This window comes from Bacteroidales bacterium, assembly GCA_035299085.1.
GTDB lineage: Bacteria > Bacteroidota > Bacteroidia > Bacteroidales > UBA10428 > UBA5072.
Window position 1 is genome coordinate 1 of the sequence record DATGXG010000017.1, and the last position, 57,671, is coordinate 57,671.

Annotated in this window: 46 protein-coding genes and 2 tRNA genes (1 of these 48 running past the window's edge); 25 read left to right on the forward strand and 23 right to left on the reverse strand. The window is 42.7% G+C overall.

Annotation, left to right across the window (positions count from 1 at the left end):
- Together VK179_04475 and VK179_04480 are read left to right on the forward strand one after the other, a co-directional pair.
- The coding region (locus tag VK179_04475) for an alpha-L-fucosidase (protein ID HLO57973.1) at positions 1–1,274 on the forward strand (1,274 nt) is incomplete at its 5' end.
- A gap of 142 nt (positions 1,275–1,416) precedes the next feature.
- Positions 1,417–1,914 carry a hypothetical protein gene (locus tag VK179_04480; GenBank protein HLO57974.1) on the forward strand — a complete coding sequence of 166 codons (498 nt, stop codon included), beginning with the start codon at positions 1,417–1,419 and terminating at the stop codon, positions 1,912–1,914.
- Positions 1,915–1,924: 10 nt separating this feature from the next.
- Here the strand turns inward: VK179_04480 and VK179_04485 are convergent, their stop codons facing one another.
- A complete protein-coding gene (locus tag VK179_04485; protein HLO57975.1) occupies positions 1,925–2,347 on the reverse strand; it encodes a GreA/GreB family elongation factor in 423 nt (140 codons plus the stop codon).
- A gap of 430 nt (positions 2,348–2,777) precedes the next feature.
- On the opposite strand from VK179_04485, the gene VK179_04490 reads away from it, so the two are divergent.
- The gene (locus tag VK179_04490; GenBank protein ID HLO57976.1) at positions 2,778–3,290 is read left to right on the forward strand and encodes a hypothetical protein; all 513 of its coding nucleotides are present in this window, start codon (positions 2,778–2,780) and stop codon (positions 3,288–3,290) included.
- Positions 3,291–3,367: 77 nt separating this feature from the next.
- Here the strand turns inward: VK179_04490 and VK179_04495 are convergent, their stop codons facing one another.
- A complete protein-coding gene (locus VK179_04495; GenBank protein ID HLO57977.1) occupies positions 3,368–4,141 on the reverse strand; it encodes an exodeoxyribonuclease III in 774 nt (257 codons plus the stop codon).
- 16 nt (positions 4,142–4,157) lie between these two features.
- Positions 4,158–4,997, reverse strand: a complete 840-nt coding sequence (locus tag VK179_04500; GenBank protein HLO57978.1) for an undecaprenyl-diphosphate phosphatase — start codon at positions 4,995–4,997, stop codon at positions 4,158–4,160.
- A gap of 89 nt (positions 4,998–5,086) precedes the next feature.
- Between VK179_04500 and VK179_04505 the strand changes: the two genes are divergently transcribed.
- From VK179_04505 to VK179_04540, 8 genes are all read left to right on the forward strand, one after another.
- Positions 5,087–7,522, forward strand: a complete 2,436-nt coding sequence (locus tag VK179_04505; GenBank protein HLO57979.1) for an ATP-binding protein — start codon at positions 5,087–5,089, stop codon at positions 7,520–7,522.
- Positions 7,519–8,886, forward strand: a complete 1,368-nt coding sequence (locus tag VK179_04510; protein HLO57980.1) for a sigma-54 dependent transcriptional regulator — start codon at positions 7,519–7,521, stop codon at positions 8,884–8,886. Before VK179_04505 ends, VK179_04510 begins: the two co-directional genes overlap by 4 nt.
- Before the next feature lie 149 nt (positions 8,887–9,035).
- A complete protein-coding gene (locus VK179_04515) occupies positions 9,036–9,980 on the forward strand; it encodes a hypothetical protein (GenBank protein HLO57981.1) in 945 nt (314 codons plus the stop codon).
- Between the two features lie 246 nt (positions 9,981–10,226).
- A complete protein-coding gene (locus VK179_04520; GenBank protein ID HLO57982.1) occupies positions 10,227–11,018 on the forward strand; it encodes an ATP-binding cassette domain-containing protein in 792 nt (263 codons plus the stop codon).
- Between the two features lie 7 nt (positions 11,019–11,025).
- Complete coding sequence (locus VK179_04525) at positions 11,026–11,727, forward strand: GTP-binding protein (protein ID HLO57983.1); 702 nt, start codon at positions 11,026–11,028, stop codon at positions 11,725–11,727.
- An 8-nt stretch (positions 11,728–11,735) separates the two neighbouring features.
- A complete protein-coding gene (locus VK179_04530; GenBank protein ID HLO57984.1) occupies positions 11,736–12,896 on the forward strand; it encodes a cysteine desulfurase family protein in 1,161 nt (386 codons plus the stop codon).
- Positions 12,897–12,905: 9 nt separating this feature from the next.
- On the forward strand, positions 12,906–13,598 hold the full coding sequence (locus VK179_04535; protein HLO57985.1) for a (Fe-S)-binding protein: 693 nt from the start codon (positions 12,906–12,908) through the stop codon (positions 13,596–13,598).
- Between the two features lie 16 nt (positions 13,599–13,614).
- Positions 13,615–14,568, forward strand: coding sequence for a GNAT family N-acetyltransferase (locus VK179_04540; GenBank protein HLO57986.1), 954 nt, complete (start codon positions 13,615–13,617; stop codon positions 14,566–14,568).
- Here the strand turns inward: VK179_04540 and VK179_04545 are convergent.
- Entirely contained in the window at positions 14,565–15,011 is a 447-nt protein-coding gene (locus VK179_04545; GenBank protein ID HLO57987.1) for an Rrf2 family transcriptional regulator, read from the reverse strand. The two genes, VK179_04540 and VK179_04545, sit on opposite strands and share 4 nt — an antisense overlap.
- A 145-nt stretch (positions 15,012–15,156) precedes the next feature.
- On the opposite strand from VK179_04545, the gene VK179_04550 reads away from it, so the two are divergent.
- The 9 genes from VK179_04550 to VK179_04590 all read left to right on the forward strand — a co-directional run bounded on the left by VK179_04550 (position 15,157) and on the right by VK179_04590 (position 23,985).
- On the forward strand, positions 15,157–16,281 hold the full coding sequence (locus VK179_04550; protein ID HLO57988.1) for a porin: 1,125 nt from the start codon (positions 15,157–15,159) through the stop codon (positions 16,279–16,281).
- Between the two features lie 12 nt (positions 16,282–16,293).
- The gene (locus VK179_04555) at positions 16,294–17,247 is read left to right on the forward strand and encodes a substrate-binding domain-containing protein (protein HLO57989.1); all 954 of its coding nucleotides are present in this window, start codon (positions 16,294–16,296) and stop codon (positions 17,245–17,247) included.
- A 6-nt stretch (positions 17,248–17,253) separates the two neighbouring features.
- On the forward strand, positions 17,254–18,150 hold the full coding sequence (gene pstC / locus VK179_04560; protein HLO57990.1) for a phosphate ABC transporter permease subunit PstC: 897 nt from the start codon (positions 17,254–17,256) through the stop codon (positions 18,148–18,150).
- Positions 18,147–19,010 (forward strand): phosphate ABC transporter permease PstA, encoded by an 864-nt coding sequence (pstA, locus tag VK179_04565; protein HLO57991.1) that lies wholly within the window; start codon positions 18,147–18,149, stop codon positions 19,008–19,010. The genes pstC and pstA overlap by 4 nt, the downstream gene beginning before the upstream one ends.
- 2 nt (positions 19,011–19,012) lie before the next feature.
- On the forward strand, positions 19,013–19,855 hold the full coding sequence (locus VK179_04570) for a phosphate ABC transporter ATP-binding protein (GenBank protein HLO57992.1): 843 nt from the start codon (positions 19,013–19,015) through the stop codon (positions 19,853–19,855).
- Between the two features lie 240 nt (positions 19,856–20,095).
- Complete coding sequence (gene larE, locus VK179_04575) at positions 20,096–20,917, forward strand: ATP-dependent sacrificial sulfur transferase LarE (GenBank protein HLO57993.1); 822 nt, start codon at positions 20,096–20,098, stop codon at positions 20,915–20,917.
- A 7-nt stretch (positions 20,918–20,924) separates the two neighbouring features.
- Entirely contained in the window at positions 20,925–21,584 is a 660-nt protein-coding gene (locus tag VK179_04580) for a response regulator transcription factor (GenBank protein ID HLO57994.1), read from the forward strand.
- A gap of 101 nt (positions 21,585–21,685) precedes the next feature.
- Complete coding sequence (gene cysK / locus VK179_04585) at positions 21,686–22,654, forward strand: cysteine synthase A (protein HLO57995.1); 969 nt, start codon at positions 21,686–21,688, stop codon at positions 22,652–22,654.
- Between the two features lie 29 nt (positions 22,655–22,683).
- Positions 22,684–23,985 (forward strand): O-acetylhomoserine aminocarboxypropyltransferase/cysteine synthase, encoded by a 1,302-nt coding sequence (locus tag VK179_04590; protein ID HLO57996.1) that lies wholly within the window; start codon positions 22,684–22,686, stop codon positions 23,983–23,985.
- A 246-nt stretch (positions 23,986–24,231) separates the two neighbouring features.
- Here the strand turns inward: VK179_04590 and VK179_04595 are convergent, their stop codons facing one another.
- The 3 genes from VK179_04595 to VK179_04605 form a co-directional block, all read right to left on the reverse strand.
- Positions 24,232–25,455 carry an aldo/keto reductase gene (locus tag VK179_04595; GenBank protein HLO57997.1) on the reverse strand — a complete coding sequence of 408 codons (1,224 nt, stop codon included), beginning with the start codon at positions 25,453–25,455 and terminating at the stop codon, positions 24,232–24,234.
- Positions 25,456–25,579: 124 nt separating this feature from the next.
- Positions 25,580–26,647: a class I SAM-dependent methyltransferase gene (locus VK179_04600; GenBank protein ID HLO57998.1), complete on the reverse strand. Its 1,068-nt coding sequence runs from the start codon at positions 26,645–26,647 to the stop codon at positions 25,580–25,582.
- A gap of 94 nt (positions 26,648–26,741) precedes the next feature.
- Positions 26,742–27,818, reverse strand: coding sequence for a DUF2007-related protein (locus tag VK179_04605; GenBank protein ID HLO57999.1), 1,077 nt, complete (start codon positions 27,816–27,818; stop codon positions 26,742–26,744).
- A gap of 4 nt (positions 27,819–27,822) precedes the next feature.
- Here VK179_04605 and mutS point away from each other — a divergent pair, with 4 nt between their 5' ends.
- On the forward strand, positions 27,823–30,519 hold the full coding sequence (gene mutS / locus VK179_04610) for a DNA mismatch repair protein MutS (protein ID HLO58000.1): 2,697 nt from the start codon (positions 27,823–27,825) through the stop codon (positions 30,517–30,519).
- A gap of 107 nt (positions 30,520–30,626) precedes the next feature.
- Here the strand turns inward: mutS and VK179_04615 are convergent, their stop codons facing one another.
- Positions 30,627–32,483 carry an aminotransferase class V-fold PLP-dependent enzyme gene (locus VK179_04615; protein HLO58001.1) on the reverse strand — a complete coding sequence of 619 codons (1,857 nt, stop codon included), beginning with the start codon at positions 32,481–32,483 and terminating at the stop codon, positions 30,627–30,629.
- A 104-nt stretch (positions 32,484–32,587) separates the two neighbouring features.
- Entirely contained in the window at positions 32,588–33,346 is a 759-nt protein-coding gene (locus tag VK179_04620) for a PRC-barrel domain-containing protein (GenBank protein HLO58002.1), read from the reverse strand.
- 313 nt (positions 33,347–33,659) lie between these two features.
- Here VK179_04620 and VK179_04625 point away from each other — a divergent pair, with 313 nt between their 5' ends.
- From VK179_04625 to hypD, 3 genes are read left to right on the forward strand one after another with little or no spacing between them, the layout of a single operon-like run.
- Positions 33,660–35,141 (forward strand): M64 family metallopeptidase, encoded by a 1,482-nt coding sequence (locus VK179_04625; GenBank protein HLO58003.1) that lies wholly within the window; start codon positions 33,660–33,662, stop codon positions 35,139–35,141.
- Positions 35,142–35,945, forward strand: coding sequence for a glycyl-radical enzyme activating protein (locus VK179_04630; protein HLO58004.1), 804 nt, complete (start codon positions 35,142–35,144; stop codon positions 35,943–35,945).
- 11 nt (positions 35,946–35,956) lie between these two features.
- A complete protein-coding gene (gene hypD, locus VK179_04635; GenBank protein ID HLO58005.1) occupies positions 35,957–38,320 on the forward strand; it encodes a trans-4-hydroxy-L-proline dehydratase in 2,364 nt (787 codons plus the stop codon).
- A gap of 13 nt (positions 38,321–38,333) precedes the next feature.
- Here the strand turns inward: hypD and VK179_04640 are convergent, their stop codons facing one another.
- Positions 38,334–38,657 (reverse strand): hypothetical protein, encoded by a 324-nt coding sequence (locus VK179_04640; protein ID HLO58006.1) that lies wholly within the window; start codon positions 38,655–38,657, stop codon positions 38,334–38,336.
- Positions 38,658–38,781: 124 nt separating this feature from the next.
- Between VK179_04640 and truA the strand changes: the two genes are divergently transcribed.
- On the forward strand, positions 38,782–39,558 hold the full coding sequence (truA, locus tag VK179_04645) for a tRNA pseudouridine(38-40) synthase TruA (GenBank protein ID HLO58007.1): 777 nt from the start codon (positions 38,782–38,784) through the stop codon (positions 39,556–39,558).
- 3 nt (positions 39,559–39,561) lie between these two features.
- Here truA and VK179_04650 read toward each other — a convergent pair whose 3' ends face one another.
- From VK179_04650 to VK179_04710, 13 genes are all read right to left on the reverse strand, one after another.
- The gene (locus VK179_04650) at positions 39,562–40,461 is read right to left on the reverse strand and encodes a DUF1080 domain-containing protein (GenBank protein ID HLO58008.1); all 900 of its coding nucleotides are present in this window, start codon (positions 40,459–40,461) and stop codon (positions 39,562–39,564) included.
- 94 nt (positions 40,462–40,555) lie between these two features.
- Positions 40,556–40,810: a DUF4342 domain-containing protein gene (locus VK179_04655; GenBank protein HLO58009.1), complete on the reverse strand. Its 255-nt coding sequence runs from the start codon at positions 40,808–40,810 to the stop codon at positions 40,556–40,558.
- Positions 40,811–41,024: 214 nt separating this feature from the next.
- Positions 41,025–41,112: transfer RNA gene (locus VK179_04660), tRNA-Leu, on the reverse strand.
- Between the two features lie 49 nt (positions 41,113–41,161).
- Positions 41,162–41,234 (reverse strand) — tRNA-Gly (locus tag VK179_04665).
- Between the two features lie 276 nt (positions 41,235–41,510).
- A complete protein-coding gene (locus VK179_04670) occupies positions 41,511–42,581 on the reverse strand; it encodes a sugar phosphate isomerase/epimerase family protein (GenBank protein HLO58010.1) in 1,071 nt (356 codons plus the stop codon).
- A 75-nt stretch (positions 42,582–42,656) separates the two neighbouring features.
- Positions 42,657–43,412 carry a hypothetical protein gene (locus VK179_04675; GenBank protein HLO58011.1) on the reverse strand — a complete coding sequence of 252 codons (756 nt, stop codon included), beginning with the start codon at positions 43,410–43,412 and terminating at the stop codon, positions 42,657–42,659.
- Positions 43,413–43,500: 88 nt separating this feature from the next.
- Positions 43,501–46,200: a response regulator gene (locus VK179_04680; protein HLO58012.1), complete on the reverse strand. Its 2,700-nt coding sequence runs from the start codon at positions 46,198–46,200 to the stop codon at positions 43,501–43,503.
- A complete protein-coding gene (locus tag VK179_04685) occupies positions 46,197–48,443 on the reverse strand; it encodes an ATP-binding protein (protein ID HLO58013.1) in 2,247 nt (748 codons plus the stop codon). Before VK179_04685 ends, VK179_04680 begins: the two co-directional genes overlap by 4 nt.
- A 123-nt stretch (positions 48,444–48,566) precedes the next feature.
- The gene (locus VK179_04690; GenBank protein HLO58014.1) at positions 48,567–50,432 is read right to left on the reverse strand and encodes a RagB/SusD family nutrient uptake outer membrane protein; all 1,866 of its coding nucleotides are present in this window, start codon (positions 50,430–50,432) and stop codon (positions 48,567–48,569) included.
- A gap of 19 nt (positions 50,433–50,451) precedes the next feature.
- Entirely contained in the window at positions 50,452–53,622 is a 3,171-nt protein-coding gene (locus VK179_04695) for a SusC/RagA family TonB-linked outer membrane protein (GenBank protein HLO58015.1), read from the reverse strand.
- A 58-nt stretch (positions 53,623–53,680) separates the two neighbouring features.
- Positions 53,681–55,219: a fasciclin domain-containing protein gene (locus tag VK179_04700; protein HLO58016.1), complete on the reverse strand. Its 1,539-nt coding sequence runs from the start codon at positions 55,217–55,219 to the stop codon at positions 53,681–53,683.
- A gap of 11 nt (positions 55,220–55,230) precedes the next feature.
- Positions 55,231–56,820 (reverse strand): fasciclin domain-containing protein, encoded by a 1,590-nt coding sequence (locus VK179_04705; GenBank protein HLO58017.1) that lies wholly within the window; start codon positions 56,818–56,820, stop codon positions 55,231–55,233.
- 2 nt (positions 56,821–56,822) lie between these two features.
- A protein-coding gene (locus tag VK179_04710) for a RagB/SusD family nutrient uptake outer membrane protein (protein HLO58018.1) crosses the window boundary here: on the reverse strand, positions 56,823–57,671 show its 3' portion. 627 nt of this gene lie beyond the right edge of the window; the window shows 849 of its 1,476 coding nt (coding positions 628–1,476); its start codon lies off the right edge, out of view — the gene reads right to left on this strand; its stop codon occupies positions 56,823–56,825.

Genomic DNA, 57,671 nt, shown 5'->3' on the forward strand with positions numbered 1-57,671 from the left:
TCAACGCCCAGGAGCTGAAAGGCGATGAATTAAAATCAATGGAGAAGTATGACGGAATTAAAGGCGTTAACGGAATTGTTGCCCCTGAACTAAGACTGTCAAATGAGCAGATGAAATGGTGGCAGGATGCAAAGTTCGGAATGTTTATCCATTGGGGACTGTATGCCATTGAAGGAAAAGGTGAATGGGCTATGTTCAACAACAAGATTCCCGCAGAGGAATATGCAAAACTTGCCGCACAATTTAACCCTCAGCATTTTGATGCCGATGGTTGGGCAAAGACTGCAAAGGACGCGGGTATGAAATACATGGTTTTGACCGCCCGTCATCATGACGGATTTGCCTTATGGAATAGTCCTGCCAGCTACTCTCACTTTAACAGTTATGAAACGGCAGCACACAGGGATTTTATAAAAGAGTATACAGAAGCATGCCGAAAAGCCGGATTGGCTGTCGGTATTTACTATTCTCCCATGGATTGGCGTTTCCCCGGCTATTTCAAACCAAAAGAACTGGCCGAAAATGCCGCGTTGATGAAGAAACAAGGTTACGGGCAGGTAGAAGAATTAATGAAAAACTATGGAAAGATCGATATTCTTTGGTACGATGGAGGATGGCTCGCACATAACGGTACTGATGCTGACGCTGCATGGTTCTGGGAACCTGTTAAATTGAATAAAATGGTCAGGAGCTATCAGCCCGATGTGGTAATCAGCCCGCGTTCAGGATGGGAAGGGGATTTTCAATGCAAGGAAGGAGGAGCTAAAATAACAGGCCCAATTATTTATACACCCTGGGAGAAATGTTTAAACCTCAACCAGACCAGTTGGGGCTACAATGAAGCACAAAACCTGATGTCATTGAAAGAAATCCTGGTTATGCTTGTCAATACGGTGGACCGGGGTGGAAACATGCTGCTTAATGTAGGCCCTGATGCACAGGGTCGAATCCCTGAATCGCATATTGCCCGTCTCAAAGAAGTGGGTGACTGGCTGACTCAATATGGTGAAAGTATTTATGGCACAAGGCCCGGACCCTTTGAGCCGATTGATGATGTATATGGTTCGGTTCAGAAGGACAATACGATTTACATTCACCTCCTTACAGCCAGGGATACCCTTCAATTACCTCCTGTTGCAGCAAAAATTACTTATTGTAAACAACTGCAAGGTTCGTCACTGCGTTTTGCACAGGATCAAAACGGCATTACTATTTTTTTAGACAAACTTCAACCTGAGTTAAATGTGAGTACGCTAGTTCTCGAAACACAATAATAGTTTTTTAAGCAGGCTGGTAACCTTTGTCTTCGCTGTATTCGCATTACTAACCATTCTTGCCTTAAAACTAAAAATCAAAAATCTGCCTGACAACTCTTAAAACCGTTATTACAATTCGTTAAACCCAAATCATTCTCAAATGAAAAAAGGCCTATTATTTGCAGTACTTACAGTAATATTATGCGTTGCATCCTGCGGGAAAGATAAAGACGAACCGGCATCTACCTACCAGGTAATTAACAATCTGAAGACAATGCATAACGACACTCCCTACCTTAACGGTACCCTTTGGGAGGCAATAGTCATATGTTACAGCGTAGCCGGTGATATTGTAAGGCAGGATGATTTAAACGATATCTATGCTGAAGGAGGGAGATCAGATATTATAGAGTTACCCGGCAATTGTACCAATGTGAGATTGTCGTTCCGGCTGGTCCCAAGGGAATCGGAATTGTACAATTCAACAAAGAGACTGTATCTTGCAAATAAGGACCTGATAAAAAAAGGTAAGAAATTGACTATAACTGTTGATGAAATGACTCTTGTAACCGATGAGCTAAAAGCTACGGGTAATTCATGGGCAAAAAGTATCTCTGATTTCCGGAGTGTAATTCCGGAAATTCACTATGCATATTGAACCAGTAAGCCTACAGGTTATATAGCTTATGCGCCTCGGGCTGGAAGAGGATCTTGTCGATAATTACAGGCTCCTCACCAGCCCCGCTTTTGCTGAAGCAGATGTCGTGTTCCTTATGGCCAAGTATTGAAATAGCCAGCGGATTGTATACCGGTATGCTGTTTTCGGCTTTATTGAGACTCGGATCATTGGGATAAACGATCTTCACTGTTTTGACTTCACCCGATCTTACGAATTTAACCACAACGTTTGAATTCATTGTAACTATATTCTGGGGAATGCTTTCAGATTTTACTTTCCTGGCCGTTTCAAGCATCAGGTAAAGATGATGCAGGTTTTCACAAGGAATTTCCTGTTGCCTGACATCGTTATAAATCAAATTAATCAGCCTGAGATAATCGAGACTCGCGATGTTTCTTACTGTAGTACCCATGTTTAAAGGATCTGTTAAAGAATAGTGTATACTTTAAATGTAACATTTATTTGATTCAAAACCAATCGGATTTACCCACCTGTTAACAATTTAAGGTTTATTAACAGTTCACCCCACCCCTGCCCCTCCCCTACAAGGGAGGGGGAGATACAATAGTGGAATTGGGAAGTTTATAGTAGCTCTCATAAGACCTCCAATTCCAAAAATCTCCATTCCCTCCCTTTTAGGGGAGGGGCAGGGGTGGGGTCTAAGGAAATGGTGTCAAATATTCGGCTGTCCGATTTCGTACATGAAGTGAACCTATCTGAAACAGAAATGAGTGTCAATTAATTGTTAAAATATTTTGTATCTATTTGTTTTAATGGTTGTTAAACAGTTTGGCACGGATAGTGTAAATCCCTATTCAACAACCTAAAAAACAAATATGAAAATGAAAACAAAGACTAACATCAGCAACCTTAAAAAACTTGGGTTAACCGCTTTAACTGCTTTGGTACTTGGTACAGGTATGAAAGCCGGTGATTACAGCAACGCAATGGTAAATTTGAACATGTATATGAAAGCACAGGAACAGGCCATTCTTTATAAAGCTCCTGTTTTAGCAGAGACTGAAGAAACCGTCCTTGCCGTTGAAAACCTGGAGAACTTTGTAAATGCAGAACAGGCTTCAATAATGTACCGCGCTCCTGAAACTACTGAGGCAAACGATATTGAAGCAACAATTGATGAATTGAACGCTTATATGGCTTCTGAACAGGCTTCCATAATGTACAAAGCCCCTGCAGTTGACGTTGAAGTAGAAGTAGCTCCTGAACTGGAAAGTCTTCAGATGTTTGCAGATAAAATGAACGCTGAAATAAAATATAAGGCACCGGAAACCACCGGATTTGATTCAGACGAACAGATGAACAATGCAGACACTATGATGGCCGAAACCAGATAAAAATAACGAGTATGTGTGCGATAAATGAGGTTAATTAGGAAACCTGCTGAAGAGATAGCCAGCAGGTTTTTTAATTTTTATACCTCAATGTCGATTCCTAACGGACAATGGTCGGATCCCATCACCTGGTCGAGAATAAATGAATCTTTTACGTTACTGACAAATCTTTTGCTCACTATAAAATAATCGATCCTCCACCCCACATTCTTAGCCCTTGCATTAAACCGCTGTGACCAATACGTATACTGAACCTTATCTTTGTAAAGGTGCCTGAATGTATCCACAAAACCGGCTTCCGTGAGTTTTTTAAAACCGTCGATTTCAACCTGGGTATAACCGGCCACCTTATTATAATTCTCCTTTGGCCGGGCAAGGTCGATCGGTTCATGAGCCACATTCAGATCGCCGATTACAATGACCGGTTTTTTCGTATCCAGCTTTTTAATGTGATTGAGGAATTCCTCATCCCATTCTTTCCTGTAATCGAGCCGTTTCAATTCCTGGCCTGAATTCGGAACATATACATTGACAAGGTAGAAGGATTCAAATTCAAGATTGATGACCCTGCCTTCCTGGTCATGCTTTTCCATGCCGATATCTTTTGTCTGGTAAAGGGGCTTAACCTTCGAAAGCACTGCTGTTCCGGCATACCCCTTCTGAACGGCGGCATTAAGATACATTTCATAAGCAGGAAGTTCCTTTGTGAGATCCGGCATATTTTCATACTGTGCTTTGGTTTCCTGAAGGCAAAGGATATCCGGGTTAAGGTTTCTTACGGTATTGTAAAAATCCTTGCCAATCTGCGAACGTATTCCGTTCACATTCCATGAAAGTATTCTTAATCGCTCCATTCCGTCTGGTTTAAATTTATCCGATAATGTTCAAATTATATCCGAGAGCCAGCATGATCAATATGATAAGACCGACAACGATCCGGTAATAGCCGAAAACTTTGAAACCATGCTTTGTAAGAAAGGCAATAAAACCCTTAATCGCAATCATGGCAACAATAAAAGCCACAGCGTTCCCTATAAGTAAAATCTTAATATTATCCGATGTGATATTTGAATAGGTTTTTAGTAATTCATACAACGACGCAGCCAACATAGTGGGAACAGCAAGAAAAAATGAAAATTCGGCCGCATTTTTACGGTTTAGCTTCTGAGTAAGTCCCCCGATAATTGTGGCCGCAGCCCTTGAAACACCCGGAATCATGGAAATCACCTGGAATAAACCTATTTTTAGCGCTTTCGGATAGGTAACTGCCTGATCTTCGGCCGGTTTTTTGAACCAGTTATCCACGAAAATCAAAACGATCCCTCCGGCAACAAGCGATATGGCGACAACAACAACATTCTCAAGCATTTTGTTTATATAGCCTATAAAAATAAAGCCAAACACCGCAGCAGGAAGGAATGCCACAAAAAGCTTCAGATAAAAATCAAATTTTTGCGTTAACCTGGAAACAAGGGGAGCCGAATTATCAACAGCACTGTTTTTAAGGGGTTCCGTAAATCTTTTCCAGTATAGCACAACAACCGACAGGATAGCTCCCAGCTGAATATTTACTGTAAATAAATTGGCAAATTCACCCGGTTCAACGCCCAGCAACTTCTGGGTTATGATCATATGTCCGGTACTTGAAACAGGAAGAAATTCAGTGATTCCTTCTACAATGGCGATGATAATGCTTTGAAACAGGTTCATAATTAAGTAAAAATGCAAAGATAGAAATACTGTCTTCTTAATATATGGTACAAATGATATAGTTTTGTTGAGAAATTCAATTCCTGTTAATGAAAAACAATTCATTACCGTTAAAGGTAGGACTTCTCATGTTCCTGTTTGCCATCCTGGTTTCTGCTGCCGGTTATTTGGCTTATAGGAACCTGTCGCTTATTGTGGCTTCCATACAATTAAAAACAAGGCCCGACCTGAAGCTTGTGATGATTAAAGAAATTTCAACCGACCTAGATAAAGCGGAGAGCAGTGTAAGAGTTTACCGCCTGACCCAACAACAGGAGGATATACGGCCATATTACGATATCATAGGAAATATTGATAAGAAAATCGATTCGTTAAGGGCAGCCAGTGCGGAAGACACTACACTTCTCCACCAGGTGGACACAATCAGCAGCCTGATTGAAGATTATATGCTGGTGTGGAACGATATGATTGATATGTATCATAATGATTCACTCGATATTTATGTAAGGGAGCTAGTTGGAAAAATTGCAGTGGAAACCCTGAAAGAACAACAGGACACTTCTCCGAGAAAAAGCATCCTGAAGCGTGTTTTCAGCAGAAAAGCCATAAAAGAGGAGGAAGCTCAGAAAGCACTGGCAAGGGAACAGGCCAGGGAGCAGACAAGACAGAAAATTATGCGGGATCTTGACCTGATGGAGCAGCGGAAAATTCAAAAGGATTCACTTATGCTTCAAAAGGAATCAAGGTTGGCTGTAACCGGCAATGAAATCCGTGAGTGGCTTTACCTTGTCATAGCCCGGATGGAAACAGAAGTGACCGATTCAGTGAAGGCTAATTCCCATGCTGCAGACCTGCTTGCCCGGAAAACGTATAAGTGGCTTGCCCTTTTTTCAGCAGTAGCTTCGCTGTTGATTATCTCCGTCATCATCGTGGTGATACGCTTTGTTCGCAAAACAAGGGAATACCAGGAAGCCCTTGAACAATCGAAGCAGGAAACCGAAAAACTGGCTAAAGCGAAAGAGTTGTTCCTGGCCAATATGAGTCATGAAATCAGAACTCCCGTGAATGCCATTTATGGTTTTTCGGAACAGTTGCTTCATAAAGATCTCGACGGGGAAACGTATAAAATGGCCGGTGTCATTCAATCCACATCACAACATCTTGTGCGCATTGTAAACGATCTGCTTGATTTTTCAAAACTGCAGAACGCCACAGTTGAACTCGAGAAAACACATTTCAGTCTCCCTGCGCTCCTCGAAGACCTTAAACTGCTCTTCCTGAACGATGCCCTGTCGAATTATACTGACTTGTCGGTAACCATCAGTGACAACACGCCTGCTTTTGTGTATGGCGATTCACACCGGTTAAAGCAGATCCTGCTGAATCTTACAGGGAATGCAATCAAGTTCACCCGTAACGGTATGGTACAGATAAAGGCCCGGGCCGAAAACAAAAGCGGTCGTTCATTTGATCTTTGCCTGGATGTAAAAGATACCGGTATAGGTATCAGCAAGGAAATGCAGGATAAGGTCTTTGAAGATTTCACCCAGGCAGAAGCCGGAACCAACAGGAAATTCGGCGGTACCGGCCTGGGTCTTTCCATTGTTAAAAAGCTTGTGGAACTTCATAACGGCAGCGTTACTCTTGAAAGTGAACCCGGACGGGGAACCCTCATCAGCGTAAGGCTTCCTTATTTAATTGGCGAAGAAATTAAGAGTACGATTACGCAAAAAACCCTTCCTGTTTCTGCTGAATTAAGAAATCTCAGCATTCTTGTAGTGGATGATGAAGAGTATAACCGTATGTTGTTTTCAACCATTTTTAAAAGATGGCAACTACGCTTTGACGAGGCCGGTGATGGTTTTACAGCCATTGAGAAAATTAAAACTGGCGGATTCAATATCGTATTCATGGATAACAGGATGCCCGGCCCCGATGGTCTCGAAACCGTTCAATTTATCCGGAATAAACTGGGCTTTGATTCACATAAATTGCCTGTGATTGCCACCTCGGCCACCTGGTCGGAAGAAGATAAGTCGGGTATGCTCAAAAGTGGCATGAATGCCTTTCTACCCAAACCTTTTAATGAAAAAATGCTGCTGGACACCATCACCTCGGTTATTCATAATCAATCCTCCGGCTTAACCGGGCAGCCTGAAATCAAAGAGGAAACACCGAAGAATACAACGCTGAACCTTGACAATGTTTACCATCTTGCCAATAACGATGTTTCCTTTGTAAGGCAACTACTTGAATCATTTATCGAAACCACTGAAAAGGGTATTTCAGGTCTTGAACAGGCTGTAAAAGACAATAATGTGCAGGATATTTACGAAATTGCCCACAAAATTTCAGCGCCATGCAAACATGTAGGTGCCGACTTTTTATATTCGAATCTCAAACTGATTGAGAACACGGCAAAAAGCGGCGAGTATTCAGAAGAGCTTGTAAGACTTTCGGATGAATCGTCACATGAATTCACGATTGTGAAAAGAGAATTGCAGAAGCACATGGAGAGCCTATGAAAACAGATAATTCGGTACTCATATATGTGGTAGAGGATAACGACTGGTATAACAAGCTCCTTGTGCATACGCTGTCGCTGAATCCTGATTATGAAGTGAAATCGTTTTTTAACGGAAAGGATTTCCTGAACAGCCTGCATGAAACTCCGGACATTGTAACACTCGATTACCGGTTGCCCGATACGAACGGCACTGAACTGCTGAAACGCATAAAGGAGGATTATCCCGACATCCAGGTAGTGCTGATATCAGAGCAGGATGATATTAATACGGTTATCGAACTGCTGAAACTGGGAGCCAAGGATTATATCATCAAATCAAACGATATCAGGGACCGGTTGCTGAACACCGTGCAGAACATACGGAAGGAAATGGGTTTGCTGGTTGAAATATCCAAGCTGAAGAAAGAAGTTCAGAAAAAGTACGATTTCAAAAATAGCATCCTCGGCGAAAGCAAAAATATGGATGTGGTGTATGAGATGATTGAAAAAGCCCGGAATACGAATATCAATGTATCGGTTTATGGCGAAACCGGAACAGGGAAGGAACTTGTTGCCAAAGCCATTCATTATAATTCGAAAAGAAAAGACAAATCATTTGTTGCCATTAATGTGGCTGCTGTTCCGGCTGAACTTATGGAAAGCGAACTTTTCGGTCATGAGAAAGGTGCATTTACAGGCGCCACTTACAGGCGTGTGGGTAAATTTGAAGAAGCAAACGGAGGAACCCTTTTCCTTGATGAAATTGCCGAAATGGATCCTGCCCTGCAGGTCAAACTCCTGAGAGCATTGCAGGAAAGGGAGATTGTGAGGGTTGGCAGCAATCAGACCATTAAAACGGATTGCCGGATCATTGTGGCCACCAACAAAAATCTGAAAGAAGAAGTAAAAAAAGGAAAATTCCGCGAAGATCTCTACTACAGGATAATTGGACTTCCCATTGAATTACCTTCCCTGAGGGAGAGGGGAAATGATATCCTTCTTCTGGCCAAACATTTCATCGAACAATTCAGTCGTGAAAACGGTCTGCCACTTAAAAAACTTTCTGAAGGAGCACAAAGGAAACTGATCGATTACAGGTATCCCGGAAACATCAGGGAATTAAAGGCGATTATTGAGCTGGCTGTCACCCTGTCGGATTTCGATGAAATACGGCCGTCGGATATTATTCTCGATTCTGATAAACCGGCTGATGTTATTGATGATCATAAGGAGTTAACTCTCCGTGATTATGAATTGAAGATTATCAACTCTTACTTAAAGAAATACAACAATGACATCAAGCTTGTAGCGCAGAAACTGGATATCGGTGTATCTACCATTTACAGGCTGATGAAGGAAATGAATCCGGAATTGCCAAAATGAAATACCGTTTTCTTATTTTGAGAAAATCTTAAACAACCTCATTTTCTAAATATCTGTTTTTCTATTATTTAACTTTTAATCCATTTTTGGAACGATCGTTGTTTATCCTGATTTGTCAAAAATATTTTAAACAACAGGAGGATTGAAATATGAATAACGATTCATCCATTAATTATAGCTCCGGAAATCGCGGCAACAATAAAGGTGTAATTGCAGCTCTTGCAGTATCGTTGTTGCTTGTAATCATTGTAGGTGCTATAGTTCTTACGCGAAATCAAAAGAAGAGTGCCGAGGAGGCAAGCCTTCTGAAAAATGAAAAGATCGATCTTTCTTCACAGCTTACAAGGCGCGATTCGATCATAAATGAATGGGTTGTAGCTTTTAATGAAATTGAAAGCGACATCCGTAAAATCACTGCAAGGGAGAACATGCTTACCATGCAGTCGATGAACCCGGAGATATCCAAAGACAAGAAAAAGGAAATTCTGACCGAGATCCAGTATATCAGGGATTTGATCGACCAGAACAAGAAGAAGATTACATCATTGAATTCCCAGCTCAGGAAATCGGGATTGAACATGGCCGGTTTACAGGCCCGCGTAGATACGCTTACAGCGAATATTCAGCAGCGCGATACGGACATTGCCAATCTGAAAATGGAACTGGTGAACCGTGACTTCGAAATAGGTGAAATGAGCCGGAAAATGGATACCATGCAACTTACGCTGGCCAATCGTGAAAGCTTTATTTCACATCAGACCGATGAAATGAACACAGCCTATTACGTAAAAGGTACCTACAAGGACTTAAAGGAAAAAGGTTTGATTGAAAAAGAAGGTGGCGTTCTTGGCCTGGGCCGTAAGGAAACCGTCCAGGAAGATTCACTGAAAAACGATCTTTTCAAACAAATCGACATTACACAAACCACATCAATACCCGTTAATTCAAAATCGGCAAAACTTGTTACCGAGCATCCATCAGGTTCATATGAAATGGTTAAAGACGGCTCGGATATGATTTCTTCAATCGAAATCAAAGATCCGGCATCATTCTGGAAGTTGTCCAAATATGCAGTAGTAGAAGTTAATCGCTAGTTAGGTCCAAAACAGAGAGAATCCGACATTCCCGTTCTTTTCTGCTATTGCAATGGGTTAGCCGTTACGGAAATCATCCGGCTAACCCATTAATTTTTTATACCCCCCGGTATAAATACCTGTTAGAAATACGCATCTATTCCTATATAAAATTGGCTTTTATACGAATGCTTTCCCTGGAAGGCATTCGTATGTTTGTATTGTACACTTATTCGATAGACTTTACGTATTTTAAATGTAGACATAATGGATATCAACAGAATAACCATATTGGGTGGAAAAGGAAAAGATCAATCCCGTGAGAAAGTTTTGCAGGTTGAATTCAACATGGGAGACATAATCAGCATTGTGGGCCCTACCGGTTGCGGTAAAACAACTCTGATTAACGATATTGAATTATTTGCGAATCAGAACACTCCTTCTGACAGGCGAATACTAATTAATAATGAACCGGTTCCTGATGATTTCACGTTTGATCCGGTAAAACATCCGATCGCGCTGATCTCACAGCACACTAATTTTTTAAGTGATCTTCCGGTGGGCGAATTCCTGACAATACACGCTAAAGTGCGGGGTGCAACTGATGTGGAGAAAGTTGTTGATGAAACTATCGGGTTTGCCAACCAATTAACGGGTGAAGCCATTATAAAAGATACCGCCATGACTGAGCTATCAGGAGGCCAGACCCGTTCACTGCTCATTGCCGATGCAGTAATCATAGGTAATTCCCCGATTATCCTTCTTGATGAAATTGAAAATGCAGGCATTCATAAAACCCGTGCCCTTGAATTGCTTAAAGCTTACCGGAAAATATTTGTATTTGTGACACACGATCCGGCTATTGCGCTTTTATCGGATTTCAGAATCGTTATGAGGAACGGGGCCATGCAAAAAGTTCTGAGATCAGACGATAATGAACAGGAAGTAGCTAAAAAGCTCAGGGATCTGGATGATGTTATCCTGCACTTCAGAAGCCTCATAAGGGCCGGTGAGAAAATAAGCTCGGGAATATTGAATGAAATAGCCACTCTTAATTAATATAATCATGAAGCTGATAATTTTTGCCGGACCTCCTACATGCGGAAAGACGACCGTAATTCGCCAGGTGATCAGGCGTATCATTGCCCGTAATTTAAAACCGGCCTATATCAAAATTGATGTTCTTTATGCCAATGAAGATGAGTTAATCAGGTCGGAATTCAACATACCGGTTAAGAAAATATATTCCGGCGAATTATGTCCCGATCACTGCAACGTGGTTGTCCTGGACGAAGCCGTTGAATGGGCCGAACAACAGCAATCGGATTACCTTTTTGTGGAAACCGCTGGTCTTTGCCTGCGTTGTTCACCATATGTTGAAAATTCGCTGGGCGTTGTTGTGCTTGAAGCAACAAGCGGGATGAACCTTCCCCGTAAAATAGGGCCCATGCTGACATTGGCAGATACCTGTGTTATTACAAAAATAGATCTTATATCACAGGCCGAAAGGGAAGTTTTCCGGTACAGGGTGCTTGAAACAGCAAAGAAAACCACAGTTGTTGAAAGCAATGCATTATACGGAATCGGAATTGATCCGATTGTAAATCAAATTCTGAAGACCACTGACATACAGTTTCCAATGTACCTGAGGGGGAATCCGCCGGTGGGAACCTGCACCATCTGTGTGGGGAAAAAGGAAATTGGTGCTAAAAACCATTTCGGGGTATTACGAACCATGGAACAGGAGCTCTTTTACATTGGAGAATAACAGGTTTTATGAAAAGAATATACCTTGATAACGCCGCTACAACCAGCCTTGATCCTGAAATCCTGGATGCAATGGTCCGCTGTTATACCGAGTTCTATGGTAATGCCTCCAGCCTGCATTCATTTGGAACCAAAGCAAGGGAGATACTCGATCATTCCAGGGCGACTATAGCTGCTTCAATCGGGGCAAATCCTGAAGAAATTTTCTTTACATCAGGAGGCACTGAAGCCAATAATATGGCCGTTAAAGGCATTGCTTTTGCAAACCGGCATAAAGGAAATCACATCATAGTTTCATCCATCGAGCATGATTGTATTTTAAATGCCTGTAAATGGCTTGAAACGCAGGGTTTTTTTATTACCTATATTCCGGTTGACTCCTTCGGTACCATTGACAGGGATATGCTCAGGAACCTGATAACCCCCAGGACAATCCTGGTTTCGGTAATGTATGCAAATAACGAGATAGGAACCATCCAGCCTGTTGAAGATATTGGGAAGATGTGCAGAGAGCTTGGAATTCCCTTTCATTCCGATGCCTGCCAGGCCTATGGAAAAATGCCAATCAATGTAACAAGGGATAAAACAGACCTGATGACAATCAATGCTCATAAGATTTATGGGCCTAAAGGTGTCGGGGCCTTATATGTGAGAAAAGGGATTAGCATCACTCCTCTTTTGCATGGCGGAGGACAGGAAAACGGATTGCGGGCTTCCACTGAAAACATACCCGGGATAGCTGGTTTTGCTAAGGCTGTCAGGCTGTTTCTCCCTGAAATCAATGAACGGGCCATGAAATTAACCCGGTTACAAAAACTGCTTAGTAATGCTCTGATGGATTCGTATGATAATGTTTATATTCTCGGGCATCCTGAAGAACGAATACCGGGACATCTTTCATTCAGCTTTCATGGTCTTGAAGGAGAGACAATGCGATTGTTGCTGCTTCTTGATGAGGCCGGTATAGCGGTTTCAGCCGGATCGGCCTGTTCTTCAAACGACAGGACACATACTTCGCATGTACTCCAGGCTATAGGCCTTAATCAGTTTGAAGCCAGGGGGGCAATTCGCATCAGTATGGGCAAAAACACAACTGAAAACGATATAAGGAGCTTTATTCAAACCTTATCCGATTCCGTTAAAAAGCTCAATTCAATATTCACCTATTAAACCTAAATTATGGAACCTACTTTTTCAATACAGAAAACTACGCTTGAATTATTACCCAACCTGAATTGTGGCGCCTGCGGCTATAAAACCTGTGTTGATTTTGCCGGTGCTGTAGATTCAGATGAAACAGCAATTGAAAAGTGCATACACGCAAAGAAGGCCGTGACCCGGGTACAAAATCAGCATAATTGCCTGACTTGCTCATTCTCAGAAAATCTTGGAGAAAAGCTGGACTGGAAGGACAGTTTGCAGCGTGATTTTGATTTTATACTCGATGTTTTTGACGGTGAGCCCGGGCCTAAAGAAACCATTCTACCTTACAATCCAACACTCGTGAAGGAATTAGGGGTAAAGAAAGGTGATGTTATGATCGGCAGGCCCATGGGTATGTCATGCGGTTGTCCGGTAACCCATTGCGGTGTGGTTTCGGATGTCGATCCCCGAAACGGTGTAATTTTCTGGAATGTCACTGGTCCACTTCGCCCGCGGTCTGAAGGCTTTATTGATATCGGATATTATGTTTCACAGGCTTATGAAGGAATAATCAAAGAATCGCGTGAGGAAATTAAATTAGGCCGCCGTTACTGGTTCCTCCCCCGTCGTTGCATGCTGCAATGGCGGCACAGTGGACTTGTTAATGCGGTTGTAAAATTAAGGGATGGAAGCTATAAAGTGAGGATTGAAGGATTGCTGATTGGTTAAAACTAAAATATGGGTTATGAGAAAGAAAAGAATTTTAGGGAATGTAAAAAAAGAGCTGCTTGTCAGAGAGTTGAATCAGGCCCGGTTCATACGGAAAACCAATAAAGATAATAACGAGATATATATTTTCGATTATCACAGCGCACCTAACCTGATGCTTGAAGTCGCAAGGCTAAGAGAAACGACATTCAGGAAAGCCGGTGGCGGAACCGGAAATTACCTTGATATTGACCATTTCGATTTCCAGCAACAGCCATACAAGCAGCTGATTGTATGGGATCCGGTTCAAAAAGAAATAGCAGGCGGATACCGGTTTGCCTGGGTACCGGAAGTGACACAATCTTGCAGGTATTTATCCAGGATAACTTTCAGCGACCATTTTAATTTCAGCGGCGATTTTGTTGAGAACTACCTTCCATGGTCAATTGAACTGGGCCGGGCTTTTATTACACCGAAATATCAATCCACCGGAGTAATCCGCAAATCGATATTCATTCTTGACAATCTCTGGGATGGATTAGGTGCCCTTATAAAATTGTATCCCGACGCCCGTTATTTTTTTGGCAAGGTGACCCTTTACCGGCAGTTTCCTGAAGATGCGAAACTGATGTTGTTAAACTTCATGTACAATTATTTCGGGCAAACCGGGTTGGTAAAACCGATTCACCCAATGGAATTGCCTTTTGGCGGTCAGAAAATACATACTACCAAAACATTTTCTGAAATTGAAAATGATTATGCTGAATTGTCAGGAATGATGCGCAAAATGGGAACACCTGTGCCTCCGATGTTCAATGCCTATTTAAAGTTGTCGCCTTCGATTAAAGTAATGGGAACATTTCACAATAAAGATTTCGGAAACACAGATGAAACAGCCATCCTTATAACCATCAGGGATATTTATTCACATAAGCTTGAAAGATACACCGGAATTCAGAGTACTCAGGAACTGCTGAAAAAAGCCGGTTAAGAAGCCGGCTGATCCGGGGGACAGCCGGGCGACTGAATGAGGGTATCCATGGTAGCCTTTTTCAGTATTTCATGAGTGTTATCCCTCACCTGCTTGAAGACATTCCTGATCTGGCAGGCAGTTTCATCCTTACAAAATTCACAGGGCCTGTAGGCCTTTTCCGAAACGCAGTACATAAGGGCTATTGTACCTTCAAAATGCCTGACAAGATCGAACAGGCTTACTTCCGAAGGTTTCCGCAGTAGAAAATAACCGCCGTCCTTACCTAATTTACTTCCCAGAATTCCCAGTTTTCGAAGTTCAAGTAAAATTCCTTCAAGAAATCGCTGGGGAATTTGTTCTTTTTCCGCAATATCCCTAATTTGTATCGGGCCCTGACCATATTTTCGAGCCAAATGAGTCAGGGCTACCATTGCGTATCTTGTTTTCTTTGAAAGAATCACAATGCAAGATTTAAGGTTTACAAATATACGTATATATACCTATTCAATTTCAGTTTATATGCCCTTATGTGTAAATGTACACTAATTTACATTTGTACACTAATTCAGTAGACATTATGAACCATTTACTTTCAAAATAATTCGCATGAAAAAATTTCTACTCCTTTTCCTTTTGGTTCCGGTCCTTTCATTACACGGTCAAACTCCGAACGATGTACTGAATTTACTTATAGCCAACAAAACCATTTCGCAGGAGCAGGCTGATTCAATCAGGGCGGATGCGGCGATCAAGCAGCAGGATGCCGATGCCAATAAAAAGTCGTTTCCTGCCTCAGCAGCCCGTTCCATTCAATTTGCCGGTTATACGCAAATGCGGTACCAGGTATTTGATGAAAAAACTAAAAGAGATGGGTTCGATATTCGCAGGGCTCGTTTTGATATCAAAGGAAATTTTACACCCTTTTTTGGTTACAGGCTGCAGGCCGATTTTGCAGGCAGTCCCAAATTACTGGATGCCTATGCCGAAATCAAATTGAATGACTATTTTCAGATCACTGCCGGTCAGTTCCGCATTCCTTTTTCACTTGAGAACCTGACTTCAATGAATAAGTTCGAAGTGATTGATTTCGCACAGGCCGTTGATGCGTTAACAGCCCGCGGTAAAGATGTGATCGGCAATCACAATGGTCGAGACATCGGTATCCAGCTCGGCGGTGCGCTGATTAAAAAAGGCACAACGAATTATGTTGAATACAGGATAGGCGTTTTCAACGGATCGGGGATCAATATTGCCGATACGGCCAATGATGCCAAGGATGTTGTAGGAAGATTAATAATCAATCCTGTGAAAGGATTGTCCTTCGGAACCTCGTATTACAATGGCTGGGGAAAGGCCATTAAACCGGCAGCAGAATTCAAAGGGCGCAGCCAGGCAAGAAACCGGTTTGGCATTGAAGCCAGCTACACGGCCACCCGTTTCATGACAAAGGCTGAGTACCTTATGGGTAAGGACGGAAAAACCGACAAGGCCGGATGGTATGCCATGGCCGGCTATTTTGTGATTCCCCAGAAATTGCAGCTTGTTGCCCGGTACGACACATTTGATCCCGACAAGGATAAAGATGACAATATCGGCACCAATTATGTTTTTGGAGCCAACCTGAACTTCAATTCATGGTCACGTCTGCAGGCATTTTATACAATAAAGCAGGAGCAGGGAACTGCTATAAAAAACAATTACCTGTCCATTCAGTATCAAATAGGTTTTTAATATACCCTGACAATGAAATATACCTCACTAATCACGCTCTCTGCTGTTTTATTTTACAGCACACTTTTAGGTCAGAAAGCTGCCGGCCAGGATAAATTATCAGGTCAGATCAGTATATCAGGAGCTTTTGCCTTGTATCCGATGACTGTGAAATGGGCAGAAGAATTCAGGAAACTTCATCCGTCAGTGAAAATTGATATTTCTGCCGGTGGTGCCGGTAAGGGAATTGCCGATGCGCTGAGCGGAATGGTGGAAATCGGAATGGTTTCGCGTGAGATCAACCCGGAAGAAATTAAAAAAGGCGCCTATCCCATAGCAGTTACAAAGGATGCCGTTGTCGCCGTTGTCAGTGAACAAAATCCTGCGCTCAACGATATCCTGGCAAAAGGTTTAAAAAAGGATGCCGGCAATAATATCTGGATTACCGGTAAAGTAAGAGGCTGGTCGCAGGCTTTTGGCATTAAATCGTCCGCCCCCATACATATCTATACCCGCTCCGATGCCTGCGGTGCTGCAGAGATGTGGGCAAAGTATTTCGGAAAAAAACAGGAGGATTTGCTGGGCGTAGGAGTTTTCGGGGATCCCGGGCTGGCCCAGGCGGTGAAAAGGGACCCGCTGGGAATTGGATTTAACAACATCGGTTATGCCTATGATGCGACGACAAAAAAACAGGTAAAGGGTATCCGGGTTGTTCCGCTTGATTTAAACAACAATGGAAAAATTGATGCGGATGAGAATTTTTACAATTCGATGAATGACCTCATTGCGGCAATAGCATCAGGAAAATATCCATCTCCGCCAGCGCGTGAACTTTACTTTGTCACCAAAGGGAATCCGAAAAACAATAAAGTACTTACTGAATTTATTCGCTGGGTTTTAACGGATGGTCAGAAGTATGTTCACGAGGCCGGTTACATTGCGCTTCCTAAAGAAAGAATACAAACCGAACAAAAGAAGATACAGTAGAGTACTATGCAATATATTAGAGCTTTAAAAGACAATTCTGCCCGGCATATCATGCGGGGCATTACTGTTTTTGCCCTGTTGTTCCTTATCATTATCGGAACCGGGCTGTTTATTAATGCATTACCGATAATCAGGGAAAAAGGGATCTGGGTGCTGCTGACGTCCGGAAACTGGAAACCCTTCAAGGGGGATTTCGGATTTCTTCCCTACATTCTCAGCACCATTTACGTATCCCTGCTGGCCATTGCCATCGCCTTACCCCTGTCGCTGATGACGGCAATTTACCTGAACACCTATGCTTCATCAAAACTCAGGAGGGTCTTTCAGCCCTTTATCGATGTTTTGTCGGGTATACCATCCGTCATTTTCGGTGTATGGGGAACGCTTACCATAGTGCCGTTCATTGCAAACCATCTTGCACCGCATTTCGTGGAGTATTCATCGGGGTATTCCGTTTTGGCCGGCGGAATCGTGCTTGCCGTGATGATACTGCCCTTGCTGATCAGCGTGCTGCTTGAAGTTTTTGATGCCATTCCCCGTGAAATGAGGGATGCCTCATTACAGCTCGGAGCCACCAAATGGCAGACTGTCAAAAAGGTTGTGTTAAGGAAATCGTTTCCGGGCATCATAGCCGCTGTAGTACTTTCGGTTTCGCGTGCTTTTGGCGAAACCATTGCGGTTCTGATGGTTTGCGGTAACATTTCATTTATCCCGCAAAGTATTTTTGACGGATGTTACCCCCTGCCGGCTTTGATCGCTAATAATTACGGTGAAATGCTTTCGATGCCCAGCTATGAATCAGCTCTGATGCTTGCGGCATTGCTACTCTTCATCATTGTCGTATTGTTTAATGCGGCTTCAAGAGTGACCCTGGTTCAAATTGAGAAAAGATACAGTTTATGATACCATCGAAAACATCGCATATAAAGAAAGCCGAGGAGATCTTTTTTAAGGCGCTGATGATTGTGTGCGCAGCCATCATAATGGGAATCCTGATTTTTATTATCGGTACTATTATTTACAAAGGGCTGCCTTCGCTGAACCTCGACATGATCACCAAACTTCCGGGAGGAGGATTTTACCTGGGTAAAGAAGGAGGTGTGCTCAATGCCATTGTCGGATCTCTTTACATCGTGGGTGGATCACTTGTGTTAAGTATTGCACTGAGCATCCCGGTTGTGATGTATATCAATTTCTACCTTCGCAGGAATTCTGTTTTCGGCAATATAACCCGGTTCTGCTTTGACATTCTTTTTGGCGTCCCTTCCATTGTATACGGAGCCTTTGGCTTTGCCCTCATGGTTTTCCTGGGAATGCGGTCTTCGCTTCTCGGGGGAATCATAACAGTAGCCATGCTCATTATGCCCATCATGATGCGATCGCTTGACGAAGTGACACGGCTTTTACCCAAAGATCTGCCCGAAGCCCTGCTTTCACTCGGCTCCACAAAATTTGAAATGGTAAAAGTGCTGTTAAGGCAACTGATGCCCGGACTTGTGACTGCAGTGCTACTGGCCGTCGGACGCGGCATTGGCGATGCGGCTACAGTACTGTTCACTGCTGGTTATACCGACAATATTCCCACATCGCTGAATCAGCCGGCTGCTACGCTCCCGCTGTCCATTTTCTTCCAGCTCGGGAGTCCTGTGGAAGAGGTCCAGAACCGTGCTTATGCATCGGCACTGATTCTGACAGTCATCATTCTCATCCTGAGTTTTTCAGCCAGGTATTTCAGTTCGCGGTTTTCGAAACATAAGATTTAGTTATGAAAGATATATTTGTAGAACCCATGAAAGACAGTCAAGCCACCGGCATTAATCAAATCATCGATCAGGCAACCCTTCCGGATGTAAAGCCCATGTCGGTCCGCGTGGAGAACCTGAATGTGCATATCCATGATCAGCATATTCTGAAAGACATCAATCTCACTATACCCGAAAAAAGCATCACATGCGTTCTGGGGCCTTCGGGATGCGGGAAATCCACATTCCTGAAAACGCTTAACCGGATGCACGACGAAACGCCTGAAGTAAAAGTGACCGGTAGCCTGTATATTGACGATGAAGATATCTATGCACCCGGTGTGAATGTGATCGATATCCGCAGGAAAATGGGATTGCTGGCGCAGAGACCGTGTCCGTTGCCGATGTCTATATACGAAAATGTGGCGTACGGACCACGGATTCACGGATTGAAAAAAAGAAAAGCACTCAACCAGACGGTAATCCAATACCTGCAGTACGTCGGTTTATGGGATGAAGTAAGGGGAAGAGTGCGCACACCGGCAAGCCGGCTTTCTATCGGGCAGCAGCAGAGGCTTTGCCTGGCAAGGGGACTGGCTGTTGAACCTGAGTTTATTCTTGGTGATGAAGCCACATCGGCACTTGATCCGATATCCACCAAGACTATTGAGGAACTATTCCTGAAATTAAAGGAAAAGTATTCGCTGATCCTTGTAACCCATACGCTGCGGCAGGCCAGGCGCATAGCTGATTACATCGTGTTTATGTACATGGGCAAAATCGTAGAAACAGGAACGGCAGAAGAATTTTTCAACCACCCGAAAAAGCAGCTCACGAAAGATTATTTGGCGGGGAGTTTTAGTTAGCGGAATCTGGATGCTGGATGCTGGATGCTGGATACAAAGATGCCAGGCGAAGTCTGTGACTTCGTCTGAACGGAATTGATAGATAATTAACATAGTAATAAAGTTCCGTTCAGACGAAGTTGAAAACTTCGCCTAGCCCTCCCTTCAAACTTCAAAACCTCTAAACCCGAAACCTCAAACCTCAAACCCTAAACCCTCAAACTTCTGAACATCTAAACCTTTGAACTGTTTTACCACATTATGACTCCGAAAGAAAAATTACTTCGTTTAAGAGCCATTCTCAGTGAGATGGGCAATGTGGTGATTGCATACTCCGGAGGGGTTGACAGCGCATTTCTTTTGAAAGTAGCTGTAGATACACTTGGGGCAAAGAATGTAAAAGCTATTCTAGCTATTTCACCCACTTATCCGTCGCGTGAATACGACAGGGCTCTCGATACCGCTGCCCGCATCGGTGTTGAGGTAGAAATTATCCACACCAAAGAAGTGGATGATCCGAAATTTGTAAACAATCCTGTCAACCGCTGTTATTTCTGCAAACATGAATTGTTCACGAAGGTCGCCGAATACATGGAAGCCGGAAAATTTAAAAATATGGTTGACGGGTCGAACATGGATGACATGAGTGACCATCGCCCGGGCCGTAAAGCCTTGCAGGAGAAAAATGTCAGAAGTCCCTTGCAGGAAGCCGAAATGACAAAAAATGACATAAGGGAACTTTCTAAACAGTTAGAGTTGCCCACATGGGACAGGGATGCGCTGGCCTGCCTTTCATCACGGTTTCCTTATGGTGAAACCATCGATCTTAAAAAACTGGAGATGGTTGATTCGGCGGAGAATTTCCTGGCTGACCTGGGTTTCCGGAATGTGAGAGCGCGGCACGAGAAGAATTCGATCCGGATCGAGATTTCTCCTGCTCAGATTAAACAGATCGCCGATGATCATATCCGGACACAGATTGTTACTAAAATGAAAGAACTCGGATATAAGTATGTTTCAATTGACCTGGAAGGATACAGGCAGGGAAGCCTGAATGAAGAACTTAAACCGGTTCTGAAATAACAATCGCATGAATTCACAGTCACGTGCCGAACTCATTATCGCCGACACACAGTTCCTTGCCATTGAGGGATTAAAGACATTATTGAAAGATTCCTTTGAATCCGTTAATGTAGTAAGGTCGCGTGATGAGCTGATCACCATGGTTCAGAAAAGCATCTCGTCGTTGCTCATCATGGATTACTGCCTCCTCGATTTCGAGAATTACAGCGACCTGAAAGCGTTTACAGCCAAATTTCCGGAGATGATCATAGTAATTCTTACAAACAACCTCACCCGGAATGAGATTGTAGAGCTGAATAGTTGTGGGATCCGGAACATTCTGCATAAATCCGCCGAAAAGGATGAGATTCTCGACTGTATTGATGCGGCTTTCAAGGGCAGGAAGTATTATTCAGGTCTCGTCATGGACCTGTTGATGGAGCCAACGGAGAAAAAATCTCCAGTTAACGGTTCAGTGCAACTGACTGCATCAGAGATTGAGATTGTAAGACTGATTGCAGGCGGCATGACAAATAAAGAAATTGCGCTGAAAAAATTCCTGAGCATCCATACCATTATGACTCACCGAAAGAACATCCTGCGCAAACTAGGCGCTTCCAATGTAAGCGAAATGATCATGATAGCCATAAAAGCAGGCATCATCGACAACATTGAATATCACATCTGATTTCATATACCCTTAAGTGGGTAGACAATATACCGGATCACGGGTATTTTGCCATAGATCAATGATTTGCACTTTTGTACAATCATTTAAAACCAAATTTTATGGCAAAGATTCATAAACATCTGACCGATTTAATTGGAAGGACCCCATTACTTGAGCTTTCCAATTTTAATAAAGCCCAGGGTGCTGAGGCAATCGTAATAGCAAAGCTCGAATACTTTAATCCCGGCGGCAGTGTTAAAGACAGGATCGGACTCGCCATGATTGAAGATGCTGAAAGAAGAGGAATCATCAGACCAGGTTCAACTATTATAGAGCCGACAAGCGGCAATACCGGCATTGCGCTGGCTTTTGTAGCCGCTTCAAAAGGATACAAGCTTATTCTCACCATGCCCGAAACATTCAGTGTGGAAAGAAGGAATCTTCTGAAGGCTCTTGGTGCGAAAATAATCTTGACACCGGGTCCCGAAGGAATGGGAGGCGCCATCCGCAGGGCTGAGGAATTGCTCAGCACCATACCCGGTTCCTATATGCCTCATCAGTTCAGAAACCCGGCAAATCCCGAGATACACAGGCAAACAACAGCTGAAGAAATATGGAATGACACCGACGGAGAAATTGACATTTTTGTTAGTGGCATAGGTACAGGCGGTACCATAACCGGTGTAGGCGAAGTGCTCAAAAGCCGTAAAAAAGATATACAAATCATAGCTGTTGAGCCAACTGATTCAGCCGTGCTTTCCGGAAGGCCCAAAGGTCCGCATAAAATCCAGGGTATAGGCGCTGGTTTCATTCCCGAAGTATTGAACCGCAGTGTGATTGATGAAATTGTCACTGTTTCAAATGATGATTCGTTTGAAACAAGTCGCCAGCTGGCACGCACAGAGGGTTTGCTCGTAGGCATTTCATCGGGTGCTGCAGCATGGGCAGCTTTGCAGGTAGCCAAAAGACCTGAGAACAAAGGAAAGAAGATTGTTGTTGTATTACCCGACACGGGTGAAAGATACCTGTCGACTCCCCTCTATACCTTTGAAAACGAGGAAGCCCTGCTCAGTTACGCGGGACAATGACGTGAATAACCAATTCAATTTATAATACTATGTCAGAAAACCACTTACATTTTGAAACACTGCAGCTTCATGCAGGCCAAGAGGCAGACCCGGTAACCGGATCCAGGGCAGTGCCCATTCATCAGACCACATCATACGTGTTTAAAAGCTCGGACCATGCAGCCAGTTTATTCGGGCTGAAAGAATTCGGGAATATCTACACGAGGATAATGAATCCGACGACTGATGTGTTTGAGAAACGCATTGCAGCGCTTGAAGGCGGTGTTTCAGCACTGGCAACTTCATCGGGACAGGCAGCACAGTTCCTGGCCCTTTCAAACATTCTGCAGGCAGGGGATAATTTCGTATCGACATCATATTTATACGGAGGTACCTACAATCAATTTAAAGTACAATTCAAGCGTCTAGGCATTCATGTGAAATTTGTGGACGGGGATAATCCGCAGGATTTTGAAAAAGCGATTGATGCCGGTACAAAGGCTATTTATCTTGAAACAATCGGTAATCCAAGATACAATATTCCCGATTTCGATGCATTTGCCGCCCTGGCAAAAAAGCACCGAATACCACTGGTCGTGGATAATACATTCGGCGCAGGAGGTTACCTGTTCAGGCCCATTGAACACGGTGCCAATATAGTGGTTGAATCAGCAACAAAATGGATTGGCGGACATGGCACAAGCATAGGCGGAGCCATAGTAGATGCCGGTAATTTTGATTGGGGGAACGGAAAATTCCCTCAATTCACAGAACCTTCGGAAGGTTATCACGGGCTTAAATTCTGGGAGATCTTCGGAAGTTCGGGTCCCTTCGGCAATATTGCCTTTATCATCAGAGCCCGGGTGGAAGGACTGAGAGATTACGGCGCGACGCTTAGTCCGTTCAATGCGTTCCTGCTTCTGCAGGGACTTGAAACGTTATCGCTCAGGGTTCAGAGAACTGTTGATAATGCCCTGGAACTGGCACAATGGCTTGAAAAGCATCCGAAAGTTGAAAGCGTGGATTACCCGGGATTACCAACTAATCCCTATCATAGCCTGGCAAAGAAATACCTGAAACATGGATATGGAGGAGTGCAGTCTTTTCTTGTCAAAGGCGGGAAAGATGCAGCCGACAAGGTAATCGATAACCTGAAACTTGTCAGTCATCTTGCCAATGTGGGCGATGCCAAAACCCTCATCATTCACCCGGCATCCACTACGCACCAGCAGCTTTCAGAACAGGAACAGCGCAGTGCCGGTGTCATACCCGGTCAGCTCCGTATTTCCACCGGAATTGAACATATAGATGATATAAAGGCGGATCTGGAGCAGGCGTTGAAACTTGTTTGAAGTTTGAAGTTTGAGGTTTAGGTTTGAAGAAAGTGCTAGGAGAAGTCTCTGACTTCGTCTGAACGCTTATAACAGTGCTAGAACTTTATCTAAACGTTAATAACGCAGTCAAATGAAGTATTAAAAACCGGAAGAACTGCAAAGACGAAGTCGCAGACTTCGCCTAGCATTTACGAGTATAGAAGAGCCTGAAGCCACATTAGCGTTCAAACAGCGAAGGACGCACGGCCGTGCGTCTCTACACGTTTAAACAAACAACGTTTTCAATTCCCCTACCCTTTCTGCAATCTGAACGCGGTTTTTGCATTGAGCCACGCATTCATCGCAGGTATTGCAGACATCCAGTCCAAACCCTTTTTCAATGCCTTTGTGGGTAGAAAGCGTCATATGGGTGTTGCCGTAAGAAGTTGCATACATATGGGTACGCATCAGTGAGGGGATGTCGGCTCCATGGGGACATGAGTCTTTGCAACCTCCGCAGAACCGGCAAACCGATTGAATGGCAAGCTGTACATTATGATCTTCAAGGAATTTCTTTTCCTCATCACTGTAATTCAGGTCATATGCAACCTTAATGTCAGTCTGCAACTGTTCGAACGTTGTGAAACCCGGAACTGCCGTGGCAATCTCCTCATGTTTAAGAGCCCATTTCAGAAGGGCAGTGTGCATGATTGAGCCTTCGTAATATTTCTGGGTTTCAGCCGGCAATTGCTGTTTGTACCAATCCTGCTGGCACTGTGTTTTCATGGCAATAAGCCCGATACCTTTTGAAGCAGCATACTTCATGGCTTTAAGTGAGGCTTCGTCGTTTGCCATGCTGTAATTGAGCGATATCAGCACCACATCGTAAAATCCTTTGTCTGCAGCGGAAGTAAGAATTTCAGGCCAGTAAACGTGCGTTGAAAAGGCAGGATGTTTAATCTTGCCCTGTTGCTTTAATTCCATCATGGCCTCCATAATTCCGGGATCATTGATCTGATCCGCGCTGTTCACATCATGGAGCATCAGAATATCCACATAATCCATCTGTAGTCGCTCCAGGCTTTGTGCGAACCGGTCAAGAAGCATCTGCTTGCGCTTATCGGCTGCATTTTCCTGCCACAAATTCCGGTCTACGACAATCTTGGTAGTGATCACCACATCATTGCGGTAAACTTTCAGTTCTTTAAGAGCCGCACCCACCATTTTTTCGTTATTTCCGCCCTGGTATATCCATGCTGTATCGAAGTGTCGGATACCGAGCTGCCACCCGGCTTTCAGCAGGTTCGGATTACTGCTGTTCATCACACCCATGCTCACAATCGGAACTTTAATCCCGGTTCTGCCCAGGGTCCGGTACATCATTTTGGCCGGATCATCCGATACCTGTCTTGTCATGGCATTGAGTGTATCTGCGGAGGTACCAACCAATCCTGCGGCCATAAGGCCAGTGGCATTCTTCAAAAATTTGCGGCGAGTGGAGTTTTCCATTTTTTGTGTGTTAGTCTGTTATTCTATAGCGATTAAGTAATAAGGTTGTAAGGCCTAAGAGTTTCTTCAACCAAATTACTTTTTGCTTAATCCCTTATTACTTAATCCCTTATTACTTAAATTCTTACTTCCTTTTACAGATAAATAAAGTATGGCTGACGCCGATGTTTGGAAGTTCTTCGGCCAGAACGAGTCCTGATTTTTCAATCAGTTTCCGCATGTCATCCGAATGATACATCTGGCTGCAGCCGTTGGCTATATTGGTAAAATAAAGCGAAGTGGCATGCAGGCTGTAAGTGGATGCTTCATATTTCTGATGATCCCAGTATGTTTCAAGGATGTACAATGCCGAATTTTCATTCATACATTCGCCTGACCTCCTGAGAAGGCCTGAAATATCTTCCTGTGAGAAGCAATCCAGGAACTGGCTCATCCAGATGATGTCGGGATTTTTCGGGAAAGGTTTTGAATGATCCAGCAGGTTGATCGGGAACATATTTACCCGTTCAGAATATCCTGCCTGCTGAATGTTTTCTTTTGCCTTAGCCAATTGTCCCGGCAAATCGAGAATCGAAACCTTGACCTTTTCATTATATTTCACGCACTGCAAAGCGAATTTGCCTGTATTGCCTCCAACATCAAGTATATGAAGGGGATTATTCCTGAACACCACGGGCATTATTTCAGGAAATGCATAATCGGAATAAAAATGGTCGAAACCGAACCAGCTTTTCTGCACATCCGGAGGAAGTTGCGACAGACCTTCATAAACAGTGGGCCAGTCGCCGAACACCTTTAATCCTGTCGGTTTTCCGGTTTTTATCGATTCGGTAAGCGAGAACATGCCCAGGTAATTCACATCGTTTGTGAAATCCATATTAACCCGGGTCAGTTCATCACACAACAAAAACCATCCGGTTTTGGTGAGATGAAACAGATCGTTTTCAACACGCACCACTTCAAGGCTCAGTCCTGCTTCAAGAAGAACTTTCACACCGTAAACAGGAAGTTTTAATTTTGCGGCAACATCTTCAATTGTAATTCCGTTTTCCGATTCTTTCACCAGATCCAAGATTCCCAGGTTCCTCAGGGCCAGTGCAGCCTGGAACATAATGGGACCGAACGCTATCTTCTGTGCATCGAATTTCGCCTGAACTGCACGCTTCTTATCTGAGCCGTAATTTAGAGACATTGTTGTGTTTGATATTGATGTACGCAATTTGTTGGTAGAGACGCACAGCCGTGCGTCTGTACATATAATACCACAAATCTAGAAAAAATTACATTCAGTCTTCGCTGCTCTTCCGGTTAGTTTCAAATTCACGGACAACCTGCTTTGCCAGTTCCAATTGATCAGGGTGAACAACAACTTTAACAGCACCGATTCCTCCGGGCTCCACCTGCCAGGGCATCGTTGTACCCCTTATTTCATCCTTCAGAAAAGCCTCTACTTCGGCATTGTCAAGCAAACTCTTAACCAACGCGGCTTCCCATTGGGTTCCGGCAAAAACTTCAATAGGGCTCAGATGTTTTTCATTTTCCATTGTATGTTTGTTTTGAATGGCTGTGAAATTTATTCCAAAAAACAACAGCTTTCGCAACAGTGTGTCTTTTTTTGCATAGTAAGATTCCTTAAGAAGAACCTTTTCAACGGTATCCTTTTTAAAGAAAGGATGAGGAAACAAACGGATGTATTCGGTCTCATCATCGATCATTGCAAACCGGTGATCTTCAAGCAGGCTTCTCCATTTCTTAAGGCTCCTTGCATTTTCATTGCCAAACGGGATGGTTTTATTTAGTCTTTCATCATAATAATAACTGATACGGTTGAATCCTCTCGTTTTAATATTTTTCAGTGAAATAAAAAGGCTGTTTCCGTTTTCCTCGGTGACAACCAGTTTACCATCGGGCTTAAGACTCCTGTTAAGAATTTCAAGGGCATGGTCAATGGGTTCAAGGTGGTGAAGCGTATCCTGGGCTATTATGGTATCATAAAACCCTTTCTTTACGGGCATATCAAACAGGTTCGCGTACTCCGCTTCAAAAGATGTGACAGCCCCGAACCGGCTCCAGTAGTCAAGGCGTTTTTTGATCCTGTCAAAATAAAATTCAAGAGTATTGCCGTAAACTTTATGACCGTTGAGCGTCAGAAATATGGCCGTAGTGGCGTAACCGCAACCTACATCCCAGATGACCCGGTTTTCATTTGTTATTTGTCTGTTTACATACGACAACCGTTGTTCCAGGTAGGCCTTACGCCAAAGGAACCGTTCCTGATCATTGATCAGCCTGTAATACTCGCGTAATTCGGGATTGATCTCCAGCTCTTTGATAAACAGCTCAAGAAATTCGGGTACAGTCATTTACATGAATTTTAGACACAAAGAAAGGCAGACGCAAAGATATTCTTTTATATTTGACTATTTTTATGTCACCAAAGCGCTGCCCTTGAAAGAAGACAACCTGATCGACACCCCGTTAATGAAACAATACGCGGGAATAAAAGCAAAGCATCCCGATGCCATTCTGCTTTTCAGGGTAGGTGATTTTTACGAAACGTTTGGCGAGGACGCTGTAAAAGCAGCCGAAATTCTTGGAATTACGCTCACCCGAAGGGCCAATGGTTCCGCATCGTTCGTTGAGCTGGCCGGCTTTCCGTATCATGCCATCGACACCTATCTGCCCAAACTGGTCAGAGCAGGCCAGCGAGTTGCCATCTGCGAGCAGCTTGAAGATCCGAAACTCACGAAAAAGATAGTGAAAAGGGGCATTACCGAGCTTGTGACCCCGGGGATAGCCCTCAATGAAAACGTTCTTGAAAACAAGGAAAACAATTTCCTCGCCTGTGTTCATCTTGACAAAAATGTGGCCGGACTGGCATTCCTTGACATATCAACAGGCGAATTCCTCACCGCGGAAGGAAGTTTCGAATACGCTGACAAATTGCTGAACAGCTTTGCCCCAAAGGAAGTTCTTTTCGAACGGGGCAAGCAAACCCGCTTTCATGAGGTTTTCGGAAATCGTTATATCACTTACAAGCTTGATGACTGGATCTTTACAGAGGAAACAGCCCGTGAGAAGCTGCTGAAGCATTTTGAAACGACTTCTCTAAAAGGTTTTGGTGTGGATATGATGAGAATGGGCATTATAGCAGCAGGAGCAATTCTTAGGTACCTCGATATTACAGAACATAACCAGGTAAAACACATTACCAATCTTTCACGAATTCAGGAAGACCATTATGTGTGGCTCGATAAGTTTACAGTAAGAAACCTCGAACTGTTTCACCCGCTTTTTGAAGGTGGCAAATCATTCATTGACATTATCGACAGGACCATATCCCCTATGGGCGCAAGGTTGATGAAACGCTGGGTGGCTCTTCCGCTTAAGGATATTAAACCGATTTCGGAAAGGCATGATGCAGTGGATTTTTTGATTCAGAATCCCGAAATAAAAACCGAAATTGAACAATATATTACACGGATTGGCGACCTGGAGCGGCTTATATCACGGGTTGCCGTCGGAAGGATAAGTCCACGTGAGGTTATCCAACTTAAGCTTTCACTTTTATCGCTGGTGCCTGTCAAAGAAATCTGCAAATCATCGGGAGAACCGGTATTGCAGCGAATCGGAGAACAGATCAATCCCTGTTCGCTTATTTGTGACCGGATTGAGAAAGAATTGCAACCGGAAGCACCGGTTCAGATCATCCGGGGAAATATAGTTTGCAAAGGAGTATCCGCTGAACTCGATGAACTCAGGGAACTCCTGCACTCAGGCAAGGAATACCTGCTCAGGATGCAGCAGCGTGAAATTGAACGCACAGGGATCAGCTCGCTAAAAATCTCCTATAACAATGTTTTCGGTTACTATATTGAAGTCAGGAACACCCATAAAGACAAGGTGCCGCCCGACTGGATCCGAAAGCAAACCCTTGTGAATGCGGAAAGGTACATTACCGAAGAGTTGAAGGAATACGAATCAAAAATACTGGGTGCTGAAGAGAAGATCCTTGAGCTTGAAACAAGGCTGTTCAATGAATTGGTAATGGCCATTTCAGAATATACAGCACCTGTGCAACTCAATGCGGCGCTTACAGCGCAGCTCGATTGCCTCCTGTCGTTTGCCCGATGTGCAACAGAAAACAAGTATGTGCGACCGGTTGTCAATGAATCGGACCAGATCACCATACGGCAGGGTCGGCACCCGGTGATTGAAAAGCAATTGCCTGTTACAGAACCCTACATTCCCAATGATCTTTTACTTGATCGTGATGAGCAGCAGATCATTATTCTCACGGGACCCAATATGTCGGGAAAGTCGGCATTGCTCCGCCAGACCGCACTGATCGTGCTGATGGCGCAGATGGGAAGCTTCGTTCCGGCGGCCGGTGCCGAAATAGGTTATGTAGATAAAATTTTCACGCGTGTCGGTGCATCCGATAACATTTCAATGGGGGAATCCACCTTCATGGTTGAAATGACTGAAACGGCAAGCATTCTGAATAACTTATCCGATCGGAGCCTGGTTCTTCTTGATGAAATCGGTCGCGGAACCAGCACATACGATGGTATTTCGATAGCCTGGGCCATGGTTGAATTCCTTCACGGCCATCCGAAATGCAGGGCAAAGACCATGTTTGCAACCCATTATCATGAACTGAATGCGATGGAAGGCTCATTTGAACGAATTAAGAATTTCCATATCTCCATTAAGGAGCTTGATGACCGGGTCATTTTTCTGCGAAAACTTACAAAGGGAGGAAGCGAACACAGCTTCGGAATTCATGTGGCCCGAATGGCAGGTATGCCTAAAAGCCTCGTGAGCCGGGCTAATGAAGTGCTTGCGCAACTTGAGGATGGCAATGGCAACCGCGAATTATCAAGGCCTGTCGCATCACTGGGCGATAACCGTGAAGGACTTCAGCTTAGTTTCTTCCAGCTCGACGATCCTGTGCTGAAACAAATCCGTGATGAAATCAGGAAGGTGGATATCAATAACCTCACACCTATTGAAGCGCTGAATAAACTGAATGAGATCAAGAAGATGATCGGACTTAAGTAGATTTACGATTTACGATTTGGCGATTTGCGATTTACGATTAGTCAAAGGCATCATGCCCTTGTGTATCCATACAGGCTTTGCTGGATATTGCTCACCGGAACCTTAGTTTACAGGGATGAAGCCGTACTCAGAATGTCTTCAGTGACTTTGGATACAAAGGTCTTCATTGGGACAGAGAATTTCTTGTATTGCAGGTTTCGTGGTTCAGAAGCCAGGCGGCGTAAGGCATTCAAAAAAACTTCAACCTCCTGTCTAGTGGTTCCTATTCCGAAACTGATACGGGCCACACCAGGTAGCTTCAATTTCGGGAAAAGTGTCACTATCACTCGCTGAAAGCGGGCCAAATTGGGCCCGACACCAAGAATGTGCTTGACAAGAATGTGAGCGCAATGACAACCAGATCGTATACCGATTCCTGCGGCAGCCAGCTCCTTTGCAACCTGGTCAGCCATAAGGCCATCTACAGTAAAGGGTATCACACTTCCCTTCAGGGAGAAGGCAGGTGAAGCGTTGTCTTTAATGCCGTACACGGTGACTCTTCTGATTTCTGCCATTTCCTCCAGCAACCTGGCAGTGAGGTCCTGCTCTTCTTTTAAAATCTGATCCATGCCGATCCTTTTAAGAAGAACAAGTGCTTTACCCAGCGCGGCAATTCCGGCAGCATTTTTAATTTCCGAAGACCGGAGATCTTCAATTTCCTTATTCTCGTTAATAAGGCCTTTTCTTGCTATTAACACTCCTGTTCCAAACGGCGCATATACCTTGTGGGCCGAAAACGAAATACAGTCGATACCCCGGCCTTTCATGGATATCGCCGAATGAGCTGCCATCTGGGCTGCATCCACAACCAAAACTGCGCCGTACCTATGTACTATTTCGCTTATGGCTTCAATCGGGTTAAAAATACCCAGTACATTGGATGCGCCGCTAATGCTGACTATATTAATCCGCTCACCGGGGAAATTAGTATCCCGGTTATAGGATTTCAACAGGTCTTCCATTTCCTGAAGATTGATCAGTCCTTCTTTGTTTATACCGGTCCTGATAACCTTTGCCCCGGATAATCGCCATGGCAGATCATTTGAAGTATGCTCAAGCATGGTGGTCAGCACTACAGCCTGACCGGCCGAAGCAGGAAATGGAATATTACGGGCAGCAATATTCAGCGATTCCGTCGTATTGGCGGTGAAGAAAATCTCGAACTCATCAGAAGGGGCGTTGCAAAAATCACCACAAATTATTCTTGTTTCATTAACAAGATCATGCTGAACGCTTTCTTTTTGCATTAAAGCCATTTTCCAGGCATTCCACACCGGCATAAAGGTAGGTGTGCTGGCAGCATAATCCAGATTTATAAATGGCTTCTCTCCTTCAACTGTAGGCACAGTTATTCCATTTCCCACCTTTAATCCGGATAGTTTATCATAGAGCTCTTTTCCCGAAATGCCGTTTAGTCCATCATTATAAAGAATTTCGTATGCCGTTGAGTCCGATTCAGTTTGTTTAATTTTTTTCCTCTGTCTTTGCTGAAGAAGAGAAATCACAAAGATCAAAATGTTAATTACAGGCGGCGTACCGGCTTCCAATTTTTCCGATCCCCTGGCCCAAACAACCCAGTCGGGCGAAATCAGCCGGGCAGTGCCGCCACCTGAAAGAACAGTTTTTAAATGCCGGATTTTATCTTTTTTGAGAATGAGAGCTGAAACGCCCAGATTCAAACCGCTTTCCCCGCTGATACATGTGAACGACCCTTCAGGAATGTTTTGTTCAATGCAGTTGAGCAGCAACGGACTGCAAAATAATACACCGTATGACTCCCGTTTTTTTCCTGCGAAATCAAGGACGACATTTCGTGCTTCTTCAAAAAGTTCAGTTGTTATCCGCGAATTATAACCGTTGCCCCTGTGCACGTTTGAATAATAGCAAAGGGCATTAAAAATTGACTGTTCAATTGAATCTGACATGGTTTTACAGCTAGGGTTCAGCTCTAAAGGTATGAAAATGTTTGTGGTATAAAAAAAGCCGCGTTCAAAAAAACGCGGCTTTAGCTTTACTTTGTATACGCCTGTCAGGTTCGCGATCTGATCAGGTTATGTTCGTAATGAGTATGTAATGTATTCTCGTACTGACTGTCAATAGGAATGCGCGGATCATATTCCGGTGAATCCTTTATGGCATCCGTATTCAGTATGGTTCGTGCTTCTTTTTGCTGGTGGCTGATTGTTTCAATCCAGCCGATATCAAGCAAAACTTTTTTACGCCATGAAAGCCAGTTACCTGAGTTGATCACCGCATACATGATTTTCCAGTTGCTGTCGTCGATAATAAAATCGTTTATATTTCCCAGTTTTCCATCGGAAGCATGAAGCGTGTAACCTTTTATTTCATTAAAACTCCTGAGATGGGTATCGACTTCACTGACAGCTTCATGATGTTCAGCCCTGGGAACCTGCATCGGATAAGTAGCTCCGGCAACCGGATCTACAGGCATTGCATAAGGCTGATTCCAGTAATAATCCACATGATAATAATCGTGCAGATCCTGTTCATATTGCCTTGATACTGGCAGGTGCTGTTCAGGTCTCGGACAGTTGTCAATTTCATCCTGAGTTAGTTCCACATGAAAATGACCCTCAGTCATGAAGGCATCCCGCAACAGAAACCTTGGAATTAATACTCTCCTGTCATTGAATATGTTGCCGAAATCGGCTTCAAGATAACGGATGATCCATGTATCCTCATCAAAAAGGATATCCTTAATTTTACCATCCGTATTATCTTTCGTAGTTATTTTATAATCCAATATATCCTTAATACTCTTTTTCATCGTAATTAAGTTTAGAATAACACATAGGTTCAGCCCATAGAACAGGCAAAACTTTGCCAAACCGGCTGAAACGAATAATTTTTTTTAACTTTTTAAAAGCTTGAAAGTTATACCACCGGCTTTTTAAGCCCCTGGTTTCTGATGAGTAATTGCTTTCGCAATTCGGGAAAAACAGTCTACAGAAAAACCGATCTGACGGTTAATAATTGACATCAATTTTCACTGTTATCCATCAGGATAACATGATCAATCCTTGCTGATTTGGATAAAATTGTTACTAATTTTATGACTTGTATTTATGAATTCCATAAAAATGAGGACTGTTTTAATTGTATTAGTATTATTGGGAAACGGTGTTTCAGGTTTTACCCGTGATAAAGTCCGGTTCAGCGATTATTTTGCTGACAAAACATTACGCATTGACTTCTTTCATTCGGGTGACTCGAAAACAGACCTGTTTTCACCCGACCGCATTTATATTCACGGTGAATGGGCAGGAAATCCCGATCGTTGCATCCAGCCGTTTGAATTAGGAAGCTACAAGGCAGAAATCGTTGATATTGCCACTAACACGGTTATTTATACAAAAGGTTATTCCACCATTTTTTCCGAATATCAGACTACTGCACCGGCCCTGCAGGGAATTTCAAAAACATTTCATGAATCCGTTCTCATCCCGCTTCCCCTGCGACCGTTTATTTTCATTATTGAGAAAAGAGATAAATACAACGTTCTTCAGCCGATTTACCGTGTGACTATTGATCCGGCCGATTATCATATTAATACTGAAATCAAAAAAAATCCTGTTGACCAGGTTATACCTGTTTTAAAAAGCGGGGAACCCGGTCATTGTGTCGATCTTGTGATCCTTGGTGATGGATACAGGCTTTCAGAACTTGAAAAGTTCAAATCGGACCTCAATTACTATGCTTCCCTTTTCTTCAGTGTTGAACCTTATAAAAGCAGGAAGAACCTGTTTAATGTGACCGGCATCTTGTCCCCTTCGGTTGAAAGCGGAACCGATGAACCCAGGCAGGGTATTTACAGGAATACAAAATTGGGAAGTTCTTTCAACGCGCTTGATCTTGACCGCTACTGTCTTGCCGATGATAATAAAACCATACGGGATGTGGCTTCCCAGGTGCCTTATGATGCCATCCTGATTATGGTAAATCTCGACCGGTATGGCGGGGGAGGAATTTATAACTGGCAAACGGTCTTTAACACAGGGTCACCCTGGAAGGATTATGTTTTTCTTCATGAATTCGGACATGCCTTTGCGGGGTTGGGCGATGAATACTTTACTTCTGAAGTCGCTTACCAGGATTTCTACACTACCGGTGTTGAACCTCTTGAAGCCAATATTACGGCATTGCTTGATACTGCCAATGTAAAGTGGAAGCAATTCCTGTCGCCCGGGATCAAAGTCCCTACCGAATGGGGAAAGGCTAAGTTTGACAGCCTGAACCAGCAAGTTTCATTGTTGAATGAAGAGAGAGCCAGGACAATATCCCAAATGAAAAAGGCAAACGCCTCTCCGGATGCCATTTCACGAAAGGAAAAGGAATACCAGGATAAAATAAAAACTGTAAATAAAAAACTGGATGATTTTATCAATAATCATCCCCTGAAAGACAAAGTAGGAGTATTTGAAGGCGCCAATTATATGTCGAAAGGCTTATACAGGCCCACAGTAATGTCGCTTATGCATAAATTCAGTGAAAAAGACCGGTCATATGGGGTTGTCAATGAACATGCTATTATAGGAACAATTGAATATTACACGGTACAATAGATGGGTCTTACGGGACTTATATTTGATATTAAGCGATTTTCGGTGAATGATGGACCGGGAATCAGAACCACTGTTTTCTTCAAAGGTTGTCCATTGGCCTGCCGTTGGTGTCACAATCCAGAAAGCCGTGAGTTCTGTAAAGAGACAATGGTTGTGGTTGAAAGACTCGGTGAAAAAGAATTTTCTCGTACCAAAGAAATTGGCACATTGGTCTCCGTGGCTGAGGTAATGAGAGAAATAGAGAAGGAAAGTATATTCTATGAAACTTCAGGGGGAGGAGTAACATTTTCAGGGGGAGAGCCCCTTCTGCAGCCTGAATTCCTGTCAGCGCTCACCACAGCCTGCCGGCAGAAGGGTATTCACACATGCCTTGATACCAGCGGACAATGCGAAACACCGTTATTTAAATCGATGATGCAGCATTTCGATCTTTTCCTGTATGATATAAAAGTCCTTGATCCTCAAAGCCATATGCGGTGGACCGGATCAGAAAACGGCACCATCCTGAACAACCTGAAGATCCTTGATGCTTCCGGTAAAACATACATTATAAGGGTTCCGCTGATTCCCGGTGTCAATCTTGGCAGGGATAACATCGATGCGTTACTCGATTTTGCGAAACAGCTGACATTTCCTTCCAGGGAAATTCATTTTCTTCCTTATCATCCCATGGGGAAAAATAAGCTTAAGAAGCTTGGCATTCAGGACACCATGGATGAGAACCTGAAAGTGACCGATGAAGAAATATCAGCAGTTTCCGGTATTTTTGGAGAGGCAGGATTCACTGTAAAAATTGGCGGATAAACCATACCATCATGAACGAAAGAATCAAACAACTCAGAAAGCAAAGTATTGAGGCCATAAACACTCTTTCTGCTGAAAGGGCTCTGCTTGTGACGCAGTTTTATCAGACAGCTGAAGCCAGAAAAATGTCGGTTCCCGTTCAACGTGCGATGTGTTTTAATTATATCCTGCGGAATAAAAAGCTTTGTATTCTCGATGATGAGCTTATTGTAGGTGAAAGAGGTCCTGCTCCAAAGGCAACACCAACCTATCCTGAAGTTAACGTTCATTCACTAAAAGACCTCGAAATCCTTCATAACCGCGAAAAAGTAAATTTTCTCAGTGATGAAGAGACAAGAAAAGCATTCGGTGAAGAAATCATACCCTTCTGGAAAGGAATGACAAACAGGGACCGGATGATGGAACTTCTGCCCGACGAATGGCATAAAGCTTACAGTGCGGGTATTTTCACCGAATTCATGGAACAGAGGGCTCCGGGGCATACCGTTTTAGGCGACAAGATTTACAGTAAAGGCATGCTCGACCTGATCCATGATATTGACAACTCCATGGCGAAAATCGATTTTTTCACCGATGCGGATGCCTGTGAAAAACTGGAAGAGTTAAAAGCAATGAGAATAACCGCAGAAGCTATTATACACTTTGCTGCACGGCATGCTCAATTGCTGGATGATCTGGCTTTAAGCGAGCCAAATCCGCAGAGGAAACAGGAACTGGTTCAGATGGCTGAAATATGCCGGAAAATACCGTCTCATGCACCTTCTACATTCCATGAAGCTCTTCAGTATTATTGGTTTGTTCATCTCGGGGTAATCACCGAGCTCAATCCGTGGGATTCATTTAACCCCGGAAGACTTGACCAGCATCTGTATCCTTTCTATAAAAAAGAACTTGAAGAAGGAACTCTTACCCGTGATAAAGCTGAAGAATTGCTGCAGGCGTTCTGGATAAAATTCAATAACCACCCTGCCCCGCCGAAAGTAGGCGTGACAGCCCAGGAAAGCAATACCTACACCGATTTTTCATTGATCAATACAGGCGGTGTAAAAGCTGACGGATCTGACGGTGTGAATGACCTTAGCTACCTGATTCTTGATGTAATTGAAGAAATGAGGCTTTTGCAGCCGAGTTCCATGGTACAGATCAGCAAAAAGACACCCGACCGGTTTGTACACAGGGCACTGAATATCGTAAAAACCGGGTTTGGGCAGCCTTCAATATTCAACACCGACGCGATACTCCAGGAATTGTTGCGCCAGGGCAAATCGATTGAAGATGCCCGCCGCGGAGGGGCAAGTGGATGTGTTGAAACCGGGGCATTTGGAACCGAATGTTACATTCTGACAGGATATTTTAACCTGCCCAAAATATTTGAGATTACGCTCAACAGGGGGATTGATCCACGGAATGGTGAAAAAATCGGGATTGATACAGGTGACCCGGAGAATTTCGAAATGTTTGACCAGTTGATTACTGCTTACGAGAAGCAGGTCAAACATTTTGCCGATATTAAGATCAAGGGAAGCAATATCATTGAGAAACTATTTGCCACAAGATTGCCGGCACCCTTTTTATCGTTGCTGATTGACGATTGCATAGCCAAAGGACGCGATTACAATGCCGGTGGCGCACGGTACAATACAAATTACATTCAATGTGTGGGCATGGGCACTATTACCGACTGCCTGACATCCATCCGGTACCATGTCTTTGACAAAAAAGATATTTCAATGGAAAGCATGAAATCTGCATTGAATGCTGATTTCAACGGTTATGATCAGCTCCGGTGGTCACTTGTTTATGACACGCCCAAATACGGCAACGATGAGGAATACGCCGATGAACAGCTTGTAAGTGTTTTTGAAATAGTTTACGATTCTATAAACGGGCGGCCCAGCCCACGCGGCGCCACTTACCGCATCAACCTGTTGCCCACAACCTGCCATGTATACTTTGGCAGTAAAACAGGGGCACTGCCCGACGGCAGAAAGGCAGGAGAACCGGTTTCTGAAGGCGTATCACCTGTTCAGGGCGCCGATAAAAAAGGTCCCACTTCGGTGATTCGTTCGGTTGCCCGCATTGATCATCTGCGGACCGGCGGTACCCTGCTTAACCAGAAGTTTACCCCTTCTTTCTTCAGGAATGAAGAAAGCATTGCTCGGCTCGGACAACTGATCCGGAGCTATTTCAGGCTTGACGGTCATCATATCCAGTTTAACGTTGTATCGGCTGATACCCTAAAAGATGCCCAGAAGAACCCTGAGAAATACACGGACCTTATTGTGAGGGTAGCAGGTTACAGCGATTACTTCAACGACCTGGGTGAAGACCTGCAAAATGAGATTATCAGGCGTACCGAACATGAGACTTTATAGGTATCCGCACAGATTACCTGTCAAGTTTCTTATATAGTTCGAGAAACTGTTCCTTCAGTTCAGGTAAAGTAGGAAGATTCAGTTCCTTCAGATCCCTGTCGGTTTTCTTTGCTGACTTGGAATTCAGATCACGAAGGTAATTCTCCTTAACTTCCTTACCTGATTTATATTTTGAAAACCTGTCCTTCTCTTTCTCCGTGCTTTTCTTGACATTCTTCAGCTTCTTCTTTTCCATCTCATTCTTGTACTTATCTTCAGGAGTTTTCAGGATCGGATCGAAGGCCTCTCTGTAAAGAAACTCAAGCAATTTTTCTTTTTTATCTTCTTCGTTTTGCATAACGCTGAGGTTTCTGGTGTAACGCAGTGGCTTTTCAATTGTTCAAACGCTTCTTCAAATTTAACGGATGAATACTGAATGCATGGAAATCTTTCCAATTGCGTATTTTTACTAAAAAATTTCAATGGCCCGTTTCAGGCTACTAATCGAATATGAAGGAACCCGGTATCATGGATGGCAGGACAATGCCGGTGTAAAGACAATCCAGGGCGAATTGGTTTCTGCCTGCGAAACATTATTTAACACAAAAAGGGTTGAATTATACGGTGCAGGCCGAACGGATGCCGGCGTACATGCGTTAGGCCAGGTTGCACATCTTGAAGTTCCAACCCAGATGTATGCTGAAAACGTGGCTGACCGGCTGAACGAAATAATTCCCTATGATATTCACATCCTCAAGGCCGTATCCTGCGATCCTGATTTTCATGCAAGGCACAGTGCGGTTGCCCGAAGTTATGTTTATGCCATCTCACGCCGCCGATCAGCATTTGCAAAGCGGTATGCATGGTGGGTGAAAGAAGACCTTTCGGTATCAAAAATGAAGGCAGCTGCGGCCTTATTGAAAGGCTTCCATGATTTTTCATCATTTGGTGCCATGTCCCCGGATGAAAAATCAACAAAAGTGAATGTCCAGCATCTTGAAATATCCGAAAGCGGTAATATGGTAATAATCCATATTATCGGTTCTCATTTTTTATGGATGATGGTGCGAAGGATTATCGGGGTGCTTGTTTTTGCAGGAAAAGGCAAGCTCAGTATTAAAGACATAAACGGATTCATTCAACGTCATTCCGAACGGCCTGCACAGCTTGCTGCGCCGGCATCAGGTTTGTATCTTGAGAGAGTTTATTATCCGGGTGAAGCCATTCAATACAAGCCACAAATCCCGTTCCAGATATAACGTTTACTCGATAAAAAGCGACGCAAATTCTTCCGGCATTTTATCAATTCGCTTAATCCTTATGTCTTTATAATACACCTCCCCGGCTTCGCTTTGCAGCTGGATCTTCCCGGATATTAGTGGTATGGAAGTGCTGTCCTGCATGTATCTTGAATTCTTAAGCACCATCACCACATGTCCATTCACCATATGAATGCTTTTGCCTTCAAAGCAAATAAGATCGAGGGTTGTCCATTCATTTTCGGCGCTTTCAAAGTTGGCGCTTCGCAGGCAAAATCCCATTCTGCCGGTTCCAGCACCCATTGAAAGAAAAGACTGACTTGTATCGGCAACTGAATTCATAATGTCGCCTTCGGGTAAATAAGCCCTGATGTCGATTGCCGTGTTATTGCCCGACCAGTAATCTCCGGCATGTCCTTCCATCACCTGGAACTCCTGGCTTCGCATCCATGCACGCCAGTAATCGACCCCGCATTCTCCTATTGAATGATAAAGGATACCGGAATCCTTGAGTTTATCCAGCCGTGGTTCCCATTTCCTTTCTCCCCATTTGTATTTGAGTGTAAAATGATAATTGCTGAATTCCTGTTTGGTAAAAACGCATCCGTATATTTCGCCGGTTATATGCAAAACGGGTTCACCGTTAACCATCTCCACAGAAAATACATTGGCTTCATTTTTATTATAACCTATCGGTTCAATGGGTGTACCCTTTTCATCAACCGGTTGCTGACCATTATAGCCGTTTTTAAGCCGGTAACCCAGGTACATATCCCATTGAGAAAGGTTCTTATCGAGGAGGTTAGTCCATTGACTGTTGTCTTTTGCAGGCTGATTGTCCGTTTTTACCGAACATGAGGCAAGAATAGCGGCGGAAAGAAGAATGACAATATTATTGATCATAGCTAATATATTCTTCACTAAATATAGCTATAATCTGCCAATATGCCAATGTGCTAATGAGCTCCATTGGCACATTGGCACATTAGCACATTACCTATGCTTTCTTCTCTACCACAATCGTACAATGCGTAGCCAGTGCGGCAATGGCTCCTACCGCGGCAAACAGCGGCGCGAGAACAATTCCAACTGCCCCAACTACAAGTGGAAATTCAACAACCGTCTCGTCTTTTTCATTTTTGATGATGATGCGGGTGGCATTTCCTTCCTTTATAATTTCTTTTACCTTGGTGAGTAATTCATCACCTGACACCCTGAAATATTCCCTGTTTGTATTTTCTTCTGCTTTCATGGCAATTTATTTTTGAATGATGAAGCAAATAAATAGTATTCCGGAAAACAAAGGAACAGCTTTTCGGCAAAATCATAGTTTTTAACGGCGAAACGCCTATACAGAGCATTTTTTATACAGCGCAGGAAAAAGGTACCTTAACTCAGGCATAAGCCTTTATAAAATGGAAGTTGAATAGGATTGAAACAAAAAAGAGGTCATACTGGCCTCTTTTTGGTACCCGGAGGGGGACTTGAACCCCCACAACCATTACTGGTCAAAGGATTTTAAGTCCTTCGTGTCTACCATTCCACCATCCGGGCATGAACTCTTTGCAGATAAAAAAAGGGCAACGATAAAATCGGCCCTTTGAGCGGAAAACGAGACTCGAACTCGCGACCCCGACCTTGGCAAGGTCGTGCTCTACCAACTGAGCTATTTCCGCATTAGTTCTTCCCAGAACTATATCCACATTGTTGTTTGGCACCTCAATGGAGCTGCAAATTTAAACTACTTTTTTATTTGTGCAAAAAAAATTTCGGCTAATGTGCCATTATTGCCAAATTAGCCTCACGGGAGCCTGTTTACCCGGGAGGGCTATAGCCCCTGACAGAATGGAATGTTAACTTAGCACACCCCGGCCTTCAGGCCGGGGCTACTGAGGAACTACCACATGAGCATATTGCCCATTATTTCATTTTTTCATTATTTCATTAATTCATTATCCTTTCAAAATATTCCCCATATACTCCCTCGCCAATTTAACCTGGTTGTGTACATAATCGATGCCGGCCACAGTGTGGTCTTCATTAAGCACCTGGTGGCATAATTCGAATGTGAACCACCCGTTATAACCTATTTCATTCATGAGCGAAATATAATGTGCATAATCCGGTATTTTGCCGCCGGCGTAATAAGAAAGAACAACCGGTTGTATCTTACCAGTTGCATCCCTGTAATATTCCCCTCCGAAATGCGAATGCACCTGCAGGTTACCAACAGTGCGCACAGCATTAGCCACATAATCATGATCGAGTTTGTCCATTATCGGCAGATCAAGGCATATTTTTAGCCATGGGGAATTGACTTCCTTCACCAGGTCATAGGTGTCTTTCCAGGTTCTGATCAGCGGCTGATGATTCTGCAAAGCCATGACCACGCCAAACTCCTCTCCCATTTTTGCAGCTTCTTTTAAACATTCCTTAACAAAATTATACCGGTCGAGCCATGTGGCAAACGGGTACTGGCGCTGGAAAGTATAAAACTGGTCGCCCCGTGTAAGTTCATAAGTTCCAAGTCCCTCATGAATCGGAACCCCGGGCCACGCGGCGAACAGCCTTACCACTTTTGCGCCAAGGTCTTTTGCAAGCCTGGCCGTTTCTTTTACCATCAGAAGCTGGCAGTCGCGGTGTTCCGGCAGGGGACTTGAAAAATCATTATTTGCGGCAACACATGGAATTTCTAACCCGTATTTTGCAAGTGAATTCTTCATATCGTCGCGTTTGCGCTGATCAAGGTCCATCGGGTTACCCATTGGTCTTTTGTTATCCAGCTCAACGCCGTCGAATCCAAAATCTTTTGCATACTTACACAATTCATCAAACGTTGCTGCAGCGCCTTTATACCAGATACCGCCGTAAGATATGGAATACAATCCCAGCTTAATTTTGCCGGCGGCTGAAATCTTTGGAAAAACACTTTTGGTTTCTGCTGCTGATGCATTTCCTGCTTTACCGAGCATGGCTGCTCCGGCTGCGACTCCTGAAGTTTCGATGAATTTTCTGCGGTTCATTGTAGTAAGTAAATTAGTTGAAGAATTTGTGTGTAATTCAATGCCTTTCTTAAAATTAGGTAATTTAATCACACGTTATTCCGTTTGACCTTCATATGTTGCGAAGCCATAGAAGATTATAATTCCGGCAATAACAAGAAGCAGGCCCCACAAGCGTTCAGCTTCCATCCAGTGCCATTTGTCGGGCACTGCCATACCCCACAGACCCATTGCGAATAAAATGACAGCGGTGATTAAAAGCAGTTTCTTTAGCCTTATGCATCTCTTTTCTGATCTTAGTACAATGTATAAGGAAGACAGCGATGCAACCTGTAAAACCAATACGGAATATTTGGCCACTTCGATTCCGATTACTGATGCGTTATTGTCCATTGCCTGTGGAAACATAAGGAACAGATCGGCCAGTAGAAGCATGCCTGCACAGTAAAGTTGTAACCGCAAACCTTCTGAAAATGCAATGATGCCCATGAGGTTACCGATGAAAGCAGCAATGATCGCTACCCCGATTGCCCATGCAAGATCTTCGCCCATATGGCCGGGCATTTGTGCCTTTCCAAAAAAACTGTTCCCTGCGATCCACATTATGGCAAATACAAAGAACAGAGCGGCATATACCATGAAATAGTTTTTTGCATTTCTCCATGGATGGGGTAAGGCATAAAAGAATATGATCATGCCGAAGAAAAGTATAAAGATCCAGGGTCCTGAAGGTTTAGTCAGACTTGATGTAATAGCAAGAGCTATCATTCCGAAAGAAACAATAAAATAGACAGCTGATTTTACCAAATGCTCAGTCTCAATGCCGGAGAACATTTTGGGTTTGGTTATCATGATTGTATGAATTAAATATACGTGCCTGTCAAAGACTCGCGATTTAACTAATACAAGTTACATGATAATAACTTAACAGACAACTTATTCAGGTTATATTGTTAAGGACTTTCATCATTACTTCAAAGAGTTTATCCGGCTTTACGGGCTTTTCAATAAAACCATCAAAGCCTGTTTCCATGATGAGCTTTTTATCTGCCTCAAGAGCGAAAGCTGTAAGAGCAATAACAGGCAGCCCGGGATGGCTTTCCCTTATAATTCTTGTTGCCTCAAGTCCATCCATTACAGGCATTTTAATATCCATAAGTACCAGGTCAGGCAATGACTCCTTACAGCGGTTAATGGCATCCAGTCCGTTTGATGCCCTCACAACCCTGTTCTCATGCATGGTAAGCAGCTGATGAATGTAATAATAGCTGTTTAGCTCGTCTTCAGCCACAAGAATCGTTTTCAGCCGGGGTACCTGCCCGATAATATCTTCATGGCCTGAACCGTGAGACAGAACAGGTTTGTAGGGAATAGTGAAAGAAAAGTATGACCCTTTACCAGGCTCAGATACCAGGCTGATCTTCCCACCCAGTAATGAAACATATCCTTTTGAAAGGGCAAGACCTAAACCGGTTCCTCCATATTTTCTTGTTGAACTGTTGTCTAATTGCCTGAACCGCTGGAAAATCAGATCCTGCATATCGTTCGGAATTCCAATCCCAGTATCTTCAACAAAAAATTTTACAATATTATCCTGTATAGAGTAACCGAATTTTACATAACCTTTGGAGGTGAACTTCAGTGCATTTCCCACCAGGTTTACAAGAACCTGCATTAATTTTACAGGATCCGTTATCAACAAAATTTTCTTAGCGGGTAAAACCGGGGGATCAAAAACCAGGTCAGGTGTTTTTTTAGAAGATTTCAGCTGTGCATATACATTGCGCATCACATTATTGAGATCGGTTTCTTTCTCAATAATCTTGTCAATCCCCGATTCAAGAGTCGCTATGTTGATAATCCCTGAAATTATGGATAATAGCTGATCATTACTGTTTTCAATGATCTTGATAAACTCTTTTCTCTTTTCATTCGGAACATCACTGTTTGCAAGTATAGACGAAAACCCCACAATGGCATTCAATGGTGTCCTGATCTCATGAGATATATTCTGAATAAAAGCCGTTTTAAGCCTGTCACTCTCTTCAGCATGTTCCTTCTGAATGATAAGCTCATTCATGATCTGCTTTTTCTCGGTGACATCCTCCTTCACAGCCACAAAATGAGTGATCTCTCCCAATGAATTGCGGATAGGCGAAATAATTGCATTCTCCCAGTACGTTGACCCGTCTTTACGTTTATTCTGAAATTCACCCCGCCATTCTCCTCCTGAAGTAATTTGTTCCCAAAGTTTTTTATATTCTTCATCCCTTGTATAACCGGTCTTCAGAATCCTGGGATTGCAGCCTTTTGATTCCTCAAGCGAATATCCCGTTATCTCCGAGAATTTAGGGTTAGCATACTCGATACTTCCATTCAGATCAGTGATTACAACAGAAACAGGGCTTTGTTCGATGGCTCTGGTAAGTTTCCGAAGCTCATCCATAGTCTGCTTCCTTACAGAAATATCCCTTGTGACACCCAAAATTCCTGAAGCATTGCCATTATCATCCAAAATCAGTGAGGTTTTTACTTCAGTCCACACAGTGGAACCGTCTTTCCTGATCATTTCAAGTTCCAGAATTCTTACAATCTTCGACTTATCCACAGCTTGATTAATGGATGCCATCATTGCTCTGAAGACCTCGTATGCTTTTTCGATTGATGAAGGTGTAAGCACATCCGACATCTTTTGCCTGAGGACTTCTTCAGGTTCATAACCGCGAAGTCTTTTCACGGCAGGACTTATATACTGGTAATTGAATTCCATATCCAGTACAAAGATGACGTCAGCTGCATTTTCTGCAAGGAGCCTGTATTTGCGCTCACTTTCAATGAGCTCAAGTTGTTTTCGTTTAAGAATGTAGGTTTGATGTGCATTGATAATGCCTGTCGGTAATCTTAACAGGTAGTTGCCCGATTTGGAAAGATAGTCGTTGACTCCTATCTTCATAGCCTGTACAGCAATTTCTTCGCTGCCATGACCGGTGATCATAATAATAGGCAGTTCAATGCAGTATTCCTGCCTCACTGTTTTTACAAAATCAAAGGCGTCGGAATCGGTAAGCCGGTAATCAAGCAGGATAACGCTGAATTTCTCTTTGTTTTTTTCATGCCTTAAAATATTCAAAGCATCATAAGCAGAGTAAACTATAGTGAGCTGTATAAAAGGAGCGTATTGTTTCAGATGACGCGTCGTGAGGTCAATATCAACCTGGTTGTGTTCAATATACAACACATGGATCAGTTCCGACCTTTCATGCAGTTTTTCACGATAGCTCTGTAAAGCAAACTGAATAATTTCGGGAAGTTTTGAAGTATAGCCGGGTCCTTTTATAACATAATCCGATGCACCCGCGCGGAGAACGGAAATGGCAGTTTCTTCATCACCGGTTCCTGTCAGCATAATTACAGGAATTTTAAGATCCTCTGCTACAATTTTCTCAAGGACTTCAAATCCATATCCGTCAGGCAGCCTTATATCAAGTAGTGCAATATCATAAACCGTTTGCTCAAGATTTTGCTTTGCTGATTTAACATTGGTTGCCAGGTCAATCAAACAGTCGGGTAATGCCTGAATGACGCTTCGCCTTGTCAGGTAGGCATCACTTGGATTGTCCTCAAGAAGTAAAACTCTCATAATTCAGATGGTATCTGATGCGTTTTGGGTATTTGAAGGTAAAATACAGATCCTTCTGACGGAACACTTTCCGCCCATACATTACATTTCATTCTTTGTGCTGCTTTTGCTACAATAGCAAGTCCGATACCCGTTCCCGGGTAGTCTTCAGACCTGTGGAGCCGCTGGAATATTTCAAATATCCTTCTCTTATATTTCATGTCAAAGCCAATCCCGTTATCCTTTATTGAAATTGTCCAGTAAGCATTATCCTCGTTCAGATCAATGACTATTTCAGGTTGTGGTTTTGTTCCTGAAAATTTAATTGCATTTTCAATAAAATTCCTAAGGATAATGGTAAGTCCTCTAAGGTCGGCATTGATTTCGCGGTCAGGAATATTCACTGAAATAGCATATTGGGTTGTAATTGAACTTTGAAAGACAGCCAGAAGTGAGTTTACCAGGTTTTTTATCCGGATGACCTGATTTGAGATCTTGTTTCTTTCCACCCTCGAATATTCAAGCAAATCCTCAATCAGCTCATTCATTAATTTGGCTGAATTTCTTATTGATTTGAGGTATTGTTTAGGTTCTTCACCAAGCCAGCTTTCAGAGATATCCATAAGCAACTTACTGTAACCGTCAATTCCCCGGAGGGGAGCTTTCAGATCATGGGAAACAGAATAAGTGAATGTTTCAAGTTCCTTATTTACCTCTTCAAGTTGAATGGTCCTCTGTTTTACCCTGTCTTCAAGATTTTTGTATAACAAAATATTGTCAATGGTTCTTGAAGCCGCATCGGCGAGGGTTTGCATAAGCCGGACTTCAATTTCCGAAGGAGTATAATTTTCTTTCCAATAGCATCCGATGGCACCAAGCGGTTCAATTGTATTAACCGGAACAACCATTAAGCTACGGACAAAGGTTCCTGAATAGTGAGCAGTCGAAATACGGTCGTCTTTATAAATATCGGGAACTATTACCGGTTCCTTTTTGATCATTGAATATCCACTGATACAATCGTTTAACGGGAACCATTTTCCTTTCCACAGGGGTTCTATGGCATTCTCTTCAGCATAAAAGCATCCGTCATTTTCAAGAAAGACAAAGGATGCACCATCCGAATGCATAAGCTCACGGGCTGAAGCAGCAATAATTTGCTGGCTTTGCTCAATTGTCTGAGCCAGTGTCAGGTCCTTTATTATATCAATCAGCATTTCAAGCCTCGTATTCAGAAGCCTTACTTCTTCCTGTGTTTCATTTAGCTTTTGTATTGCTTCTTTTTCAGCAAGTTCAGTCTTATAGAGTTCTTTGAATAACCTGGTTTCTTTTGACCGGTTCAGTAAAATCAGACCGAGTGAGGCAATAATTAATATCCCCGATACAGCAGCCATAACAACAATTGCACGGTATTTTAATTCAGCCAGCACTTCTTTTTTATCGATTTTGGCAACCATGAACCAGGGTGTACCGCTTACCGGACTAAGGAAGGCAAGTACCTTTGAACCTTTATAATCCAATCCTTCATACAAACCAATTTTGCCGCTAACAGCAGCTTTAGCGGCGATCTCATTGTTAATAAGCGGTTCTTTATATCTAAGAGCAGCATTGCCGATAAAACGGACGTCATTTACAAATACTACACTGTCACCTTCACGAACAACAAGGATGGTTTCTGAAGTACGGCTGGGTAAGGGCCATTTCTGGATTAACGGATAGAGATATCGTTCCGGATCATTTCGGAGAACAAGGAATCCAAGCACTTTTTCATTCAGTTTAACCGGAGCTACATAATCATCATGAATTTTCTGATGAGTGGTACAGTAATAAAATCCGCTGAAATAGATCCCTGCTTGCTTTTTGGCCTGTAAAATATGGTTTTGCGTTACGTTATCGATCACATATTGATCATTCATGCTGAAAACTACATTTGCCAGCGTATCTGTAATAAAAATATTTTCGTAACGGTCAAAGGATGTAATAGGCTTAAAGAATGAAACCAGAGATGTATCTCTTCCGGGTTTCAGGAGCAGCTTTTCAGTGGCATCAACAACCAGTTTATTTTTTGAAAAAAAACCGGCTTCTGAATATCTTTCCTTTTGCCATTGGCTTATCTGGCTGATCTTTAGTTCAGAGATCGCCTGCAGTTCTTTTAATTTATCTTCACGGATTGATTTTGCCTCATTGTAATAATATACAAGACTCCCGACAATAAGTATTGCTGTTAAACCGACAAAAAAAAGCAGCGAATGTATTTTGCCCATGGCTGATAAGTGTCATAAGTAAAACGGGGTGATTGGCTATCGGGTTACTTAAATGTAAGAAAAAAAAGAAACCCGCATTGAAATGAATGCGGGTTTTCTTTGAATTATTTAATCCTCTTTTGTTTAATCAAACATATGAATATACCAATTATTTTCATCAAGAAGGAAGTTATAAACCTGTTCGCGTTTACCCGAGGGATATTTTTCTGCAACCCTGCTGGCAAGAAATGAAGGATCGTTTCGGCGTTTAGCCACGCGCATCAGATCATAAAATCTTTCGCCTTCAAAGGCCAGTTCTCTGGCGCGCTCATCAACCAGTTGATCCTCGAAAATCTGTTGTTTTTTAAGGAAGTTACTTCCCAGGTCAAGATAACCGGTAATCTCATTTGTAAATGGATCATGAATATACTGGATATTATCAAGCGTCAGCTGATCATCGCCGCTTCCAAGACCTACTCTGCCGCGAACCCCTAACTGAAGACGATTCTGGTCAACTGAATAATACAGGTAACCGTCATTTACAATTCCCTTCGCATAACCTGTATTTGTTTTAACTGTACCGTGATCATTAAAAATCATGTATGTATATATCTCAGCCAGGTAAAGCTGGATTCCTCCCGCACGGTATAAGATGAACCTTGCGTCATCCTGGTATTGCCCGGTATAATATTTAAACACAACAGTATCCATGCCCTCCATAATGTTATTCACGGTGCGGGTGTCATGTTTGGCTTTCATTTCAAGCATGTATTCAACATCGGGAGTATAATACGAAAGGCCGACATTCCTGAGATAAATATAAGAAGTACCAAATCCCCTGTAAGGATCACCCGGAAAACCCATCTGGTTGGGGTCCATCTTTGTCAGCGCCGGGTTATTATTCCTTATTATCCTTTGCCTCATCCATGTGGTTTCCCATTTATGCACAGCGGCTTTTGTAGGTTTAAGCATGTATTTATAAGGAGGAATCGGTAAAAACAGGTTTTGCAGCTGGTTTTGCTGGAAATAATTCTTATCAAACCAGATTGTAAAAATATGTTCATTTTTATCGATCTCGGAAAAAATATTAGACCATGCATACCTTGAAAAGGTACTTGTAAGCTGGTACCGTTCAGTTTCTGCGGGATTCTTAACAATTGCCTCAAAATGATACGTAGCTTTCTGCAAGTCGCCCTCTGTCAGATACATTTGGCCCAACAAAGCATGCATAGCCCACGGATTCCAGATGGTAACTTCCCAGGTGGCATCTGCCCTGTCAATGTCATGTTTTACACCTACAGCTTTCACGTTATTCTCCAGTTCATTTGTGAAATAATCAATGATCATCGGAGTATCATACAACTTCTTTTCAAGTACAATCGGCTCATTGTAAATGGTATCGGTGTTGTAATAACCGTCCTTTGAGAATATCACATGTACACTGTCAATATAGGTTCCCGGTGAATTCACAAAAGCCTCTATTTCTTCCATCGTAGCAAGAGAAGAACTAATAAAGGGTACCTTTCCATATATTCTGACAGCGGTAAAATAAGCCCATGCCCGCATACAGAGTGCTTCACCGTATAGCTTGTCATAATTTGAAATTTCAGCTTTCTGGTCTTTTACTTCAGGATGTTCCCTTTCAAGAATATTAATGAAGTTATTGCATGCAGAAATCAACTTGAAGAAATTAGTCGGGGATGCATACTTATTGGTTTTGGAAACATTGAAATTGTAAATTTCCATTAAGTCGGCATCAGCATTAGGAGTAACAGTCAGCAAATCCCCACGTAATTCTCCAAGCACGATTAGTTGCTCAACCAACTGTTGCTGCAAAGAATACATACCCATTTCAACCGAACGATACTCGTACCAGTCCTTGTATAATTCATCTCCCGTAATATTAATTTCCTGTTCCGGATCAAAGAAATCTTTACAGGAGAACGTTGATATTAATAAGAGTAGGAGGCTGAAGGAGAAGATTACCCTATACTTTTTGAAATTTTTCATATCCTTACGAGTAAATAAATTATAATCCAAGTTTAACACCTACAATGAATTGGCGGGATTGGGGTGTCATTCCATAGTCAATCCCCTGGTGAATCTGCATATATGAATAACTGAATTCCGGGTCATATCCGAGGTATTTCGTTAAAGTCATCAGGTTGTTCGCTGACGCGTAGAATTCAGCACTTTTGAAAGTAAGGAATTCCTTGGGAAGCTTGTAGCTTATTGATACATTTTTCAATCGTACATAGGAACCGTCCTCAATCCAGCGTGTTGAAAATGCACTGTTGCCCATGGGGTCATTCCATAATGCCCTTGGAACATCGGTAACCTGTCCTTCATATTGCCACCTGTTCAACACATACTGGCTTTGATTGTCCAGACCTGACATCCGTTCATTGTTGTACCTGACAAAATTGAAAAGCTCATTCCCGGTAACAAACTGAATAATGGCATTCAGAGTAAAACCTTTGTATGAGAACGAATTGACAACACTTCCTGTGAGGTCAGGCAGGGACGAGCCAATAGCTTTTTTATCGAAATTATTAATAACACCATCCGGGGTTCCAAGGGGTCCGGAAAGGTCAGCATATATTGCATCGCCTGCATGGTAAGGCATACCTTTATCATTTATAAGGCCGGATGCTTCGGCATCAGTTGTAGAAGCAAAAACGCCCCTGAAAACATATCCGTAAAAACTGTTTGCCGGAGCGCCTTCCATATTCACAATCTCAAGTCCATTGAGCTCTGTAATGAGCTTTGATCCTTTGATATCAATAACACTGTTCTTCACGTGAGTCAAAAATACCTGGACATCCCACTTGAATTCCTTTTTATCCATCAACCTGCCGAAAAGTGAAAATTCGTAGCCCGTATTTTTCATCTTACCTGAATTTTCCATCCGGTAATCATAGCCCATATAAGGGTTCACCGGACTATAAATCAGCATATTTTTGGTTTGTGAACGGAATACGTCAACGGTACCGGAGAACCGGTTACCCCAAAGAGAAATGTCAATTCCTGTATTCAGCTGGCTGACCTTTTCATAGGTTAGTTTTGTATTCGTAATAACTGCGGGATACAAACCAACTGTTTCGCGGAATCTTACAGCTTTATAATAATTGGATGCACTGGATTCTCCAATGTCATCATTTCCTGTCATACCATAAGACAACCTCCATTTAAAGTCTTCGAGCCATGAATTATTCTTCAGGAATGACTCGCTCGACAACCTCCATGCAACTCCCGCTGAATAAAATAATCCGAAAGGAACATCACCCAACTTGATTGTATTGGCAGCATCATTACCCACACGGGATGATCCGTCAAACGATAGGCTGGCTGTAATGATATATTTATCCTTATAGGAATAGAACAAATTTTCATAAAGTGAGAACCAGTTCCATTTCCTGTTTTGTCCGCCGATTTCCCTTAAGTCGTCACGACCGTCAGCAAGAGTCCGGTACTGGTCATTCATAGGAGCATTTTTTGTTAATCCCCAGTCGTATTCAAAATTATTGGTCTGAAGGTTAAACCCGGTCATTGACGAAAGATTGTGATGTTCGCCGATGGAACGGTTAATATTTAAATAGGTATTGTTATAGAAACTTCTGAATACGTCGGTTGCAGCTTTGGCTACGTTATGTGCTTCGTTATTGTAATAATGCTCCATCCCGTGGTTGGGCTGAAAGATCTGCTCTTTCATCATATTATAGGTAAAATTGAACTTACTCTTCAGCGATATTCTGCTGTTAATTGTAGCGTCCATGCCCATATAATATACAAAGCTCGTATTTGTATTTTTGGCTTCATAATTATTGATAACGGCAACAGGGTTGCTGACTCCAAGTTCATCCACTTCGGCAACGGTTGTAATTTCTTTACCCTGTTCGTCATACTGGTAAGGATTTAACATTGGCGATTTGCCGAGAGCTGTTAAAATCGGACTTGTTTCCCTGGATGTTGCAGCATCCTTCATATTCGATTTATTGTAATTCAGAGATACGCCTGCGTTCATTTTCATCCATCTGAACACATTCAATTTGCTTACAAATCTCAGGTTATATCCTTTATAATCGGTTTTCTTAATGACACCGCTGTTATTCATCAGTCCAAAGGAAAGTCCGTATGTGGCTATTTCATCACCTCCCTTTACCATGATATTCACATTCTGTGAAAGTGAATTCCTGAAAATTTCATTCTGCCAGTTTGTGTTATGCTGGTAGTCAATAAATCGTTTGTCATCCGGTTCAAGATAAAGGTTCGGATATTCCAGTATCAGATTTTCTTCCAGTTTGCCCGAAGAAAAAAGAACTTCCTGTAACAGAGTCTTATGCTGTGTGGCATTGAGCTGCGGGATCTTATCAGCAGGTGCCAGTAAAAGGCCTGTATTCAGATCAAGCTGAATTACTGTTTGGGTTACACTCGGATCCAAAGTTTCGATCAAAACAAGGCCGTTCGAACCTCTTGATCCATAAGCGGCAGTAATGGCAGGATCCTTAATAACAGTCAGGGCTGAAACATCGTGAGGGTTCACTTCAACCATAGGATTGAATGTGAATCCATTAACGTTTGAACTGAAAACACCGTTAGGAGTTGCAGGAATTCCATCCACAATATATAACGGTTGATTACCTGCATTCAGCGAGTTAATGCCTCGTATTGTCATGAATGCACCACTTGAAGGATGACCTGACCTTTTTACAACATTTGCACCGGCCATCAGTCCCTGGAAATATTCATCAATTGTTACAGGTTTTATTCCTGTAAGAAATTTCATATCCACAGAAGAAAAGGCAGCTGCAATATTTCTCTTTTTAACCGGCCTGGACATGATGATAACCTCATCCTCATCTGAAGCCATATCCAGGGCAGTCAGATAAATATCCAATTGTTTTCTTCCATTCAGATAGACTCTTTTTGCCTTGAATGTGTTTGCAGGAGAAAGAATAATCCAGTCTGAAGGTGAAGTAGAAAATATTGTGAATTCACCGTTTTCGTTTGTCACATAAGGCAATTCAAATGAACCGGCAATACTCACTGATATGTCCTTAAGAGGTCTTTTCATGTGATCGAATACCTTACCGGTGACGATAGTGGTATCCTGCGCACTTACCTTATGTGAAAATCCAAGTAGAAGGATACCGACAAAAATTAGAACAGGTATTCGGCCAATATTAATTTTGTGTGACATATTTGAATTCTTTTTGTATAAAACCATCATCTGCATTAATTGAAAAGATCACTAAAACTTAATCGTAAGGAACAAATTGAATATAGTCTAATACAAGCCCGTTAATCGATAGTGTGCTTGGTCCCTTGTATTCTATTCTTATTTTCGCCTTGCCATATTCCTGCAGGTTATTAATCCAGAAATCAAACCGGTTGTAACCAAGAGCCTCAGGAACATAACGTTTGTTCGGAACAACGCTGTTGATTACGCCATTGAATACCTTATAGGCTGCATAATCAAATGTTTTCACAAGCTGGTCGTTTACATAAATATCAAAAACACCACCCACGCGCATTACAGTGCGGAATACAGCCAGATATTTGCGCGGGAAAAGGTTATTTACATTAAATTCAATTGAATACTTACCGGTGTAGCCATTATTAAAATAGACTCTGAATATTGTATCGTTATTGGCTGAGCTTACAAACTCCTTCCTGACCTCAAAAGGTTTGTCACTTTCGTTCTCAATACCTCTGTTCCATGCGAACGACTGGTTACCCAGAGTTTTTAACCACCATTCACCTTCATAATAAGTAGGTGACTGGTACAGTGTATCCGGAACTATGAAACTGTCGTAATTATAGGCATAGCCATTACTGCATATTGTTTTCTCGCCCGGTTCATAATCAATAACCACACTATCGCCCAGTATATTTTTCAGTTTAACCGTGTCATTAATAGCCTTTTGAATAAACTCTTCCCTTTCAAGCATATTTTCAAAAACTCCGCGTTCAAGAAGATAAGGAATAAGCACCTTATTCTGCCATACAATGGGAATATCGTTATGATCGGTATAACCGGCATGCAGATTCTGAGCCATTGAATCAAGTGCTGCATTGTAATTGGCTTCTTTCGGAAAGACAAGAGTAGCCGTAAGATTCCTGTATTCTTCTGAAATAGGGAAGAATTCAACTTCAAACATATTTATGATATCGGCCACCGTATCGTAAATCGTATTTCCGTTCTCATCAAATCCTATAGGTGTGCTCAGTTGCTTATTCAGTATAACTGAATCCTCACTATCTATAAAGCGCTTCAATACAGGATTGGTGAGAGCGATGTACTCATACAGGTTTGGTTTGGGCAGCGCAACGGTGCCCATCCTGTAGTATTTACCGTTTTTATACAGGGGGCTTTCGAATTCAATCGGAATTTCATCGAAAAACAAATGGCCGTCATCGTTATTAAACAAGGCATATTTTTCCATGAACGTCTGAACTTTTCTTTTACCCAGGATAGCCGGAGTCTGTATGAAAAATTTCGATACATGGTAAGCGAGCACTCCGGTATTCACTGTATTGTTTTGCAAAAAAGTCGTGAATGCCTCGTTTGTAGGGGCAAACATGGTATACGTACTGTTACCCAGGAATAGCGTATCGTACTTATTGTCCTTCAGGTATTGAACAAAAGTAGAAATTGCCGGATCTTTCTGCATGGCATCCCAGACATTCACATCGCTTGTAACCGGGGGATCATTATAATGCTGATCCCAATCCTGCTTACAGGAAGCAAAAAGCGAAAAGATTACAAGGGCAAGTATTGAAACTCTGTAATTCATAGTATCCAGTATTATTTGGGTTCAAAACGAATAAAGTCGCCCGTGAAAGTTCCGGGAATTAAAGATTTCACAGTAAGGGTATGTGAATCATATTTGATGAAATTTATAGTACCTACTTCTTTAGTTCCAATCGGGTTGGTACTACTGGCATTGACTTGAGGATCACTTGAAAGATCAATGGTTCCTCCTACCTTTTTGCCGTCAATAAAAATTTCAACAACTGCATTTTCCTTATTCGGGCTGTAAAAATCAGCCTGCAGGTAAACGGTATAATTACCCTGGACGATTTTGGGCAGCTTAAAATTGAAAGTAAAGTCACCGTCAAGCTGCACACAATCTGTGCTCCATAAACCGTTTGGGTTATCTTCTTCAGAGTATTTTATGTAGTTTAATTCACTACCCGAATATGTGATCGAATTAAGCAGGGTCGAATCCTCGATGAGGTAAGTACCCGGCAGAGTCTGGTATTCGGTGAAAGTTGGCCTGTCAAAAAACTCGTAAGTTTGCAGGGCTCTTGAAGGGGGATGCTGCTTTAGAATCTGGTCGATGAAATGAATTACTCCGCTTTGGGTAATTACGTTGCTGGCATCATAGTTAATACCCACATAATTTATAAATGTGGTGTCGCCAATGCTATGGACGATCGTATCAAACATTTCCTTGCCCTTATTAATTTTTATATCAATGCCCATACCGTCAACTGAAAGAGGGATATCGGAATAGGTAGAATAGTTTGATGATACACCCTGGAAATCATCCACAAACATATTTTCTGACAGAACATGGTATGCAACCCAATTATACAGTGGATTCAAAGGGTTTGAATAATCGGTTCGGCCCGGACTTATGAGGTTCGTCAACTGTGTGAAGGAAAAAATGCCGCGTTTATAAAATATTGAATCATGTTCAAGGAAAAGTGTAAACGGCAGGGTTTCCTCATCCACTTTAGGATTAATGTTCAGGAGACCAATCAGTCCGGTTGTATCTACAGCGGTTTTAAACAATTCATATCCGTCATGGGCAGCCAACCATCCGTATGTTGTTTGTGTAATAGGGGTAAGAGCCCGGCTGACAATATGGATATAACCATTGGAGACTTCAATGTTAGGCCTAATAACGGGTGCCTGGTTATTAATTTTATAGTAGGATGAATCATCCTCAATAATAAAGCTAACGGCCAGATAATCATCAGTCAGCGTATATTCCGAAAATGCTCCGAATGGAAAATCATTTTTATCAATGCCTTTATTTACAACATGGTACCGTGAAAAGTACCAGATATAATCCTCATCATTTAAAAGGTCATTGAGCGTGGCATACTTACTGTCTTTGATAAAACTGTCAATGGCCTCATTGGTGGGAAGGAACAGGGTATAGTCGTCTCCGTTAGGATTATAGGCACTTAAAGTTTTATCAAGTCCTGATTTCTCAAGGATAGCGAGGAAGCTGGAGAAGGTATCTTTATGCTGAACGATATAGTCATAAATAGTTTGTTTCTCAACATCTTCGAAATCTATGCGAATGGTATCAGGATCGCATGACATGGCCAATCCGATGATGGCGCATATGCTTATAAAAAGTGAATAGAATAACTTTTTCATTTTTAAAAATTATAATAAGGATTCTGTACCAGATTTCTGTTTCTCTCCAGTTCTGTCTTATATATCGGCAGGTACCAACTCAACGGGTTAGTAAGTTTTGTCTGCAGAATGCGTTTTTGTGTCGATGGCACGTTTCTTACCATAATATCAATGAGTTCACTTTTACGGTTGAAATCGTTCCTGCGGCCCATTCTCATGAGGTCAAACCACCTCTTGCCTTCATAGGCAAGTTCCCTGGAACGTTCATCCAGGATGGCATCTTCAAATGCCTTTGCCGAATTATTCAGATCGAGTGGCTTATTGATTCCAGCTCTTTTTCTGATTTGGCCGAGGATTAAACGGGCCTCATCATAGCGGCCTAACTGAGACAATGCTTCGGCTTTCATCAGCAGGACGTCAGCCATGCGATAAATAATAAAATTTGCGCTATTCTGCATACTTGAAGGTCTCGGGGTTGAGCCGTCACCCTTCAGTCCCACATATTTCCAGATAATATAATTTCCTTCACTGTATTTTTTGATTGACTTACCCACACCCCTTACCAATTCAGGATTGGTTTTATTGTCAAATATTTCAACTGCATAATCGCTTGGGTCAAAATTATGTGAAGTTTCTAGTGTCAATCCATAAAGGTGGTTTTTCTGGTTGAGTGCATCGTCAAACTGGAATTCAAAAATACTTTCATAGGTATTTCCTTCCGAAAAGTTGACGTACCAGTCTTTGGATTCAACGAGGATGTACTGCTTCATATTTTCAATATTCTGAACATGCTCAATGCAACTTTCATAATCAAAGTTCCATAAAGCTATGTCTGCCAGCAACGCGTCAATTGAAGCTTTTGTAGCTCTGCC

What these genes read in the sequence shown, in the direction of transcription:
- VK179_04555 (HLO57989.1), top strand. Translation starts at nt 16,294, where the DNA reads ATGAAATATACCTCACTAATCACGCTCTCTGCTGTTTTATTTTACAGC.
- VK179_04680 (HLO58012.1), bottom strand. Translation starts at nt 46,200, where the DNA reads ATGAGAGTTTTACTTCTTGAGGACAATCCAAGTGATGCCTACCTGACA.
- VK179_04700 (HLO58016.1), bottom strand. Translation starts at nt 55,219, where the DNA reads ATGAATTACAGAGTTTCAATACTTGCCCTTGTAATCTTTTCGCTTTTT.
- pstC (HLO57990.1), top strand. Translation starts at nt 17,254, where the DNA reads ATGCAATATATTAGAGCTTTAAAAGACAATTCTGCCCGGCATATCATG.
- cysK (HLO57995.1), top strand. Translation starts at nt 21,686, where the DNA reads ATGGCAAAGATTCATAAACATCTGACCGATTTAATTGGAAGGACCCCA.
- VK179_04515 (HLO57981.1), top strand. Translation starts at nt 9,036, where the DNA reads ATGAATAACGATTCATCCATTAATTATAGCTCCGGAAATCGCGGCAAC.
- VK179_04550 (HLO57988.1), top strand. Translation starts at nt 15,157, where the DNA reads ATGAAAAAATTTCTACTCCTTTTCCTTTTGGTTCCGGTCCTTTCATTA.
- larE (HLO57993.1), top strand. Translation starts at nt 20,096, where the DNA reads ATGACTCCGAAAGAAAAATTACTTCGTTTAAGAGCCATTCTCAGTGAG.
- VK179_04690 (HLO58014.1), bottom strand. Translation starts at nt 50,432, where the DNA reads ATGAAAAATTTCAAAAAGTATAGGGTAATCTTCTCCTTCAGCCTCCTA.
- VK179_04495 (HLO57977.1), bottom strand. Translation starts at nt 4,141, where the DNA reads ATGGAGCGATTAAGAATACTTTCATGGAATGTGAACGGAATACGTTCG.
- VK179_04570 (HLO57992.1), top strand. Translation starts at nt 19,013, where the DNA reads ATGAAAGATATATTTGTAGAACCCATGAAAGACAGTCAAGCCACCGGC.
- VK179_04630 (HLO58004.1), top strand. Translation starts at nt 35,142, where the DNA reads ATGGGTCTTACGGGACTTATATTTGATATTAAGCGATTTTCGGTGAAT.
- VK179_04500 (HLO57978.1), bottom strand. Translation starts at nt 4,997, where the DNA reads ATGAACCTGTTTCAAAGCATTATCATCGCCATTGTAGAAGGAATCACT.
- VK179_04595 (HLO57997.1), bottom strand. Translation starts at nt 25,455, where the DNA reads ATGGAAAACTCCACTCGCCGCAAATTTTTGAAGAATGCCACTGGCCTT.
- hypD (HLO58005.1), top strand. Translation starts at nt 35,957, where the DNA reads ATGAACGAAAGAATCAAACAACTCAGAAAGCAAAGTATTGAGGCCATA.
- VK179_04705 (HLO58017.1), bottom strand. Translation starts at nt 56,820, where the DNA reads ATGAAAAAGTTATTCTATTCACTTTTTATAAGCATATGCGCCATCATC.
- VK179_04505 (HLO57979.1), top strand. Translation starts at nt 5,087, where the DNA reads ATGAAAAACAATTCATTACCGTTAAAGGTAGGACTTCTCATGTTCCTG.
- VK179_04530 (HLO57984.1), top strand. Translation starts at nt 11,736, where the DNA reads ATGAAAAGAATATACCTTGATAACGCCGCTACAACCAGCCTTGATCCT.
- VK179_04540 (HLO57986.1), top strand. Translation starts at nt 13,615, where the DNA reads ATGAGAAAGAAAAGAATTTTAGGGAATGTAAAAAAAGAGCTGCTTGTC.
- VK179_04525 (HLO57983.1), top strand. Translation starts at nt 11,026, where the DNA reads ATGAAGCTGATAATTTTTGCCGGACCTCCTACATGCGGAAAGACGACC.
- VK179_04615 (HLO58001.1), bottom strand. Translation starts at nt 32,483, where the DNA reads ATGTCAGATTCAATTGAACAGTCAATTTTTAATGCCCTTTGCTATTAT.
- VK179_04605 (HLO57999.1), bottom strand. Translation starts at nt 27,818, where the DNA reads ATGACTGTACCCGAATTTCTTGAGCTGTTTATCAAAGAGCTGGAGATC.
- truA (HLO58007.1), top strand. Translation starts at nt 38,782, where the DNA reads ATGGCCCGTTTCAGGCTACTAATCGAATATGAAGGAACCCGGTATCAT.
- VK179_04670 (HLO58010.1), bottom strand. Translation starts at nt 42,581, where the DNA reads ATGAACCGCAGAAAATTCATCGAAACTTCAGGAGTCGCAGCCGGAGCA.
- VK179_04535 (HLO57985.1), top strand. Translation starts at nt 12,906, where the DNA reads ATGGAACCTACTTTTTCAATACAGAAAACTACGCTTGAATTATTACCC.
- VK179_04480 (HLO57974.1), top strand. Translation starts at nt 1,417, where the DNA reads ATGAAAAAAGGCCTATTATTTGCAGTACTTACAGTAATATTATGCGTT.
- VK179_04490 (HLO57976.1), top strand. Translation starts at nt 2,778, where the DNA reads ATGAAAACAAAGACTAACATCAGCAACCTTAAAAAACTTGGGTTAACC.
- VK179_04685 (HLO58013.1), bottom strand. Translation starts at nt 48,443, where the DNA reads ATGGGCAAAATACATTCGCTGCTTTTTTTTGTCGGTTTAACAGCAATA.
- VK179_04590 (HLO57996.1), top strand. Translation starts at nt 22,684, where the DNA reads ATGTCAGAAAACCACTTACATTTTGAAACACTGCAGCTTCATGCAGGC.
- VK179_04510 (HLO57980.1), top strand. Translation starts at nt 7,519, where the DNA reads ATGAAAACAGATAATTCGGTACTCATATATGTGGTAGAGGATAACGAC.
- mutS (HLO58000.1), top strand. Translation starts at nt 27,823, where the DNA reads ATGAATTTTAGACACAAAGAAAGGCAGACGCAAAGATATTCTTTTATA.
- VK179_04625 (HLO58003.1), top strand. Translation starts at nt 33,660, where the DNA reads ATGAGGACTGTTTTAATTGTATTAGTATTATTGGGAAACGGTGTTTCA.
- VK179_04580 (HLO57994.1), top strand. Translation starts at nt 20,925, where the DNA reads ATGAATTCACAGTCACGTGCCGAACTCATTATCGCCGACACACAGTTC.
- pstA (HLO57991.1), top strand. Translation starts at nt 18,147, where the DNA reads ATGATACCATCGAAAACATCGCATATAAAGAAAGCCGAGGAGATCTTT.
- VK179_04520 (HLO57982.1), top strand. Translation starts at nt 10,227, where the DNA reads ATGGATATCAACAGAATAACCATATTGGGTGGAAAAGGAAAAGATCAA.
- VK179_04640 (HLO58006.1), bottom strand. Translation starts at nt 38,657, where the DNA reads ATGCAAAACGAAGAAGATAAAAAAGAAAAATTGCTTGAGTTTCTTTAC.
- VK179_04655 (HLO58009.1), bottom strand. Translation starts at nt 40,810, where the DNA reads ATGAAAGCAGAAGAAAATACAAACAGGGAATATTTCAGGGTGTCAGGT.
- VK179_04695 (HLO58015.1), bottom strand. Translation starts at nt 53,622, where the DNA reads ATGTCACACAAAATTAATATTGGCCGAATACCTGTTCTAATTTTTGTC.
- VK179_04485 (HLO57975.1), bottom strand. Translation starts at nt 2,347, where the DNA reads ATGGGTACTACAGTAAGAAACATCGCGAGTCTCGATTATCTCAGGCTG.
- VK179_04675 (HLO58011.1), bottom strand. Translation starts at nt 43,412, where the DNA reads ATGATAACCAAACCCAAAATGTTCTCCGGCATTGAGACTGAGCATTTG.
- VK179_04620 (HLO58002.1), bottom strand. Translation starts at nt 33,346, where the DNA reads ATGAAAAAGAGTATTAAGGATATATTGGATTATAAAATAACTACGAAA.
- VK179_04650 (HLO58008.1), bottom strand. Translation starts at nt 40,461, where the DNA reads ATGATCAATAATATTGTCATTCTTCTTTCCGCCGCTATTCTTGCCTCA.
- VK179_04600 (HLO57998.1), bottom strand. Translation starts at nt 26,647, where the DNA reads ATGTCTCTAAATTACGGCTCAGATAAGAAGCGTGCAGTTCAGGCGAAA.